We start from the raw sequence: 56,952 nt of genomic DNA, 5'->3' as shown, positions 1-56,952 counted from the left end.
TCGCTCCCGGTCTGGGTTACCAGTGGCACCCGGTGATCCAGCATCGCCTGCAATGAGCCCACATGCGGGCGGTGCCGTCGGTCATCCAGCACAAAGGCCGCAATGATTTCCGGGCGATAGGGGCGGGTAAACATGGCGACGGCGTTGTGCGATGCCAGTCCGTTGTCGGAGGCAGCCAGCAGCACATCCAGCTCGCCCTGGGTGAAATACAGCCAGCGCCGCTTGCGCGGCAAGTCCTGCACCCACGACACCTTGCATCCCGCCGCCCTGGCAATGGCATCCAGCATGTCTATCTCGAAACCCGCCGGCTTGCCGCCAGCGTCCAGATAGGAATACGGCGGCCAGCTCTCGAATGGCACGCGTAGTACCTTGCTGCATGGTGCGCCCAGGCAAACAGCTTGAAGCAGGCAGGTGAGCAGCAAGGCACGCAGCAACATGGTGGCCGGCAATCAGGACGCAATCCTCGTTCATGCTGTATAGCATGCACCCATAGGCCGGGCCGCCGCTCACACCCGCGCCCTGCGGTGCCCCTCAGCCCGCCGCCGCCTCACGCAGGGCATAGCCCATATACGAGACCGACATATCCCGCGTCGCCCCCAGGCGTACGCGCTCGCCCAGGCCGGCAAAACTCAGTCGCCCCAGCTTGTGCAGCAGCAGTCCCCACAAGGGCCGTAAGGGATTGCCTACCGGCGACAGCCCGGCCATCACCACCTGGCCCAAGCCGTGCCTTGCCATCCCCTGCCGCAACTCCTGCGGCCGGATAAACTGGTGCCAGACATGGACATCGGCCGGCATCAGCCTCGTCAGCGCCCAATCCTGCGCCAGCTTGATGGCCAGCAGCTTGCTGCGCAGTGTACGGTTGATGGTGTCAAAGAAGAACACCCCACCCGGCTTGAGCACCCTGGCTATCTCTGCCAGCACGGCATCCACGTCATCCACATGCTCCAGCACATCGCAGCAGCAGACGACATCGAACTGCTGGTCTGCAAACGGCAGTTGCTCGGCACTGCCTTGCTGGTAATCAATACACAAGCCGCTGGCCTCGGCATGGGCCCTAGCGGCCGCCAGGCCAGCCGCCGCACGATCCAGCCCGGTTACCTGGCAGCCCAGCGCGGCAAACCGCTCCGACAGCAGCCCACCGCCACAGCCGACATCCAGCACCTTCAAGCCCGCCGGCTGGCGCTGCAGTACGCCCGTCAAGGCCGCCTCAAAATAGGCAAAGCGGGGAGGATTGATGGCGGTACGCAGCAGTGACATAAAACCATCCTCGTCCCACCAGGTGTGCGCAACCTGATCATAGATGGCGTTGTTGATGACAGGCATGGCAGCTCCTTGGCAACCGCAGGCTAGCACCCGGTTTGGCGGTACCACCCCGATAAATTTATTTAGCTAATTAGTTAAATAACAGCATACAATGCCACCATTCAATCCGCAAGCATCATGCCGGGAGCAGCCCCATGAAAACCGCAGACAACAAGCATCAGGACGCATGGTTGGTGTACGACGGGGAGTGTCCGGTATGCACGGTCTACTGCCGTTATATCCGCATCCGCGAGACCGTCGGCACCTTACATCTAGTCGACGCCCGCCAACCTGGCGAACTGATGGACGAGATCACGGCGGCCGGACTTGATATCGATCAGGGCATGGTGCTCAAGTTCAAGGATGTCGTCTATTACGGCGCCGACGCCATCCATATGCTCACCCTGCTTAGCACGCCTTCCGGCCTGTTCAACCGGCTCAACTACCATGTCTTCAGCCACCGCCTGGGCGCCAGGATCGCCTACCCCCTGGGCAAGGCCTTCCGCAACCTGGTGCTGAAGTTGCTGGGCATACGCTATATCAACAACCTGGCCAGCAAGCACTAATACTGGCCCGATGGGCGGCCACCGCGCACCATCACCAGGAAGCGCCCTACCACGGCGCACGCTGCCACTGCGTCACATAGCAGTCGCCATCCAGACACAGCATGGGGTCGTTGTTCCTGGGATGGTTGCGCTTTTCCAGCGGGTAGGTGGTGCTGCCGCCCTTGTGGGAGTGCGCCGTCAGGCTATTGCCGGTGGCCGTCCAGCGGCCACTGTCGCTGCTGCTTGAGCTGGTACCGCCCCACATGCCACCGCCGTAGGCATCCATGCTGCGCTCGCTGCTATAGCTGTAACTGCCATCGGGCCGTAGCTCAAAGCAGGTCGAGCTTTGTGAGCCGCCACCGCCACTGGCGCTGAAGTTGCGCACCAGGCACCAACTGCCCACCAGCTCCTGCCGCAAGCCACCGGCCTGGGCCTGGGTGGCATTGCCACGTGGCGGCTTCTGCCCCGGCTTGACCCGTATCATGCTCAGCACGCCCGGTATATCCCCACCGGCAATCAGCAGCTGGCCACCCTGCAGCCGGAACTGATACGGCGTCACCTCGCCGTCTTCTTCAATCAGCAGCAGGCCACCCATCACCTGGTAGCGTATGGGCTTGCCATCCAGGCTACCGCCCCCCTTGCCGTTCAGGCTCAGGCTTACCGCCTGTCCCGCCACCTCGCCACCCCAGCTACCGGTCAGCACCTGCTCGGCGCGCAACAACAGGGTGCAACAGGCCAACAACAGGCAGATCAGCAATCGGTGCATGGCAGCCTCCTTGGATGGCAACGCGACGGGAAGGCGTCCTAAAGCGCCCGCCTGCCAGCGAGCAACGCCGCAGCTGGCCAGGATATGCGCTTAGAGCCTGTTCAGAGTCTTTTCGCCGCGTCGTTCGCAACCTTGCCGGATGAAGGGCAAGGCGCAAGCCGCGCAGCGGTACGGGTACCGTCAGCGGCTTGCAACGCCGCCATTCGCCGGCAAGGCCGCGAACCCGAAGGGCTGGCGCGCGGCGAAAAGACTTTGAGCAGGCTCTTAGGACACTCCCTTTAGCTTATGCAAGCCACGGCGCCCCAGGCATTCCGGCGATGGCCGGTCTAAGAGCCCGTTCAGGCCGGCAGCAGCACCTCGGCATCGACCTCGCCCACCACCACCCTGGGTACTGCTGCCAGCAGAGTACGGGTATAGGCATGCTGGGGTGCCGTCAGCAGGCTGGCACTCTCGCCGGTCTCGACGATGCGGCCAGCCTGCATCACCGCAATCCGGTCGGCCAGGTATTCCACCACCCCGATATTGTGGGTAATGAACAGATAGGCGACCCCCAGCTGCTGCTGCAGCTCCTTCAGCAGGTTGAGTATCTGTGCCTGCACCGAGACATCCAGGGCCGAGGTAGGCTCGTCGCAGACGATCAGGCTGGGTTCCACCGCCAGGGCACGGGCGATGGCAATGCGCTGGCGCTGGCCGCCCGAGAACTCATGCGGAAAACGCGTCAGCGCCGACTGCGGCAGGCTGACCTGCTCCAGCAAGGCATCCACGCGGCGGCGGCGCTCGGCCAGGTCCAGCTCGGGCCGCAGCGACTGTATGCCCTCGGCCAGTATCTCGCCCACCCGCATGCGCGGATTGAGCGAGCCGAATGGATCCTGAAAAATGATCTGCATCTGCCGCCGGGCGCGCTTCAGCTCCGCCTTGCCGGCACGCATCAGGTCGATATCGCCCAGCATGGCTTGGCCATCGACCACAGCCGTGCCGCGCAACAGCTGCAGTATGGCCTTGCCCGTGGTGGTCTTGCCCGAACCCGACTCCCCCACCAGCGCCAGGGTCTCTCCCGGCCGCAGCGAGAACGACACCTCGTGTACGGCATCCACATGGCCGCTGACCCGCTGCAGCAAACCCGAGCGTATGGGAAACCGTACCCGCAGGTTTTCTACCGTCAGCAGCGCCTTGTCGCCCAACTGCTTGGCCGCCCGGCCCGCGCCGATATCCCGCAGCGGCGGCAGCACCAGGGGCACGGCCGCTTCGGGCGCATAGGCAAAGCAGCGCACACCATGCCCGCCGCCCATTTCGTACATGGGCGGGATTTCGCCACGGCAGCGGGCCGTGGCCGAATAGCAGCGAGGGGCAAACCGGCAGCCGTCGAACGCCTGATAGAGCGGCGGCACACTGCCAGCAATGGCCTCCAGCAGATGGCCGCGCTTGTCCACATCGGGCAAGGCGCCCAGCAAGCGGGTGGCATAGGGGTGCAGGGGCTTGGAGAAAAACGCCGCCTTGCTGCCCAGCTCCACCAGCTCGCCCGCATACATGATGCCGACGCGATCCGCCACCTGCGAAACCACGCCCAGATCGTGAGTGATCAACAGCATGGCCATGCCACGCTCGCGCTGCAGGTCCAGCAGCAGATCCAGTATCTGCTTCTGCACCGTCACATCCAGCGCCGTGGTCGGTTCGTCGGCAATCAGCAGCGCCGGCTCGGTGGCCAGCGCCATGGCGATCATCACCCGCTGCTTCTGCCCACCCGACAGCTGGAAGGGGTAGCTGTCTATGCGCCTTTCCGGCTCGGCAATGCCTACCCGCTTCAACCAGTCCACCGCCTTGGCCCGGGCCGCAGCCCCCCGCAGCTCGGTATGGGTGGTGATGGCCTCCACCAACTGCCGCCCCACCGACATCACGGCATTGAGGCTGGTAGCCGGTTCCTGAAAGATCATGGCGATGCGGCCACCGCGATACGCCCGCATCTCGCTTTCCGGCAGGTCGGCCAAGCTGGCATCGTCCAGCCGCACATCGCCGGCAGCAATGCAGGCGTTGTCGGGCAGCAGCCGGCTGATGGACAGCGCCGTCACCGACTTGCCCGAGCCCGATTCCCCCACCAGGGCAAAGGTCTCACCCGGCTGGATGGCAAGGCTGACGCCATCGACGGCCACCACGATGCCCTGGCTGGAGTGGATCTCGGTACGAAGTTGATCGAGTTGCAGCATGATGGACGACCTACTTGTGCGTTGCGCGAGGATCGAAGGCATCGCGGATGGCATCGGAGAACAGATTGGCCGACAGCACCAGCGAGAACATGAAGGTGAAGGCCGTTGCCAGCGTCCACCAGATGGTGGGTTCGCGCGACAGCTCCAGCCTTGCGGTATTGATCAAGGTACCGAAGCTCTGCATGGACGGATCCACCCCGATGCCGACATAGGACAGCACCGCCTCGGCCAGCACCAGGCCGGAGAAATTGATCACCATGCTGATCAGGATCAGGTGCATCACATTGGGCAGCAGGTGCACCGACAGTATCCGCCAGGTGCCCACCCCAAACGCCTGCGCCGCCTGGATGTACTCGGCCTCGCGCAGCTTGATCACCTCGCCCCGTATCAAGCGGCACAGCTCGGTCCAGCTGGTCATGCCCAGAATGATGCAGAGAAAGAACAGGCGCGCATCGGTACGCTCGGCCGAGGTCGGGAACAGGTCCGGGTGGTTGTCGATGAACACCATCAGTATCAACACCACGGCCGCGATCAGCAGCACATAGGGGATAGAGTTGATCACCGTGTAGACATACTGGATCGCCTCATCCACCCAGCCCCGCAGATAGCCGGCGCAGATGCCCAGGCCCACGGCAATGGGCATGGTCACCAGGGTGGACATGGTGCCAATGACCAGGGCCGTACGTATGCTCTTGAGCACCACATACAGCAGGTCATTACCCACCCGGTCGGTGCCAAGTACATGGTAGGCCGTCGCCAACATGGTCATGACACCGGCCAGCACGGCCAGCACCGTCAGGGTCAGCAACACCGCACGCAGGGGGAAGCCCACCTGCCCGCGCCGCAAACTACGCCAGGCCATCCCCAGCCCCTGGCGCCGCTTGCGTGCCAGCAGCAGTACGACCAGTGCCGTGGCCGCAGCGGCCAGCAGCAGGCCCAGCCCTACCCCTGCCACGGTGCGCAGCAGCACATCAGCTGCCCATTGCTGCTCGGGCTGGTCCAGATGGGCGCCGCCATGCTGCAGGCGCAGGTAGGCCCGGGTAGCCTGCCCGTCTATCACCGTCGCCTCCTTCTCATAGCCCTGGTAAGCCAGCGGCGCCGAGTAGCTGCGTTCACGTCCCGTTTGCTGCTGATGCAGGATATCGTCCAGCACCGAGCGCGTCTCGGTGGCATAGGCATCGGCCTTGCCCGCTATGGCCGGGCGGTAGTGCAGCGAGTCGAGCAGGCCTATCACCAGAAAGACCGCCAGCACCGTGGCCGCCGAGGTGCCGGTGGCGGTATTGAATGCCTTGCGCCAGGTCACCGCCAGGTGTGGCTGGCGCATGACCTTCCAGCCGTAGGTCAGGGTACCCAGCAATACCAGCAGCACCACCCAGTCCGTCCATAGAACAACTATCTTCATCGCGGCATGCTCACTTCAGGCGCACCCGCGGATCAGACCAGGCATAGGCAAAGTCGGTCAGCAGGTAGGTAATGACATAAAGGAATGAACCGAAGAACACCATGGCCCGGACGATGGAAAAATCCTGGCTGGTGATCCCGTCCACCGCAAAAGTGCCCAGGCCCGGTATGCCGAAGAAGGTCTCCAGCAGGATGGAACCGGCCAGCAGCGCCGGCAGTAACAGGCCTATCGAGGTAATAATGGGTATCAGGGAATTGCGCAGCACATGGCGCCCCAGCACAGCCCATTCCGACACCCCCTTGGCGCGGGCGGTGCGTACATAATCCTTGCCCAGTTCCTCCAGGAACAGCGTGCGATACAGACGGGTATCAGGCCCCAGGTGGGCAATCACCGATACCAGCACAGGCAGCAGCAGGAACTTGAACATGCCCGGTGGCGGGCTGAAGCCCGATACCGGCGTAATGACCATAAGCTTGGCGAACAGGTACTGGCCCATGATGATGAAGAACAGCGACGAGGTGGACATCAGCCCCACCAGCACCACCACCCCCCAGGTATCCAGCACCGTATGGCGGTAGAACACCAGTCCCAGCCCCAGGATGATGGACAGCGTTACCGAGATCAGCAGTATCGGTATCGCCAGCGCCAGAGTGGGGCCGATACGGTTGCCCAGCTCCCAGCCTATATTGCGGTTCTCATTGGTCTTGCCAAAGTCCAGCCGCAACAGCTTGGCCGAGCTCTCGAAAAACACCGTCTGGGTCAGCTTGCCCACCCCAGCCGCCTGCGCATTGAAGTACAGCGGCTGGTCATAGCCGCGCTCGGCCTTCCAGCGCTCCACCGCCTCCTGCGCCACCCGCTTGCCGCCCAGCTGCAGGCGGGCCATGTCGTCCGGGGTATTCACCGAAAAGAACAGAAAGAAGGTCACCAGGTTGATACCGGCCAGCACCAGGATGGAGTACAGGGTGCGGCGCACCAGATAGGTCATCATGCTTGCGCTCCCTTGCTGGCACGGCGGCCGCTGTTGATACGCAGGGTACGCGCGGTGGCGCGCTCACGCCGGCGGTAGATGCGCCAGGCCGGCCACAGCAGCAGGCCCAGGGCCAGCACACCCACGCCCAGCGGCCACACCCGTGGCTGGTTCCATTGCGCGACCTTGCTGGCCCGCAACGCCCCATCCACCCGCATGTATTTGACCTTGTCGTTGGCAATCGAAGTGGGCTTGGCGTTGTGCACCCACTGCTGGTACACCCCCAACGAGCCAGGAAACAGCCCCCAGCTCCATGGTGCATCCCGCTGCACCATGGCCACCATCTGGTCTATCACCTGCTGCCGCTCGGCGTTGTCCGGCAGGTCGCGCATGCGGGTATAGAGCTTGTCGTATTCCGGGTTGGCATAGTTGGAGGCATTTTCACCCTCAAACTTCACCTTGGACTGTGTGCTGTTCAGCAGGAACAAATAATTCTCCGGGTCCGGGTAGTCCGAGAACCAGCCCCAGAAATACAGCTGGGCATTGCCCTTGCGCATGCGGTCCTGGAAGCGGTTGTAGTCCGATGCCCGTATCTCCAGCTGTATGCCCAGTTTCTGCATTTGCTTGACCTGCCAGTCCAACCTGGCCTGATAAGCCGGCCCCACGCCGTTGGAGTCATAGAACAGCAGCAGCGGCTTGCCGCTCTTGGCGTCGCGCCCATCGGGATAGCCCGCCTCGGCCAGCAAGCGCTTGGCGTCAGCCAGTGGGCGCCGCACAGCCTGGCCATCACGCCAGACATGGGTCACCGGGTTGATACCCGCCTCGCCGGTACGGTAGCCGAACAAACCTGGTGGAATCGGCCCCATGGCCGGCACCGACGGCCCATAGGTATCAAAGAAAATGGCGTTGTGCTCTTCCCAATCGGTGGCGATGGCAATGGCCTGACGCAACTTACGGTGCCGCTCGGCCTCCTCCGGGTTCTTGCCGCCGCCCACCACCGGGTCCAGCCAATTGAAGCCCATATACCAGCTGGTCGGTTCTATGGTCGGCTCCAGTTTCACCCCATGCTCACGCAGCACCTGCCAGCGGCCGGTCTGGTCCATGGCTTCCTTGAGAAAAACAAAACCCACATCGATGCGGCTGAGATCGGGCACATCGTAGTAGCCCTGCATGAACTTGGCCTGCTCAGGCTCAGACTCCTTCTCCTGCAGGAACACCAGCTTGTCCAGGAAGGGCAGCCGCTTGCCGGCATCGGCCAGCAATCCCTGCGCCTTGTCCTCCGCCGAGCCCTCGCTGGGGTAGCGCATATCGCGGTAGTTCGGGTTGCGCACCATCACGTAGCGGCTGGCGCTCTGCTCGGTCAGCATAAAGGGCCCCGTCCCCACCGGCCAGGTATTCAGCGACAGCGAATGCTCCGCCATGCCACGCTGGGCATAGAAGCGGTCGGCCTCCCAGGGGATGGGGACAAAGAAGGTCATGGCCATCCAGTACTTGAACTGCGGGTACTTGCCGGCGATGCGTATCTCCAGCGTGCGCGCATCCAGCGCGCGGGCACCTTCCAGCTTCACCTCGCGCAGATCGCGCCAGGGCAGGTAACGGTCACGCGGGTCCCGTTGCTGCAATTGCGCATTGCGCTCGGCCTTGAGCTGCTCGCCCAGATCCTGCAGGCCGACTATGTACTGGTTGAGCAGGTTGTAGATGGGCGACGGCGTAGGCACATAGGGGCTGGCCAGGCGCTTGATCTGGTAGACGTAATCTTCTGCCGTCACTTCGCGGCTGCTGCTGGCGGCCTGCGCCAGCGGAAAATCCCAGATGCTGTATTTGCCAGCCAGCTGGGCCGGCTTGAGGTCGTGATACAGCAACTGCCCAGCGGCATCACGGGCCAGCGCCGGATGGGGCTGGTAGCGTATGCCGGGCTGCAGTTTGATGGTGTAGATGCTGGTAGCGATCTGCTCGCTGGGCGCATCGTCAGGCAGGGAATTGCCGGCCTTGTCGTAATAGCGCGGTACCGGCACCTCGGTGGCGGTCAGCCCCTCCAGCGTATAGGGCCGCTTGAGGTAGTGGTAATGCAGCAGTGGCTCGTAGGTCTGGTAGGTCCAGGGGGTTTCGTTCAGGTTATAGGAGCTGACCGGGTCCAGAAACTTGGGCCGCTCCTGGAACGAACTGAACATCACATCGCCGGTCAGGTCGGCCTGACTATGCGGCTGGTTGGCCACTTCGCAGCCCCCCAACAGCAGCAGCGCGGGTGTCACCGCCAGCAGCAGCGAGCGCCGCAGCGCGCGTAGCGACAAGGAATAAGGCTGGAGTACAAGCATGGCACGACCCGCAGACAAAGGCACCCCCAAGGGAGCGAAGGCCGCGATCATGCCATGCCGTTTGGCCTGACTGCCAAGCGCAGTCCGGCCACTGTGGCCTTTTCGCCAGTGCAAGAAAGGCGGCCCTGGCACGACAGTGCCGGGGCCGCCTCAGTCGGCGATCAGGCCAGTACCAGCACCGCGTCGGCCTCGACCTGACCACCTTTGGGCAGTGCCGCGGCCTGTATGGCGGCGCGGGCAGGGTAAGGGGCATCAAAATACTGGCCCATGATCTCGTTGAGCTTGCCGAAGTTGGCCAGGTCAGTCACGAACACGCCCAGCTTGACGATATCCTTGAGGTCGCCACCAGCCGCCTGTGCCACCGCGCGCAGGTTCTTGAACATCAGGTGGGCCTGGGCCTCAAAGCCCTCGGCCAGCTCGCCGGTCACCGGGTCCAGGCCCAGTTGGCCCGACAGGTAAACCGTGTTGCCCACCTTCACGGCCTGCGAATAAGTGCCGACAGCCTTGGGTGCGTGGTCGCTATGGACGATTTCTTTGCTCATGGTGTATTCCTTGGGTAAACGACGCGACGGATAGCCGGAAGGCAGCATGAACAACGCGGCCTCGTGCGACATAGTTGAATGTATTGGGGGGAAGCTGGAAGCCCTGCACACACCCTCCTTCCAGTACGCGCCGGAACGAGGGCGGAACGAGCCCACCATGCCTGATAGAGGCCAGTTGCCGCTCAACGCCTGCTTAGACCAGGCAGCCCAGCGCCGCCACCAAGGGTGCCATCTTGCCTTGCTATGGCAGACTTTCCAAGCCATACCGCTTGCGCAGCGCCCTATCCTCAGCACTACCACGAAAAGCCTTGAAGGCCGCATCAAAGCGGGCCACCCATTCGGGGGCGACAGTCTTGCGCGAGAACATCACATAAAAGCGGATGGGCTGGTTCATCACATCGGCGGTGACCAATTGCTCACCCCAACCCTGCTTGGCGGCCAGGTGCAGCCCCACCTGCCGCTCCTCGATCACATAGTCCACCTGGCCGGCCAGCAGCCGACGGAAATTGCTGAACTGATCGTAGGACACCACCGACTTGCCCTGGCTACCCAGAAATGCCTCGATCTCCGGCGAATAGCTCCAACCATGCACCAAGCCGGCCCGTAAACCCTTGAAATCCTCTTTCTTCTGCAGCCGCAAGCCATCGCTGCGGCGGCTGAAGGCCGTCCAGCGGGTTTCGGTAAAAGGCTCGGCCGAAAAATGCACATAGGCCTCCCGGTTGTCCACCTTGCCGCCATTGACCGCCACATCGGCCTCCCCCGCCTCCAGCATGGCCAGCAGGCGCTTCCAGGGCACGGCCCGGTCGGGGTGCACCAGCTCCACCTCCATCTGCCGCAGCACGGCCTCCAACCTGGCCACGCTGTAACCATCGGCCTTGCCCTTGGCCGCGTACTCATACGGCGGCCAGTCATCCGTCACCAGCCGCAGTTTCAGCGGCTCGGCCGCCAGTGGCAGGCAAGCAAGCAGGATCAGCAAGGCACGCAGCAGCACGGCAGGCTCCTGTCTCCCGGCTCAACGGTCGGGCAAAAAGGCTTCCATCAATCGATTCAGGTGGCGCCGACCCAGCTCGCTGGGCGCAAGCCGGGTGGGGTCGGCATCCAGCAAGCCCTGTTCATGCACCCGCGCCAGGGTGCGCGCAATACCTGCCAGCGGCAGGCCGGTACGTTCACTATAGAGGGTAGCCGCCACGCCTTCGCTCAAACGCAGCGCATTGAGCATGAATTCAAACGGCAGGTCCCGGTGGTCCACCAGTTCTTCGGTCTGTACCGCATTGCCCGCCGCCACCGCCTTCAGGTACGCGGCCGGCTGCTTGTAGCGCGCCTGGCGCAGGATGCGGTCATGGAAACTGAGCTTGCCATGGGCACCCGCCCCTATGCCCAGGTAATCGCCAAATTGCCAGTAATTGACGTTATGCCGTGCCCGGTGGCCGGGTAGCGCATAGGCACTGGTTTCGTAGTGATCAAACCCCGCGGTCGCCAACCGCGCGGCGATCACATCGTGCATCTCGGCAGCCGTATCGTCATCAGGCAGGCTGGGCGGATAGCGGTAGAAATAGGTATTGGGCTCCAGCGTCAGGTGGTAGCAGCTCAGATGAGTGGGCGAGAACGACAACGCCGTTTCCACATCCGCCAGCGCCTGCGCCACCGTCTGGCCCGGCAGGGCAAACATCAGGTCCAGATTGAAGGTGTCAAAGGTCTCGCGCGCCAGCGCCGCTGCCCGCCGCGCCTCATCGCCATCGTGTATGCGGCCTATGGCAGCCAGATGGGCCGGATCAAAACTCTGTATGCCGATGGAGAGACGATTGATCCCTGCCGCCCGGTAGCCCTTGAACTTGTCCGCCTCCACTGTACCTGGGTTGGCCTCCAGCGTGATCTCGGCATCAGGCAGCAGCTTGGTGCGCGCCCGAATGCCGGCCAGCAGGCTGTCCATGGCTTCGGCCGAAAACAGGCTGGGTGTGCCCCCGCCCATGAAGATGGTGTGTATGGGCCGGCCCCAGATCAGCGGCAGGCTGTGCTCCAGGTCGGTCAGCAAGGCCGCCACATAGCCCGCCTCGTCTATGCCCCCCTTGGCTTCATGCGAATTGAAGTCGCAATACGGGCACTTGCGCACACACCAGGGAAAATGGATATACAGCGATAGCGGCGGCAGTGCCTGCAAGGCCCAGCCCGCAGCCGGCGCCGCCACAACAGCCGCCGGGCCAGGATGGGGGTGGATGGGGATGATCATGGCTTGCGGTAGGGGTTAACCAGCGCATCCACCATGCGGTGCAGGGCCTCGCGCATCTGCGCCTCCGAGACCTCCATCAACAGGCCATCCTCGAATGCGTCCTGGGTCATCTGCTGTATCTCGCCCAGGTTTTCTTCCATCACCTTGACCTTCTCGAAGCAGCTCACCACCGCCCCGTCGTCCTTCAGCCATTTCGGCCATGGGCTCGTCATAGTGCATCCTTTGCCAGCTTGTCCAACAGGGCAGCCAGGGCCTGGCCGCGATGGCTGATGGGGTTCTTCTCTTCCGGCGTCAGCTCGGCCACGGTCTTGCCCAGTGCCGGCACCCAGAAATGCGGATCGTAACCAAAGCCCCCCTCGCCGCGCGGTTCAGCCAGCAGCTCGCCATCAAACCGGCCTTCGGCAATCAGGGGCCGGGGGTCATCCGCAGTGCGTACCAGCACCAGCACCGCATAGTAGAAAGCCCGGCGGTCGGCCTGGCCGGCCATATCCGCCACCAGCTTCTGGTTGTTGCGCGCATCCGATTTCGGCTCACCGCCATAGCGGGCCGAATACACCCCAGGCGCACCGCCCAGGGCCGGCACGCAGATGCCGGAATCATCGGCCAGCGCCGGCAAACCAGTGGCCGCCGCCGCATGGCGAGCCTTGGCCAGGGCATTCTCGACGAAGGTGGCGTGCGGCTCTTCGGCTTCGCCCACCCCCAGTTGCCCCTGCGGTATCACCTCGATGGCTAGAGCCCCCAGCAAACGCTGGAACTCCTTCAGTTTTCCGGCATTGTTGCTGGCGAGTACGAGCTTCTTCATGCGCAACCTGCTTGCAGTACGGTGAAAGAGGGATTCAAGGGGCAGTCGCCAGCAAGGCACGCAAGGCCTTGGCGAACTGCGCCGGCTGCGGCAGGCACAGCCAGATGGTGCGGCCATCACGGGTCTGCAGCTTCACGCCCTGATTCAGGTCGGGCGTGAAATTGCCGCCATGGCGCTCCTCCACGCCTTCCCTGCGCACCGGCCGGGTCGGCTTGTCCGGCAGGGCAGCCACCTCCACCGCCGCAATATCGGCCAGCGCCAGACGTTGCACCGCCCCGTGGTTCAACTGCCCCCAACGCCAGCAGAGCGCCTCGCCCTCACACCAGGTCTTGTAGGCCAGGTAGGGCAGCAACAGCCAGGTCAGCACCAGCGCCAGCAGCACATACCCCAGTTGCACCGCGCTGGCCACGCCCATGCTGCGCAGCACCCACAGTCCCAGGGTCAGCAGCACCAGGGCCAGCAAGGCCGGCGGCCAGATCGACCATTGCTGCAAGGCCTTGTCCTGTTTCTTCGTCTTGTCCATGTAACCGTCTTCTCAGTATTTCTTTTTCAATGTCATGCGCTGGCCATCGTTCTGCATATGGAACTGGCCCAGCACACTCATACCTATCAGCGCGACTTCCGGGTAGGCACCATCGGTCACCACGGCATCCACATTGTAGAGCTGCACCCCTTCGATGCGCAGGCTGGGCACCTTGGTACGCCAGCCATTCTGCACACCCTGGGCCGTGCGCAGCATGATGGGCTGGTTACGCTCGAAGCGCAGCCCCATGGCCTTGGCCTGGTTGCCCGATAGCGACAACAAGGACGCCCCGGTATCGATCAGCCCCCTGACGCCGCCACCACCCAGGCTGATCTGGGCCATGAAGTGACCACCGCCGACATCGAACACGGTAAAGCTGTTGGTCTGGGCCTGCTCCGCCTGGCTGCCGCCGGCATAGAACTCCTGGCCCAGCCGCACACTCTGGCGCTTGCCCTCCACTTCCAGCACCGCACTGTCCTCGCCCACCGATATCAGCTTGATACCGTCGCGCTGCTGCCCCACGCTCAGAGTCAAGGGCTTGCCGCCCAAAGACAGCGACACCTTGTTGCCCATGGTAGCCAGCAGCACCGGCGAAGCCGCCCAGCTGGTGCCCACCAGGCCCAACGCCAGCACCAGCGGTAACAAGGTCTTACTTAACATGCACTGCTCCATCGCTAAGCCACCACCGGTTCCACTTCCGCCAGGGCCGCCTCGATCAACTCCGGCCCTGCCCCATTCAATACCTTGCTGTCACTGAGCATGCGCCGCCAGTTGCGCGCCCCGGGTCGCCCCTGGAACAAGCCCAGCACATGCCGGACAATATGCTTGGGCTGGCTGCGCCCAGCCGCCATGCGCTCGGCAATATAGGGCATCAGGGCTCGGGCTACCTCGGCCCGGCTCGCCACAGCCTGCTCATCACCGTAATAGCGGGCATCCACCTCGGCAAACTGGTAAGGGTCGTGGTAGGCCATGCGGCCTATCATCACCCCGTCCACATGCTGCAGCTGCTCATCCACCGCCTGCCAATTGTCCAGGCCACCGTTGATGATGATCTCCAACTGCGGAAAATCTCGTTTAAGCCTGTGCACATAGTGATACTTCAGGGGTGGCACCTCGCGGTTCTCCTTGGGGCTCAGACCCTTCAGTATGGCGTTGCGGGCGTGGGCGATGAACACCTCGCAGCCGGCATCCGCCACCGTCCCGACAAAGTCGCGCAGATACTCGTAGTGCTCCACCTCGTTGATGCCGATACGGTGCTTGACCGTCACCGGAATGCTCACCGCATCCCGCATGGCCTTGACGCAATCGGCCACCAGCTGCGGCTCCTCCATCAGACAGGCGCCAAACGCCCCCGACTGCACCCGCTCGCTGGGGCAGCCCACATTGATATTGACCTCGTCATAGCCCCACTGCTGTGCCAACCGGGCACACGCCGCCAGATCAGCCGGCTCCGAGCCCCCCAGTTGCAGCGCCACCGGGTGCTCCGCCTCGCTGAAATCCAGAAACCGCGCCTTGTCGCCATGCAGGATGGCGCCCGTGGTCACCATCTCGGTATAGAGAAAGGTGTGGCGGGTGATCTGGCGCAAGAAAAATCGGTAGTGCCGGTCCGTCCAGTCCAACATTGGCGCAAGGCAGATGCGCCTGGCAGGGGGAGAAGCCGCGACAGCGGGGGATATTACGTTAAGCACGAATTTCAACCATCTGATTTATATGAAAATTCCACCCCGTAGCCGTGAGCGCAAGCCGGCAAAAGTGCTGCCAGGCTTGCTACCCACGGAGGACTTGGCGGCCGCCCGCCAGACTCAACCAGCCAAAGCAGCTTTCTGGGCATCAATCAGCTGCGCAATGCCCGCATCCGCCAGATTCACCAGCGCGTTCATTTCCTCGCGGCTGAAGGGCGCACCCTCGGCCGTGCCCTGCAGTTCGACAAAACCGCCGGCCGCCGTCATCACCACATTCATGTCGGTATCGCAGTCGCTGTCTTCCAGGTAATCCAGATCCAGCACCGGCACACCCTGGTAGATACCCACCGAAACAGCTGCCACATGCTGGCGGATAGGATTGCTGCTCAGCTTGCCTGCCGCCATCAGGCTGGCAATGGCATCCTGCAGGGCCACGAAGGCGCCGGTAATGCTGGCGCAGCGGGTGCCGCCGTCGGCCTGTATCACGTCGCAGTCTATGCTGATCTGGCGCTCGCCCAGGGCCTTCATGTCCACCACGGCACGCAGGCTGCGGCCTATCAGGCGCTGTATTTCCTGGGTGCGGCCGCTCTGCTTGCCGCTGGCCGCCTCGCGCTTCATGCGGCTATGGGTGGAACGGGGCAACATGCCGTACTCGGCGGTCACCCAGCCTTCGCCCTTACCTTTCAGAAAAGGTGGCACGCTTTCTTCTACCGACGCCGTGCAAATAACCTTGGTGCCCCCCATCTCGATCAACACCGAACCTTCGGCATGGCGGGTGTAGTGACGGGTGATGCGGACATCGCGAAGCTGGTTGGGTTGGCGGCCAGAGGGGCGCATGTCATACCTCATTGAATATCAAGGCAGAAATTATACCCCAAGCGTCAAGCCCATACGGTGGCAGGGCAGCGCCCTGGCGCCAGTGCAAGGCGAACGGTATTGCCAGCGACGCCTAATCAGCGCGGTGTATGGGCAGCAATACCACCCGGATGCCGGCCAGCCTGTCATGCAGGCATTGCTGCTCGCGATCTATCAGCGCCCACAGCCAGGGCAGCGCCATCCAGACCAGGCCCAGCCATAGCAGCCATTTCATGTCCGGCACATGCTTGGTATAGGCCCACAGCGGTATCAGCGGTGCGTAGACCAGCAGGCACAGGGCAAACCGCAGACTGACCTGCCACATACTGGGCAGCTGGTTGGCGCGGTTGCGCAACTGCAGCCGCCAGGTCTTCATGGCCAGTGTCTGGCCCGAGCGGCGCCAGCACCAGGCAAAGTAGCCGTACAGCACCAGAATCAGAAACGCGAACTGGGCCGGGGTACCCGCCAACCGGCTGAACAACAACTGGAACAGCATGCCGGCGACCAGAATCACGGCCAGCAGCAGCAGGCTCTCATAGCAAAGGGAGACAAGACGCCGCCACCGGGGGGCAAGAGGGTGTTCTACCGACATGGTGCAACCTGCATGCAAGACAAGCCCGCCAAGATACGGCGCAAGCCCGGATAAGACAAGCCGCAACCAGGATCAGTTGGCCGCCTGCACCTGCTTGAGCTTTTCCTTGACCTGCTCGCGCTGGGGCGAGGGCAGGCGCTGCACCTTCTTGTAGTTGTCACGCGCCCGGTTGCGTTCGGCTGGGCTCAAGCTGGCCCAATGGCGTATGCGGGCGTCGATGCGGCTGCGCTCGGCCGCGCTATGGTGGGGATATTGCTCGGCCAAGGCCAACAGATGCTGCCGCTGGCCGGCGCTATAGCTGGCCCACTCCGCTGCCAGCGGCGCCAGCACCGCCTGCTGGGCCGGCGCCAGGGCCACCCAATCCGCCGGAGGCGCTGCCGCCACGGCCGTGGCGGCGCAGAATAGCAGCAACGACAATCCCAGGCGCCTCACGAGGCCTCCCTGGCCAGGTGCTCCACCGAATCGGACAGCCACACTTCCATGGGCACCTCGTCGGCCAGCAGCTGCGCATCGATATCGTCGTCTATCGAACCGGCATTGCCTTGCTGCCACCAAAACAAGCCGACGCCCAGGCACAGCGCCAGCCAGGCCGCCTGACCCGCACGCCGGCTAGCCACCGGGTGCAACCCCAGCCAGCGCACCAAGCCCAAGCGCCAGCCCCGTGAGCCGGCCTGCTGTAGTGCCAGCGCTACCTGCCGCGCCTGGGCCAGCCTTTGCTGCTGCCGCAGCGACAGCGGCTGCGCAGCCAGTTGGCTGGCAGCGGCTTTGCCAAAGGTGTCTTCCTCCCACTGCGACTTGCTCATGGCTCCACCCCTCTCTCTCGCAGCCAGTCTGCCAGGCTGTGGCATGCCCGCGAGCAATGCGTCTTGACGCTGCCTTCCGAGCAGCCCATGGCCACCGCCGTGTCGGCCACGTCCATCTCCTCCAGATAACGCAGCAGGAAGGCCTGCCGTTGACGCAAGGGCAAATGTGCCAGGCCGTCCTCCAGCAAGGCCAGCATCTGGCGTCGCCCCCATTGCACATCGGGCTGCTGTAAGGCCTCGCAGCCAGGCTCCACCGCCAGCGTGTCCAGCGGGTCCGGCTCGCTATCTTCGTCTTCGCCCTGGCGTAGGTGCAGCGCAGACAGCAGGCCCACCCACAGATTGCGCACCTTGCTACGACGATAATAGTCCCGTATTGCGTTCTGCAATATCCGTTGAAACAGCAAGGGCCATTCTTCGGCCGGCTGGCCGGCATAGCGCTCCACCAGCTTGAGCATGGCATCCTGCACCAGATCCAATGCCGCATCCTCGTTCTGCACGGCAAACATGGCTTGCCGGAAGGCCCGGTGTTCGGCTGCAGCAAGGAAATCGGCAAGGGAGGACGGAGTGGGCACAGCGCAGGGCAGACAAGAGACGGGGGCGCGATGATAGCAGTGACGTGCGCGGAAGTCGTTTTGCAAACAGCGGTTTAGCATCGCCCATGTTGCATTGCGGCACTTGACCTGCCCCGGTCAGGTCGGCTATGGTCACACCCATCCTCTCCGCCACGGACGGTGCCGCTTGCAACTCGCTTGCCGGCACCACATCGGCAGCAAGTCTCGATGGTCACCCGCCAGCCACAAGCCAGCGCGAGGTGACAACCCGGTTGGTTCTGGTGCGTAGCTATTACGTGCCCGTGATATACAAAAGCTTTATCGGCTTTTCTGCTGCATTGGTTGCAGATCTTGGTTGTCGTTGCAAGTTGGCTTGAGTCGGCAGATGCCGATTCGCAGTCGCCCCGGTAACGGTGCGTTGGTCTGGCGTCTTTTCCAAGGCGTCGGGTGCGCGTACCCACCTGCACAGCAGTGCGGGCCAGTCTCCGGGTAGGGCTGTCTGTCACACGTCGCCTCGGTCTGTTTTAGTGTCCCCTTTACCAAGGAAGACATCATGGAAATATCCGGTGCGGAAATCGTCATCCGTTGTTTGCAGGAAGAAGGCGTTGAATTCGTCTTCGGCTACCCGGGTGGCGCTGTCCTCGAAATCTACGACGCAATCTTCAAGCAAGACAAATTCAAGCACGTGCTGGTGCGCCACGAACAAGGTGCCGTGCACGCCGCTGATGGCTACTCACGCTCCTCGCACAAGGTCGGGGTAGCGCTGGTCACCTCCGGCCCTGGTGCCACCAATGCCATTACCGGCATTGCCACCGCCTACCTCGATTCCATCCCCATGGTGGTGATCTCGGGCCAGGTGCCCACGCCCGCCATTGGTCTCGACGCCTTCCAGGAAGTCGACATGGTCGGCATCACCCGGCCCTGCGTAAAGCACAACATCCTGGTCAAGGATGTACGCGACATCGCCAGCGCCATGAAGAAGGCTTTCCATATCGCCACCACCGGCCGCCCCGGCCCTGTCGTGGTTGATATCCCCAAGGACATCACACTGGCCCGTGCGGAGTTCCACTACCCGCAATCGGTCAGCCTGCGGTCCTACAACCCGCCAGCCAAGGGTCACCCCGGCCAGATCAAGAAGGCCGTCAATCTCCTGAGCGACGCCAAGCGGCCACTGATCTATATCGGCGGCGGTGCCGTGCTGTCCAATGCCTCCAACCAGGTTACCGAACTGGTCAAGATGCTGGGCGTGCCCGCCACCAACACCTTGATGGCCCTGGGCGCTTTCTCCGGCTCCGATCCGCAAAACCTGGGCATGTTGGGCATGCACGGCCTGTACGAAGCCAATATGGCCATGCAGCACTGCGACGTGCTGATCGCCATCGGCGCCCGCTTTGACGATCGCGTCATCTCGGTGCCCTCGCACTTCCTCAGCTCGCCCAAGAAGATCGTCCATATCGACATCGACCCTTCCTCCATCGCCAAGCGCGTAAAGGTGGACATCCCCATTGTCGGCAATGTGCGCGATGTGCTGGACGAGATGCTGGCGCTGCTGCGGCAGACCGGCGCCCGCCCCAATGCCGAGCACCTAGCCAACTGGTGGAAGCAGCTGGAAGAATGGCGCAGCCACAACTGCCTCAAGTTCGACGCAAACAGCGACATCATCAAGCCGCAGTTCGTGGTGCAGACCCTGTACGAGATCACCGGCGGCGATGCCTTCGTCACCTCCGATGTGGGCCAGCACCAGATGTGGGCGGCGCAGTACTACAAGTTCAACAAGCCACGCCGCTGGATCAACTCCGGCGGCCTGGGCACCATGGGCTTTGGCCTGCCTGCCGCCATGGGCGTGCAGCTGGCCAACCCCGATGCCACCGTGGCCTGCATTACCGGTGAAGCCTCCATCCAGATGAACATTCAGGAGCTCTCCACCTGCAAGCAGTACCACACCCCGGTGAAGGTGATTAACCTGAACAACCGCTATCTGGGCATGGTGCGGCAGTGGCAGGAGTTCTTCTACGGCAACCGCTATTCCGAATCCTATATGGATGCGCTGCCCGATTTCGTGAAACTGGCCGAAGCCTATGGCCACGTCGGCATGAAGATCGAGCGTCCAGCCGATGTGGAACCCGCCCTGCGCGAGGCCATGAAGCTGAAAGAGCGGCTGGTGTTCATGGACTTCATCACCGACCAGACCGAGAACGTCTTCCCCATGGTGCAGAACAACCGCGGCCTGAGCCAGATGGATCTGCCACCGCATATGCGCCACCTGCAACAAGGCACCGTCGCAAAAGAGCGCGACTACGGCAACCTGAGCTAAGGAGGAGAGACCCATGCGACATATTCTTTCCATCCTGCTGGAAAACGAAGCCGGTGCCCTGAGCCGGGTAGTGGGCCTGTTCTCGGCACGTGGCTACAACATCGATTCGCTCACGGTATCCACCACCGAAGACGCCACCCTGTCGCGGATGACCATCGTCACCAGCGGCTCCGATGACGTCATCGAGCAGATCACCAAGCAGCTCAACAAGCTGATCGAGGTGGTCAAGGTCATCGACCTGAACGAGTCGGACCATGTCGAACGCGAGCTGATGCTGATCAAGGTCCGCTCCACCGGCAAGGACCGCGAAGAGATGAAACGGATGGCCGACATCTTCCGTGGCCGCATCCTCGACGTCACCGAAAAGACCTACACCATCGAGCTGACCGGTGAGAGTTCCAAGCTGGACGCCTTTATCGAGGCAGTGGACCGCACCCTCATCCTCGAAACCGTACGGACCGGTGCCTCCGGCATAGGCCGTGGCGAACGCATACTGAAAATTTGATCGTGCGGGGTACCACGCGCGGGCAGACACCCGCCGCCCCGACACCACTCACACCCAACAAGGAGTTACCCCAATGAAGGTTTTCTACGACAAAGACGCCGACCTCTCCCTGATCAAGGGCAAGCAAGTCACCATCGTGGGCTACGGCTCGCAAGGCCACGCCCATGCGCTGAACCTGAAGGACAGCGGCGTGAACGTGACCATCGGCCTGCGCAAGGGCGGTGCATCGTGGAGCAAGGCCGAGAATGCCGGCCTGTCGGTCAAGGAAGTTGCCGAGGCAGTGAAGGGCGCCGACGTGGTCATGATACTGCTGCCGGACGAGAGCCAGCCTGAAGTCTACAAGCGCGATATCGAACCCAATATCAAGCAAGGCGCCTCGCTGGCCTTCGCCCATGGCTTCAATATCCACTACAACCAGATCGTGCCGCGCGCCGACCTGGACGTCATCATGGTCGCCCCCAAGGGCCCAGGCCACACCGTGCGCTCCGAATACAAGCGCGGCGGCGGCGTGCCCTCGCTGATCGCCGTGTACCAGGACACCAGCGGCCGCGCCCGTGATGTGGCCCTGTCCTACGCCGCAGCCAATGGCGGCACCAAGGGCGGCGTGATCGAGACCAACTTCCGCGAAGAAACCGAGACCGACCTGTTCGGCGAGCAGGCCGTACTCTGCGGTGGCGCGGTCGAGTTGGTGAAGATGGGTTTCGAAACCCTCACCGAAGCCGGCTACGCCCCGGAAATGGCCTACTTCGAGTGCCTGCACGAACTCAAGCTCATCGTCGACCTGATGTACGAAGGCGGCATCGCCAACATGAACTACTCGATCTCCAACAATGCCGAATACGGTGAGTACGTCACCGGCACCGAGGTAATCAACGAGCAGTCGCGCGCCGCCATGCGCAACGCCCTCAAGCGCATCCAGACCGGCGAATACGCCAAGCGCTTCATCCTCGAAGGCAAGACCAACTACCCCGAGATGACTGCCCGCCGCCGCCTCAACGCCGCCCACCCCATCGAAGTCGTGGGTGAGCAACTGCGCGACATGATGCCGTGGATCAAGGCCAACAAGCTGGTCGACCAGAGCAAGAACTAAGCACCACCATGGGGCGCAGCATTCGCCCCATGCGCCACACCCAAGGCCGGCTTTGCCGGCCTTTTGCATGGCCAATGCCCCCGTGCCCAAGCCATGCAACCCGGCACTTAGCGCTGCTAACAAAACCCAGCGCAGCGGTTCTGGCTAGGCGTGCAAACGCTGGCGCGCGCAGCTGACAGTACGTAGGTACGGCAAGTTTGCACAACAACGCCAGAAGGGTTTTGTTAGCGGCTCTTATTGCGCTTACGTCTGTGGTGGCGATCTATATCCTCTCGCCACGCCCACACCACACCAACCGCGCCATGAGCACACAGCACACCATCGAATACAGCGGCTCCCTGCTCTTCCGCGAGCTGCCAACCATCCGCTATCCCGAACTGGCCTCCGCCTGGGCGCAAGAAGGCTATGGCTGCGAACCCATGGATACACCAGAGATGCTGCTGGCCGCCTTCCGTGGCGAGAACGCCATCCTGCTGGAATCCGTCGTCGCGTTAGACGTCCGCAACCGTCGTACCCGACTCCGCTTGGCGAAGTGCAAATGCGATCTGCTCTTCCGTGAATTTCGACTTCTTCATGACAAATCTCCTGCCTCGCAAGGCGCTAAATTTGCCAGAAATCTCCACTTCTCAGCGCTACGATTTTGCGGGGGGAGGTCCCCCCCGGTAATAGCAAGCCTCTCCACCTGAGCAGGCTTCACGCCCTACCAGATCGATACCTGTCGCCCATACTCAGCACAAGAAAAAGGGGCACCCTTAGGTGCCCCTGCTTTCTTGCGAACCTATACCGTGGATTAATCCGGTATCAGTTCACGCCAGCTGGTCTTGCTCTGCAGAGTTACATCTGCATTCTCCAGACCCACATTGGTCAGCTCACCCTTCACATCCGCGCTCTGCAGCACGATCTTGCCACCCTTGAGCTGTATCAGTCGCGGACTGGCAGCCGCACCGGTAGTCAACTCCTTATAGGCAACATTGCCCGTACCTATCTTCAGGAAGGAACGCCCTTCCTTGCCTGCCAGATAGGAGCGTGCGTACACACGTGCCACGTTACCCGGAGAGCAGAGGTCCTTGGTCGGAATAGTGGAGGCGAAAATCACCTGGCCCAGCGCAGCAGAGGGCTGTAGCACCACCCGTTCGGCCAAACGGTCTATACCAAGCACCTGTTCGGAGGGCGCCAGATCCATATACCAGCCACGCTTGTGCGACTCCATGTTCACCTCATCGACTGTGGCACGGTTCACCGGCACCATCACATCGCGCTTCACCGGCAGATCACTGCCCGTCAATGGCGCCAATGCCTTACCGTCACGGATGGCGTACATGGTCTGCACTTGGTTAGCCTGTGCAAAGGTGCCATCACGGTCAGCCTTGCTCTGGTCCAAACCTGTACCAACAAAGATCCAGCGTGCGTCTGCAGCAGAATCCCAGGCGATTGCCGGATTCACCGTCACCGGTTGACGGGTATTGTCATAAACCCCCTTGGGTGCAGCGCCACCGTCCAGCTCTGCCAGCTTCACAATCTTCCAGTTATTCATATTGGCGTCAGAGACATCCATGCGCCAGACATTGCCCTGCATATCCGCAGCATAAATGGACCACAAGCGTTCCTCATCACGACTGGTGACAAAAGTCGCCAGGCTACCCAAGTTCAACGGGTTGGAGGCGCTGAGGCCAGGCAACTGGAAACAGCTGTTGGTACCGCAGCCGGCCGAGGATATGGTGAATTTCTTTACTACCGCACCTGTCTTGGCATTCAGTATCCAGATCGCGCCATTACCGGTGCTGTTGTTGTAACCGGATGGCACAATCACCACCCAGCCATGATCCTTGATCCAAGATACGGTAACTGAGCCGAAGCTATAGCCCATATCCGCATCACCCTTGAACTCCCACAGCAGCTTGTTAGCGACATCGACTTCGGTAGCAGCAGCACCGTTGGTCACATCAAGGGCAAAGTACCCCTTGCCACCCTTGTTCAGGCCGCTGATAAGCAGACTGCGCCAATTCACCGCCCCCTTGGTGCCACCGGTATGGCCCAGATCGGCGTCGAATATTGTCGGCGTTGCGTCACTCAGGAAATGCTTGCGGAACGGCGGGTTGGCAGCCTCCGAATAGGCATAGCTCTGCAGGCCATTCTTGCGGCCATCCTCATCCAGCGCATCGGCACCGGTGCGCAGCAGCATGCTGGGAATATAGGCCCACAGCTCCTTGCCCGAAGTCGCCGTGGCTACCTTCGCACCACCAATACCGGCCGAGGTGGCGTCAAATGCATGCAGCATGCCATCGTTGCTGTTGACATACACAACTGGCGGGCGATTCTTGACCGAAGTAACAAAGGCATCGTAGCCCTCGTGGTAATCCTGGCTGTAGCGCGAAGTCGCCTTGCTCAACACCACGGGGCGCGAGTTGATGATGTCCCCCAGAATACCAATGGTGGTGTCACCGACCGTATCGTCGCCACGGGCGCGGAACAACTTGCTACCCGACTCGCCTTCATTGCTCTTGTCACCGCGCAGATAGTTCAGCAGGCTTTCGCCATACGCCGCCGTCTTACCGTCCTCAAGTACGGTCCGATGCGCTGCCGGCAGGCTAGCCCAACGGAATGGCACGGCTGTGCCGCTGCCGGTACCCACGGCAATACGCCGCTGTGTATCCCAACCAGTGCCACCACCAGAGAGTACCGCGGCATCCAGCTTCTGATGTGCACGCCAGATCGGAGGTCCGGGCAGGTACTCGCCTGTCTCAGGATTGATCAGCTTGGCCTCAAGCCGGCCGGACCAGCTACCATTGCGGTAGGACGCCACATAGGCCACGTTGTCATCATCCGACAGCACCGGGCTGGCGGTACTCGGTGCCACCGCCTTGAACACATCAGCCTTGATATCGGTCAGCGCCTTGATCAAGCCGCGCGCCAGCGAACCAGGGTCCTTGGCTGAGAAGAAAGTGCCACGTCCGTTGACCGCCGCATGCCACAGGTCATCGACCCGTTCCGGGTAGGTGCCATTCGGGTTGCCGGTGTTGGCATCGGGCCAGTCACATACCGAGGCGCCCGTGCCCCCCCCCGCCGCGCTACACGTTGCGACACCGGTTTTGATACGGTTGAAGTCTGAAGCTGGATCCACCGAGGTTTTATAGTCCTCAATGAACTTCAGCCTGCCGGACAAACCCAAGCCTATGGTATGAGACACCATGTTCTGGAAGTTGGCGGGGTTGGCCGTTCCGTAATTATTGGGCAGATCGGGGCGGATATCCTGGCCATAGTAATGCAATGCTACGTCAGCCAAGGTGCCGGAAGAGTTCTTTCCATCGAATGCACCGTCGCTGCGCAAGCGGAAGGGAGCAAAGGTTGCCGGCCCTGTGGCACTGTCGGCATCCAGCACCGTATTGGAATCATTACTTGGCGTTGCCGTTAACCCCACCGCGCAGTTCGAACAATTCAGCGGGTTGGGGGTGTTAGAGTTCCACATACCATCAGTGGAAAGGATGGTGTAGTTACGTTGGCATGCCCCGCCATTGAGGTTGCTGTACATGGGGTCTGCGACAGTAGCGCTATATTTGTTGCCGTAATAGCGCCCCACGCCGGCCAAAGCCTCACGCAATGGTGTACTGCCACTTTCGGGTGCCGCAAACAACGTGGAATACCAATTCCCGCGCACCGTACCTGTTGTGGTACCAACAAACTTGCCCACAGGGCGGAAAGTGGAACCACCAGCGGTCGTGATATGGCTCGGCTGGGCGTGAATAGTCATGAAGCCGACCCGATAATCGCCATCGATCGAACCAAATGCCGTACTGACAGCCGACTTCATGGTCATGCTGCGGCGGCGATAATAAGTAAACCAGTTGGCAAACCGCCGATTGAGCTCCGCCTTGGTCATCGTGATAGGCGCACCGCCATCGGTCTTGTACAAGGTGTCTATCGTGTCTACAGTCGGTAGCGGTATCAACACCTTTGTAAAATTGGTGGAGTTACCCAATACTTTCTTACCATCCACTATCGAAACAGTTGGTGCTTCCTTGCACTTTACATCCGTATGATCTTTCGGCGCAGGATCCGTACCCGTATAAGCATAGTAATGTGCAGCAGAGGGTAATTCTGTTGCCTGATAGAAACGACCTATATCGTCACCCTGCGTGCCCGCAGTACCAGGCAAGTAGTTGGTAGTGACCTGAAACTTAGCAAAACCGTTGTTGCCATCAACGGAATTTACATCCAGCAGATTGTAGGTCCCATTGTAGTTGGCATATCCGCCCTGTGTGTCGATATCTATTACGCGGTAGCCATCCAACATACGCGCCTGTATACCATTGGTTACCAAATAGGCAGTGTAGGGGCTGCCCGTACCAAATACATACAGCTGGCTATCCCCAAGATTATTCCCATTGGTCTCAGGCTCCCGAAAATGCCAGTTGGTGCCGGAAGCAACCGTAGGGAGGGCAGCTGTAGTTTGCAGACTGAACTCAAAGTAGCTGGTAGCAGCTGCCAGATTGACGACATTTGTTACCCGATATATGCCTGCTATCGAAGCAGGTTGCAATAGCGCAACCAAATCATTGAGTTGATAATTATGCGTCGCCGAAACACTACCGGGATAGACCCTTACGACATAATTCGGGCCAGCACCAGAAACCACGACCTTAGGGCTGAGATCCCCAGCAGCAGCCTTCCTGACCACATTTAGTGAAGCACCGTTTCCCACAGAGTTAATAGCAGATCCCGCGTTATTATTCCCTCGACGGAAGGGCGTTAAACTAAGCGCAGCCTCTTCCAAGTCCCAGGCAAAATATTCGCTTGAAAGATCAATCGTAGCGCCATAACCGCTAAAGGGCATGGAGGGCGTATTAGTGGCGCTAGCCTTGCTGGTACGTAATCCATCGTAATAAGCACTTGTCCAAGTACTATTCGGGAACAACGTGCCATCCGCCCTGGTTGGTGGGTCGTAGGTCAGTGCGGGATTAAACGCCAGCGAGTTGCACAGTGCGTTCTTGTAGCCCACCGTAGCCGGAACAACATTGGCGCTCGCCAAGCTATCGCCGTTCAAGCTAGAGCCATGATCTGGCACATGGCTCCAAGCCATACTGCCCGATGTATCGTAAACAAACATCAAATTGGGTTCGACCAGACTGGTCTGGTTGAGCGGGGTATTCCCCAGCGGCGGCACCACTGCCTCTACGCTGACAACCTGGCACAGGGCCAACATGGCCACTAGGGTCTTGGTGGCAAATGACTTGGAGTCTGACATGACTAGTTTCCTCTCACTATCACGTGGAGATGTAATTACTGGATCCGGCGGCAACTTACCGAGCAGGGATCAGGTATCTGGCAAGGGGTAGATCAGTATGGTCTGCAGATAAGAGGTAGTACCGCGCGGACCGTCCACTCGGACACTCAGACGCATGCCCACACCGTTCTGCGGCGGGACTATGTCGGAACTGTTGGTACCGTCACCAGTCTGCCCTTGGGTCCACTTACCGGCAACCTGTGCCTGATTGAACAACACGCAATGGTTGGCTGTAGCCTGCCCGGTATTCCGGCACATGCGCTCCAATACCATCACCGCACAATTGCCGGTGTGCTCATCCCATACTGCACGTACCGAGGATGCACTGGCATCACTGCTGCTACGGCATTTACCGGCCGAACGCAACACATTGGGTATGCCAGAGGTCTTGATGCAATTCACATCCGTCAAGGCACAAGGCGAGACGGGGTTCTCCTCGGTGAACATCGTTGCGCGATACCAATCGTCGTAATTATTGTGGTAACGCGTCTTGTTGACATTGAGGATGCTGAAGCCGCCATCTCCTTCCTTGTCCAGCATATATTCAACAGCCAGGTCAGCCGTATTAACGCTGGACTGCCGAAATGTCACATTGCCTGTCACCAGGGTGGCCGTATCGACCTGCCGCACGATAGCCAAGCCTGCCAAGGTTAGCGCCACCAGGGCAATCAGCGAAATCAGCAGGACAACACCACGCTGTCTGCGCGCGCCTGTCATTGGCCGGAAATATTGAGGCAAACGGGTAGTGATCATGGCTCGAGGACTCGCGTGTTCCAAATCATGTTGCGCAGGGGTACGACGCCGGTAAAGACCTGGTAACGGTAACACCGCCATTCGTTCGGGCCATCCGACGCCCCGCTACCTCTTGCCATATTGACTACGATGGGCGGGCCGGAGGGGAAAGTGATATTGCGTGCGGACGTAGCCTGCACCGCACTCGATGTGGCATCGCAGTTTGTCCCGTCAGTAGGACGTTCCCTCAAGCTATTGCGAGAAACCACGGCAAAACGTATTGCTCGTATAGTCCTTGCTACTGGCGGTGTTAGCGCAGCAGCAGCATAAACGCCAGTCGGCTCTACCCAGTTGTTGACATTGGTCACCACATCGGCCGGCACCGTGTCGATACCATATTGGGCCTGCAGGTCCACAATCTCATCCGCCAGTTGCATGGTTTCTGCCCTACCCGCCAGAGTCGCGATGGCTGGCGGTGTTGTCCGCAAAGTTCCGGTGGCATCGTAGGTGGCCCCCAGAATGCCCATGGTGGAGGTCAGGGCATTATTGGCTACCGTGTAGCTCTGCATGGTCAGGCTGCCCAGGTGAGCCAGCTCAGTGCTGCCAACCAAGGAAACCAGCTGATTGAAACTACTATTAAGGCAAGTAGTTCGCGAACAGGTGGCCGGTCCGGGCGCGAAGGCAATCTGCGCCAAATTGTCGAGATCAGGCTCATTGGTTACTTGGCCCAACTGGCAGGTGCCCGCAATGGTATTGATTTGCAAGGCCATATCGCTCCGATGCACCAGAAATGCCACATTGGAACGGGTCAGGGTGACATTGAAATTCGTCGGCATCAGCGGCGGTACTGCACCGTTGAACGGTATGGCATTACCGCCATTGGCACGCATGATGCGTATGCCATCGGCAGCAGCGCCGCCATCCACGATCAGCGCAGGAAAGATGATGGGCGTATTGAAGCCCGCAGGCGCTGCGGGAAAAACATTGGTCGGCGCAAGCGAAGCGGCAAAGGCCGCACCAAAGTTACAGCCGACCGCAGCGCGCACATTGGTCAGCCCATAGCCTGCCATGCGCAAATCCCTATCCAACTGGTAGTGTGCGAACTGGCCGCTTGTTTGCGATTCGCTGCTGGCGCTGGTAGTCCGGCGCTGGCCTTCATAGCCACGGTAGGTTTCCATGATGGCGATCGTGGTGATCAGCGCCACCACCATGCCGACCATCAGCTCCACCAGGCTCATGCCTGACTGTGCGCTTGGGCGATAAAAAACGGGCTGGGTAATCACGGCATCCTGCCTATGTTAATCATGGTTTTATTGCACCACTTCGGCAGTGGTGGTGTAGGTCCGCACATCCGATGACGGTAGTTTCCAACTGACCGTCACCGTTACCCGGTTCTCACGCTCACCTACGGCAGGTGCCCAGGTAATGGTGGGGGGATAGTTGGCGGCACCGGGCAGCGCAGCTACAACCTGGGCCTTCCAGGCATTGAAGGCGGTCGTCCCCGTCGCGTAGTCGTCTTTCACCGTCGCGCTATTGGTTAGCCACATATTGCCCACCAACTGATTGGCTAAAGTCGCAGCCTCACCCCGATAACGAGAGTCCTGGTCCAGCGAGATGGCACGTGCCTGCAAGGCCACCAGTCCCAACAATCCCAGCGAGAAAATCACCAAAGCAACCAGTGCCTCAAGCAGCATCACGCCTGACTGCTCACGCAGTGTGCGCCGTGTAGTGCATATGGAGCGGATCGAAGATTTCACGTTCAGCACCTGCGCGGATCGTTGGTGGGAAGGACATTCTCTACATCGGGGTCACACATGCGTATCTGACCAGCCTGGCTCACTGTTATGCGCAAATTGCGCGACTTGTTGGCAGGCAGTACAGAAGTCGGCACATCGACATCCACCCACCACCCCCCCTGGATATTGTCGAGAACACGACCCAATGAAGAGAACTGTATGGTGTTACGCGTGTCGGCAGTCGGTACATTAAGGGTATCGACTATCACAGACTTGACTATCGCGTTGGCACCGACCGAATCCCCACCGGAGCTAGCCAGTATGCGGGCGTCGTTACACCCGGCAAGCGCCGTCGGTACCACCGCAGGGTCTTGCCAGACCACCCAGTGATGACCACCATTGGTGGGTACGCAGGTAGTTCCGTTCGCCAAAGAAAAGCGCACTGACGCGTTGTTCTTGATGGCCTCGGTACGCGCCTGACGCAAACCTTCCATCAAAAAATCAGTACGCGATCTGATGGCACTGTTCTCTATCCATGTGCGGTAGCTGGGCACGCCTACGGCCATCAGTACGCCGACGATAGCGACTACGACCATCATCTCGATGAGCGTCATCCCATGGGAATATTGCAGGCTAGGCAAGCGTAAGCGGTACATGGCGAGGCCTTAGCAAGTCGACGTCTTGGTGGCGATCCAGCAATTGCGTGGCAATCCGGTCGCACCGGGGAAAGCCAGCGTCCTGCGCACGTTCCGTTCATCCACGGTGTAAACAAGCGCACCCGCAGCACCCAGCGCCGACGCTCCCTTCGATGTTAGCGTCAGCAAGTAGCTCTGGCCGCCATTCGAGGTGGTGCAGGTAAAGGTAAAGGTCTTATCCACCGGCATGGTAGGAGTGCAGGCAGCTGGGCCGTAGGTGCGCAGGTCCTGATAGGACTGCTCCAGCCGAACACGGGTGTCCGCGATGAGACTTTGCCCCGCAGTGGCATTTGAGCGGATCACATGCTCACGATAGAGCGGGATGGAGATGGCAGCCAGTATGCCCATGATCGCAACCACGATCATGATCTCGATGAGGGTAAATCCACGTTGCGTCTTGTTCACGATTACTTCCCCTGTTCAGCTTGGTTTGAATTATCTGTTCGGCGCGAGGACGATGTCATCTCGGCACGATCAGCGTGATCTTAGGACGGACCAATGGCACTTCCAGCATGCCGACATCAAGCAAAGACGCTATTCTCAGGGGGCTTACGGCCGGGGGTCAATGTCATTATCATGTCAGCCGACAGCCCCTCATGCCGCGTGATCGCCGCCAGAGTTGCTTCATCAGTTGTCGCTTAAGTAGCCCGCGCTGTTGCCGCAGGATATTTACGCTTTAATATGCCAAGATTGATTTTGCAATTAACTTGGCGTTAAATGCCATATGAATGCGGATGGCCCAAGTTAAAATTGCCTTATCTCTGAACAACTTCCGCGCTCAAGCTCAGAAAAGGAATTAATATTTATGCGCAAATTCAGTATATGGCACGAACTGTGGCGCTTCGCCCTGGTTCTGGTGGCCATTGCCCTCGCCTCCTGTGGCGGCCCTGGCGGTAGCGACAGCGAGGCCTCCAAGCAGGAATCCCTCATACTGACCATGAGCAGTAGCTCACTGGCAGCAGGCCAGCCTGCTACGGTTACCGCGGTACTCAAGGATGGTGCAGGCGTGGCCAAGGTAGGCCAGACCATCACTTTCACCACCGACCCCCTGTTCGGCATCATGACCCCTGCATCAGGTGTCTGGATCACGGACTCCACCGGTACCGCCACCATTACATTGTCCTCGGGCCCGAACATCGGCTCGGCCAGCATCACGGCCACGTCGGCCAGCGGCACCAAGTCCAGCCTGAGCTACAACAACACCTCAGTTGGCGTTTCGGTCGCCTCGCTGCAACTGCTGGTCAGTAGCGGCAACCTGCTGGCAGATGGCGCCTCCACGGTCGATGTCACCGCCTTGGTCAAGGACGCCAACAACAACACCGTCAGCGGCCAGACTGTTGTATTCTCTGCCAGTTCCGGCGCCCTGACCGTGACCAACAATGGCATCTCTGATGCCGCTGGTCGGGCCAGCGCAGTGCTCAGCAGTGGTGACGACAAGACCTCCCGCGATATCACCATTACCGCCAAGGTCGGTTCGCTGACTGCCACTGGCTCCGTACGGCTGGCAGGCACCAAGATCACCATCGCCGGCGTCAACTCCCTGGTGGTGGGCAACAACACCCAGCTGACCATACGCCTGCAGGATGGCGCTGGCCGTGCGATTGCTGGTCAATCGTTGACTTTGGGCTCCATCATAGGCAACACCTTCAGCGTCAACGGCAGCAACGCCACCTCGGTCATCACGGACTCGTCCGGTCAAGCCACCGTGCGCTACAACGCGACCAATCCCGGTACTGATAACATCACGGCCTCTGCACTGAACGAACGCGGTGCTCTCGCCATGACCGTTAGCAACCAGAGCTTCACGGTTGCTGCTGCACCGGGGCAGCCAGGCACCAGCTTCCCAGCGGGCTCCTCGCCTGAGTTCAATCTGGACACCCCTGTCGTCATCACCGCCCGCTATCTGGTCGCTGGTGTGCCTCAGGTTGGCAAGACCGTCTCCTTTACCTCGACCCGCGGCACCGTTTCACCCTCGTCGGCGGTAACAGATGCGTCCGGCTCTGCTTATGTAGTGGCCCAGGCAGATACAGCAGGCGCTGCCGTGATCACCGCCGAAAGTGGCGCGGTGTCGTCACAGTATCCCGTTGAATTTGTCTCGATTGCACCCAACAAGCTGAATCTCCAGGTTGAATCTCCGACCGTTGCACCGCGCGGAAAGACGGCAATTACCGCCACAGTTCGCGATTCCAAGAACAACTTGGTCAAGAACAAGACGGTATCGTTTACTCTGAGCGACACCACCGGTGGCACACTCAGCGTTGCCAAGGGCATAACCGACAGCGCCGGTCAAACCAGCACTACCTACACAGCAGGCAATTCGACCAGCTCCAAGGACAGCGTAGTGATAACTGCCACCGTCCAGGATACGGCCGTCACCTCGACAGCACGCCTGACGGTAGCAGGTCAGGCCTTGTTTGTTCGCCTGGGCACCGGCAACACTATCGACGTGGTCAGCGCAACTGAGTATGGCAAGCCCTATACCGCCATAGTCACCGACGCAGCCGGTAATCCTGTTGCCAACGCAGAAGTCACCTTCTCCGTCGTCCCAGAAATGTACTTCAAGGGACACCACTACTGGACAGGTACGTTCTGGGTTCCTACAGGTGGCTTGCAGCAATTCACCACCACCGATCCAGCCTGCCCGGTGGGTAGCTATCAAGTTGGCAACAACGGCCAAACTCCGCCTACGCTTAGCTGTGTCCGCACGCTTGCACGTACCCAGTGCGATAATGAGGACACCTTTATCGATCCTCTGAACGGTGTTGGCGCCAACAACGGTATCCTGGAACCCGGTGAGGACTTCAACGGTAACCGCGAACTGGATCCTGGCTTTACCGCTGCAGCCACACCAGCCAAAGTGCTTACCAACTCCGCAGGTAGCGCCACGATTCGCGTCGGCTACACCAAGGACAAAGCCAACTGGGTGAAGGTCGCCTTGACGGCGCGTGCAACGGTACAAGGTAGCGAAGCAGCCTCTACGGTCTACTTCGACCTGACTGGCCTTGCCGCGGACTACGATGACGTAGCCGTCTCGCCTCCCGGTGCAACCAGCCCCTTCGGTGCGGCACAGGATTGCAGCAACCCCAACTAAAGACTGCCCTCACTCCCGCCAGCCCCCAAGGCTGGCGGGTTGCAGCAAGCAGTAGCAAACAAAAAGCCCGCACTTCGTGCGGGCTTTTTGTTTTGTGGCCTGGCGTACCGTACCCGTCAGGCATCAAGCCTGTGGATGCGCCCGCCCGGCCTCGGTCGTTAGTCGGTTCAGGGCCGAGATATAGGCCTCAGTCGAGGCCACCAGCACATCAATGTCAGCCCCCTGGCCATTCACCACCATATCATCCAGCGACAGGCGCACCGTCACCTCGGCCTGCGAATCCGTCCCCGCCGTCACCGCATTGACAGAGTACAGCAGCAGGTCGGCGCCGCTCTGCGCGACACTCTCTATGGCCTTGAACACCGCATCGACCGGGCCGGCACCGTGCGCCACCACCCTGTGCTCCTCGCCTTGCGCACCCATCACCAGGTTGGCCGTGGGCTGCTCGCCGGTTTCCGACACCACTTTGAGCGAGATCAGCCGGTAACGCTCGGTCGCATCCGGGCCACTATCGCCCAGCAAGGCGCGCAGGTCCTCGTCAAAAATCTCGCGCTTCTTGTCGGCCAGCTCCTTGAAGCGGGCAAAGGCAGCATTCAGGGCCTCCTCGCCTTCGGGCAGTATGCCCAGCTCCTGCAAGCGGGTACGGAAGGCGTTGCGGCCAGAGAGCTTGCCCAAGGTCAGCTTGTTCTGGCTCCAGCCCACCGATTCGGCCGACATGATTTCATAGGTCTCGCGGTGCTTGAGCACGCCGTCCTGGTGTATGCCGGACTCATGCGCAAAGGCGTTGGCACCGACCACCGCCTTGTTCGGCTGCACTGGGTAGCCGGTAATCGAGGAAATCAGCTTGGAGGCCGGCACGATCTGTGTGGTATCGATGCGGGTCTCCAGGTCAAACACGTCGCAGCGGGTGCGTACCGCCATGACGATCTCTTCCAGCGCAGCATTGCCGGCACGCTCACCCAGGCCATTGATGGTGCACTCCACCTGGCGGGCGCCGCCCATCACGGCAGCCAGGGAGTTGGCCACCGCCATGCCGAGGTCGTTATGGCAGTGCGCCGACCAGATCACCTGGTCCGAATTGGGCGTACCCTCAATCAGCTTGCGGAAGAACTCGGTGGTCAGGTGCGGCACGGCATAGCCCACGGTATCAGGCACATTGATGGTGCGGGCCCCGGCTTTTATCACGGCATCAAAGATACGGCAGAGGAAATCCGGCTCGGAGCGCAAGGCATCCTCGGCAGAGAACTCCACATCGTCGGTGTATTGACGCGCCAGCTTGACGGCCGCCACGGCGGCCTCCACCACCTGGTCTGGCTGCATGCGCAGCTTTTTTTCCATATGGATGGGGCTGGTGGCAATAAAGGTGTGGATACGGCCACGAGCAGCCGGCTTGATGGCCTCGCCCGCCGCACGGATATCGCGCTCATTGGCCCGCGCCAGCGAACAGATGGTGGACTCCTTGATGGCCTCGGCGATGGCGTTGATGGATTCGGCGTCACCTGGGCTGGCAGCAGCAAAACCGGCTTCGATGATGTCCACTCCCAGCTTCTCCAGCTGGCGGGCGATGCGTATCTTCTCGTCACGGGTCATGGAAGCGCCCGGACTCTGCTCGCCGTCGCGCAAGGTGGTATCGAATATGTAGAGCCGTTCGCTCATGATGCTGTCTCCAGTGACGATGTAATAACAAAAAAGCCGCCGGGCCTAAGGGCCGGGCGGCTGAGATTGATGTTGTTCTGGTCTGGCTAAGCGCGTTTATCGCGCAAGACGTAACAGCGGCCCGGAGAGGTCGTTCTCGGCTAGTAGTAGCAGAAACGGGCGGCTGTTGGTCGAAGTCATGCTTGGAGAGTAAAAGCCTGCGGCGTCAACGTCAAGCCTTGTTCGCAGGCTTGAGCCGGTTCCACAACGCCAGCACATAGCCGGACAGCGCGTAGACCACGAACAAGGCAAACAAGGCGATAGGCGGGTTGGCTGCAATGGCCACCAGCACGAACAATATCGGCAGCAGCACAAAGAAAGGCACGGTCTTGCGGACGTTGATCTCCTTGAAGCTGTAATAGCGCACATTGCTGACCATGGTCAGCCCGGCAAAGGCGGTCACGGCCAGCGCCCCCCAGCGTATGGCCTCACCAGTCCAGCCGGCCTCCAGCGATATCCAGACAAAACCGGCCACCAGGGCCGCAGCCGTGGGCGAAGGCATGCCCTGAAAGAAGCGTTTATCGGCCACTTCCAGCTGGGTATTGAAGCGCGCCAAGCGCAGGGCGGCCGCCGCACAATAGATGAAAGCGACTATCCACCCCAGCTTGCCAAAGCCGCGCAGCATCCACTCATACGCCACCAGCGCTGGCGCCACGCCAAACGACACCATGTCCGACAGCGAATCGAACTCCGCCCCGAAGGCACTCTGGGTATTGGTCATGCGCGCCACCCGGCCATCCATGCCATCCAGCACCATGGCAACAAAGATGGCCACTGCAGCAGGCTCGAAGCGGTGGTTCATGGCCTGCACGATGGCATAGAAACCAGCGAACAGGGCCGCCAGGGTAAAGCTGTTGGGCAGCAGGTAGATGCTTTGGCGGCGCAGGTTCAAGGGGCGCTTGTCGCTCGGTTGCATAGTGTGGTTTCTCGTTCGACTGCCTGCACTGGGGCCATCGGCCCTGTCGCAGATTCGGGACACGATTCTAGCTGAGCCGCCAGCCCCTGTCTTTGCGGCCTATCGACCAAGCTGGGCGGTAGCCCGGACATCATCGCTTCACGTCTGTCATCCAACCTGGGTAAACCCGGTATTCTGCCGCCGGGCGAAGCAAGCATGCGTTAGAATCTCCCGCTTTCCCCTAACCCGGAATCGATTGTGTCTGATCGGCTGTTTGTTCTAATGCAGTATCTCATGCCCAAACTGGCCATGACCCGCTTGGCCGGCCACCTGGCCAGCCGTCCAGCCGGCCGCTGGATGCGCTGGGAGATGCGCCGTTTTGTGGCGCGCTACAAGGTCAATATGGCCGAAGCCGCCAACCCCGATCTCGACAGCTACAACAGCTTCAACGATTTCTTTACCCGCGCCCTCAAGGAGGGCGCCAGGCCGCTGGCCCAGGCCGACTTGGTCTGCCCGGTGGATGGCGCCATCAGCCAGTTTGGCCGCATCGAGCGCGACCAGATATTCCAGGCCAAAGGCCACCAGTATTCCACCACGGCCCTGGTGGGCGGCGATGCCGCGCTGGCAGCACAGTTCGAGAACGGCAGCTTTGCCACCATCTACCTCAGCCCACGCGACTACCACCGCATCCACATGCCTTGCGACGGGCGTTTGCTGCGCATGATCTACGTGCCGGGCGAGCTGTTTTCGGTCAACCCGGCCACTGCACGTGGCGTACCCGGCCTGTTCGCCCGTAACGAACGGGTGGTCTGCCTTTTTGAATCCGCCAAGGGCCCCTTCGTGCTGACCCTGGTGGGCGCCACCATCGTCGGCAGCATGGCCACCGTCTGGCACGGTGTGGTCAATCCGCCCCGTCGTCCTGCCATCGAGGAATGGGACTACCGCGACCAGCAGATCGTGCTCAAGCAAGGCGAAGAGATGGGCCGCTTCCTGCTGGGCTCCACCGTGGTCATGCTGTTCCCCGGCCCCGCCCTGCCCTTCGCGCCAGACTGGGCGCCTGCCAAGGGCGTACAGCTGGGCGAAAAGATGGCCGACTGGCCGCAATAAACGCACAGCCATACCCGGCACCTAGCGTACTTCCCAGGTGCCAAGCAATAAAAAACCCCTGGGCAGATACCCAGGGGTTTTGCTTTGGCGGCCTTGCCAGCAAGGCCTGCCGCTGCGGGATTACATGTCCATACCGCCCATACCACCCATGCCGCCCATGCCACCACCCATCGGGGCATCTTCCTTCGGCAGCTCAGCCACCATGCAATCGGTGGTCAGCATCAGCGAGGCCACGGAAGCCGCGTGTTGCAGGGCCGAACGGGTCACCTTGGTGGGATCCAGCACGCCCATTTCAACCATGTCGCCGTACTCGCTGGTACCGGCGTTGTAACCGAAGTTACCCTTGCCTTCCAGCACCTTGGCAACCACCACGCTGGGCTCGTCGCCGGCGTTGGCAACGATCTGGCGCAGCGGGGCTTCGATGGCGCGCAGCACGATCTTGATACCGGCATCCTGATCGGCATTGATGCCGCGCAGTTCGGTGATGGCCGAACGGGCACGCAGCAGGGCTACGCCGCCGCCAGGAACAATGCCTTCTTCAACGGCAGCGCGGGTAGCGTGCAGCGCGTCTTCGACACGAGCCTTCTTTTCCTTCATTTCGACTTCGGTCGCAGCACCGACCTTGATCACAGCCACGCCACCGGCCAGCTTGGCCTTGCGCTCTTGCAGCTTCTCGCGGTCGTAGTCGCTGGTGGCTTCTTCGATCTGCTTGTTGATCTGGCCCACGCGAGCCTGGATCAGTTCAGCCTTGCCCACGCCGTCGATGATGGTGGTGTTTTCCTTGCCGATCTCGACGCGCTTGGCTTGGCCCAGGTCGGCCAGCGAGGCCTTCTCCAGGGTCAGGCCCACTTCTTCAGCGATCACGGTGCCGCCGGTCAGGATGGCGATATCTTCCAGCATGGCCTTGCGACGATCGCCAAAGCCAGGAGCCTTCACGGCAACGGTCTTCAGGATGCCACGGATGTTGTTGACCACCAGGGTAGCCAGGGCTTCGCCTTCGACATCTTCGGCAATGATCAGCAGCGGACGGCCGGCCTTGGCCACTTGCTCCAGCACCGGCAGCAGGTCGCGGATGTTGCTGATCTTCTTGTCGAACAGCAGCACAAAGGGGTTGTCCAGCGAAGCGATCTGCTTCTCGGGATTGTTGATGAAGTAAGGGCTCAGGTAGCCGCGGTCGAACTGCATGCCTTCCACGGTGTCCAGCGAGTTTTCCAGGCTAGAGCCGTCTTCAACGGTGATCACGCCTTCCTTGCCGACCTTGTCCATGGCGTTGGCGATGATGTCACCAATGCTGGAATCGGAGTTGGCCGAAATCGAACCGACCTGAGCGATTTCCTTGGAGGTGGTGCAAGGCTTGGAAATGTTCTTCAGCTCGCCGACCAGGGCCGTCACGGCCTTGTCGATACCGCGCTTCAGATCCATCGGGTTCATGCCAGCGGCCACATACTTCATGCCTTCCAGCACGATAGCCTGGGCCAGCACGGTAGCAGTGGTAGTGCCGTCGCCAGCGATGTCGGAGGTCTTGGAAGCCACTTCCTTGACCATCTGCGCGCCCATGTTCTCGAACTTGTCCTTCAGTTCGATCTCCTTGGCCACCGACACACCGTCCTTGGTGATGGTGGGGGCGCCGAACGAGCGCTCCAGCACCACGTTACGGCCCTTGGGGCCCAGGGTCACCTTGACAGCGTCAGCCAGGATGTTGACGCCAACCACCATTTTTGCACGGGCGCTATCGCCGAACTTCACTTCTTTTGCAGCCATTATCTTGCTCTCCGAATTCGTTGAGGGGACTAGCGGTGTGGGGCGATCAAGCCTCGACAACACCCATGATGTCTTCTTCACGCATTACCAGCAGTTCGCTGCCATCGACCTTGACGGTCTGGCCGCTGTACTTGCCGAAGATCACCTTGTCGCCAGCCTTGACTTGCAGGGCACGGACCGAGCCGTTTTCCAGGATCTTGCCGGTACCAACCGACACCACTTCGCCCATATCAGGCTTTTCGGCCGCATTGCCTGGCAGAACGATGCCCGAGGCGGTTTTTTCTTCGGCTTCGACGCGCTTGATCACAACGCGATCGTGCAGGGGACGAATCTTCATGGTTTTCTCCTGTAGGAATACGATTTGCTGAATGCCGTGACAGGCAAAAATCAACAGTTTGATGTTCGCTGCTAGCACTCTAGGCTAACGAGTGCTAATGATATGGGCAGTGTTATCCCATTTCAAGGGCGAGGCTTGCAGATAATTGGTCCGGTACCGCAGATAAGACCGCGCTAATGACGAACGACAGTGCCAGGATGTGAAACTGCGCCCAGCACGACATTAGATGGAAAGCGCTTTACAGGCGCATGACGGCCACCTACCAGAATGCCTCGCCATCGTTGCAGTGCATGGTCCTATGCCGATAAGCTGCGCACGCCGCGCGTGGCCCGAGCCAGAAGCCCGGCCCACCGAGCAGCCACAAACGGGCAGGTGCGCCAACAGCGCACAGGACAGGAGACAAGCAGCATGACCACCCCCAATCAAGACTGGCTGGCCCGTAGCCGCCAGGCCGTATGGCATCCGTGCACCCAGATGAAACGCCACGAAGCCTTGCCCATCGTGCCCGTGGCCAGTGGCGACGGTGCCTGGCTGGTGGATTTCGAAGGACATCGCTTCCTCGATGGCGTCAGCAGTTGGTGGGTCAACCTGTTCGGCCACGCCAACCCCCGCATGAGTGCCGCCATCCTGGACCAGATGAACACGCTGGAACACGTGATACTGGCCGGCTTCACCCAGAAGCCGGTGGTGGAACTGTCCGAGCAGCTGGGCCAGCTGACAGGCCTGGGCCATGCCTTCTATGGCTCTGATGGCGCCAGCGCCACCGAAATCGCGCTGAAGATGAGCTATCACTACTGGCGTAACCTGGGCCAGGAGCGCAAGACCGGCTTTGTCAGCCTGCGCAACAGCTACCACGGCGAGACCCTGGGCGCGCTCAGCGTGACCGATGTCCCGCTGTTCAGCGCCACCTACGCGCCCCTGCTGCGCCAGACCCACCGGGTCATGTCGCCCGACTGGCGCCTGGCCGAGGCCGGTGAAACCGCCGAAGCCTACGCCCTGCGGGCAGCGGCAGACCTGGAGCAATTGTTCCGGCAGCAAGCGGGCGAACTGGCGGCCTTTATTGTCGAGCCCCTATGCCAGGGTGCCGCCGGCATGGCCATGTACCACCCGGCCTATCTGCAGCGTGCACGCGCGCTATGCGACCAGTATGGCGTGCACCTGATCGCCGATGAGATCGCCATGGGCTTTGGCCGCACCGGCACCTTGTTTGCCTGCGAGCAGGCTGGCATACGGCCCGATTTCATCTGCCTGTCCAAAGGCATTACCGGCGGCTACCTGCCGCTGTCGGCGGTACTGACGACCGACGCCATCTATGCCGCCTTCTATCACGACGATGTCAGCCGGGGTTTCCTGCACAGCCACAGCTATACCGGCAATGCCCTGGCCTGCCGCGCCGCGCTGGAGGTGCTAGCCATTTTCCGGGACGACGCCGTACTGGACAGCAACCGCGCCAAAGCCGCCGCTGTTGCAGCCGATTTCGCCCGCCTGGTCAGCCACCCGCGGGTAAGCCATGGCCGCCATCTGGGCATGATCTGGGCCTTTGAAGTCAACGATGCCCGCCCCGGCTTTGCCAGCCGCTTCTTCGAGGCCGCCCTGGCGAGGGGGCTGCTGGTCAGGCCAGTGAATAATTCCGTCTACCTGATGCCGCCCTACGTAGTTACTATCATGGAACTACAGGCCGCGTTTGCGACACTGCAGGCCTTGCTGGACGAGGGCCTGGACTGAACAGGCTGACGTGGCGAAATATCAGGTCGGGGAGCGGCGAGTTCGCATGCTAAGCGAATATCGCCTATATAAAACAACAGCAACTGTTCGTGGAAACACATGTCGCTCGCTCTCAATGTACCGGAACCGATTACCGGTTACTCCATCAGCGTCGAGACCAATCCCAAGGCCGTCAAAGCCTGGCTGGTCTCGCTGCCGCCCGCCAACCTGATGGAGACCACCCGGGCCATCTTTGATGCCTTGACCACGCTCAACCGCATCAAGCTGGACGACGACACCCGACTCAAGCTGATGGAGCACTACCAGCTGGCGTCTGACTTGCTGGATGCGCCGCTGGAAGACGCCTATACCTCGGCCACCGTGCCCGCCAAGGAAAAATTCAAGCAAACCGCCGCGCTGGCGCGCAACCTGCAGCTGGAGCTGGCCAATGGCTACAAGATCATCCTGCTGGGCCGACTTGGCGCCCGCTTCAGCCTGGGCCAAAAACACATCCCCGATGTAATACGCAAGCTGCTGATCACCTACTACAAGCTGATGTGGGTCTGCTGCAAGAGCTATAGCCCCATTCCTACTGGCGTCTGGCAGGAAGTGCACAGCCTGTTCCGCTACGCCATACAGCACAAGCTGATAGACCAGCCAGAAGGTGCCGAGCACCCGACCAAGACCATAGGCGGATATTACAAGCAGATCCTGCTGCTAGCCTTGTCCGACCCCTACCGTTACCACCCGGTGGAGCACGACAAGATACAAGAGCTGATCAAGAGCTACGGCGCAGCCGCCCAGTTCCAGCCACTGGGCAACACCCCCAATCCTGCCGGGTTCTTCCTGGTACGCATGGATGTAGACCAGCCCCCGGCTTTCCTCGGGCAGCGCCCAATGGATGTGGAGGCCAGTAATGCCATCCTGCTCGACACCATGGAGATGGCCAAGCTGCTGCACAAGGCCCTGCATGCGGTGGAGCAGAAACTGCCCGGCGCTAGCGACCGGCCCAAGGCCCAGGCCTGGATAGACCTGCTGCGGCGCGTCACCCGGCAGTGGAGCATCGCCCCAAAGCGGGTGTTCCAGCGCATACGCGCCAACAGTCGCGTCAATATGGTGGGCGGCCTGCGCATGACGGCCTTCTACCTCAATGGCGCCCAGCCGCTGCTACAGCCTGTGGTGCTGGATGACAGCGTAGTGGACGAGCAGGGACCGGTCAGTGTCTCCGGCGCCAACTATGGCCCGGCCGACAGCTGGCTGGTCATCAACGAAAGCCCCGGCGGCTATGCCCTCAAGCTGCAGCCTGCCCCGCAGAACTGCACCTACCGGGTGGGCGATATCGTCGGTCTGCGTGGCGCCCCCGGCGATGACTGGATGCTAGGTTGCGTGCGCTGGTTGCAGACAGTGGAGGAAGGCGAATCGCTGGAGGTCGGCATACAGGTGCTGGCCCCCAAGGGCGAGCCGGCCATGCAGCGCCCCAGCATCACCCATGCCGGCGCCACCTTTCAGCCCTGCGTCCTGCTGCCCGAAGTGCCCGCACTCAAACAGCCGCCGCTGGTCATCGCCCCGCGTGGCACCTTCTCGCCCATGCGCGAGCTGGTGATCTACACCGATGAAGGCGAGCAACTGATACGCGCCGTACGGCTCAACGAGCAGGCGGTAGGCTACGAGTTGTTTGAATATGCCCCCAGTCCAGGGGCAGCGCACTAGTCCGAATCCGTTATAGATTGCCTGAGAGGCTACCGGAAGTGGCCAGACGCTAGTCTTCCGGCGCGGCCTCCCGCCGCAGTTGCCGCGCCATCTCGGCCAGCGAGATATCCAGCGAGTCATCGACCTGGCCAAATCGCTCAGCCAGCATGTCATGCAGGCCATCCACCGCGCGGGGCGGCGCCACCGGCCGGGTTACCAGCAGGTGATAGAGCGCCTGCAGATTGATACGCTCCAACGCCACCGCCAGCAGCCAGCCGCCACTGCGGGTGGCCTGAGTCCAGCCTTTTTCGGCCAGCCTTTCCAGCAATTCATGCAGCTCATCCTGGCCAAGCGAGAGCGAGCGGCGCAGTTGGCCCAGCTGCAGGGTCACGCCGTCGCGACGGGCATCGTCAAGCTTCAACAGCAGGCGCACCGCGTCATAGAGGCGCTGGCCCGGATGCGCCCGTCGACGCCAGGCTTCGCCATGCCAGTAAGACAGACAGGCGCTCAATACGGCACCGGCCAGCACAATGACCCAGATCAAATACAGCCACAGCAGGAAGATAGGCAGGCTGGCAAAGGCGCCGTACACCAGCTTGTAGGAGGCGAAATTGCGCACATACAGCCCGAACAGCCCCTTCATCAGCCCCAGCGCCACCGTGGTGAACAGGGCGGCTATCCAGGCGTGGCTGGGTGGCACCGGGCAATTGGGCACCACCCGGTAGAGCAAGCCAAAGCCGGCCAGCGCCATCAGAAAACCGCTGCCGTTCAGTATGGCGGTCAGCGCACCGCTGCCAGCCTTGTCCGCCACCCAGTCGGTCATGGTCAGGCCTATGCCCAGCAGCAGGGGCCCCAGCGTCAGCACTCCCCAATAGGTCAGGGTCTTGACCATCCAGGGGCGCGAGCGCCGTATCCGCCAGATACGGTTGAAGGTGCGGTCCATGGTGGCCATCATGGCCAATGCTGTCAGCGCCAGGGTGGCCATACCCACCAAGGTGAGCTTGCCGGTGTTTTCGGTGAACTGCCGCATGTAGACCGAGATCACCTTGCCGGCCGAATCCGGTACCAGGTTCTTGATCAGGAACAGCTTGACCTCCTGAGTCAGGCTGTCTGCCATAGGAAAGGCCGACACCACCATCAGGGCGATGGTCAGGAAGGGCACCAAGGCCAGCATGGTGGTAAAGGTAAGGCTACCGGCCGCCTCCAGGCAGCGGTCATCACGCAGGCGGCGGAATACGAACAGCGCAAAATCCAGCGGCGCAGGCAGCTTGCTGATGACATTACGGCGATAGTCGGACAGTCTCAACATCGGTCAGTGAGGCTTTACGGGGAATGCCGCGACTATCCACGAAATACGCGGCGCGGCAAAGGCCTATAATCCCGCTTTTGCTGACTCCACCCTTGCGTACATGGCCGACATCCTGGTTCTCTATTACTCGCGCCACGGCGCCACCCGGCAACTGGCGCAACTAATCGCCCGCGGCATCGAATCGGTACCAGGTTGCCATGCCAGACTGCGTACCGTGCCCGCCGTCTCCAGCGTGGCCGAGGCCACCGCCCCCGCCATTCCCGACAGCGGCGCACCCTATGTGGAGCTGAGCGACCTGCAGGAATGCCAGGGCTTGGCGCTGGGCAGCCCTACCCGTTTTGGCAATATGGCTGCGCCGCTCAAGTATTTTCTCGATGGCACCAGTGCCGACTGGCTGGCGGGTACGCTGGCCGGCAAACCTGCCTGTGTATTCACCTCCACCAGCAGCCCCCACGGTGGCAATGAGGCCACCCTGCTGACCATGATGCTGCCCTTGCTGCACCATGGCATGACGGTGCTGGGCCTGCCCTACAGCGAACCCGGCCTGACCCTGACTCAGGGCGGCGGCACCCCCTACGGCGCCAGCCATGTGGCCGGCCACGACGGCCGCCGCGCGGTGGATGAACACGAGAAGGCCTTGGCCATGGCACTGGGCAAACGCTTGGCCGAGGCCAGCCTCAAACTGGCGAGACCGCTATGAATCCCTGGATACGCCTGAGCCGTAATGGCACCCTGGCCGGCATGCTGGCCCTGTTCATCCTGTGCATCGTGTGGGAGGCCTGGCTGGCGCCGCTACGCCCAGGCTCGCTGCTGTGGATCAAGGCCCTGCCCCTGCTGCTCCCCCTGCCGGGCGTGCTGCGGGGCAAGCGCTACACCTACCAGTGGCTGAGCATGTATGTCCTGGCCTGGTTTATCGAAGGGGTAATGCGCAGTTGGGGTGACCGCGGCACCATGCAATACCTGGCCCTGGTTGAGACCTTCCTCAGTGTCTGGGTATTCTGTTGTACCGTGGTATATGCCCGATTGACCCGCCCCGCACCGCAATGAACCCCTACCCGCTGCTACGCCTGTTGTCCGCCGATCAGTTCCGCCCCGGCCCCGAGTTGGCCGAAGCATTGGGCGTCTCGCGCGCCAGCATTTCACTGGCGCTGAAATCGGTGGCCGACTTAGGTGTCACCGTGCATACGGCCAAAAGCCGTGGCTACCGGCTGGACAAGCCCATAGACTGGCTGGATGAGCGCAAGGTGGCGGAGCATCTGGGCACCCAGGCGCGCTATTTCGATCTGCGATTGTTCGATGAGATCGACTCCACTAACACCGCCCTGATGCAGCAAGCCGGCCAAGGTGCGCCGGCCGGTCTGGTATTTGCCGCCGAGCACCAGACAGCCGGGCGCGGGCGGCGTGGTCGACGCTGGCAGGGCGAGCTAGGTGACGCCCTGATGTTCTCGCTGCTATGGCGCTTCAACCTGGGCGTGGCCGACCTGTCCGGCCTTAGCCTGGCCGTGGGCCTGGCCGTTGCCCGTGCACTGGAAGGGCTGGGCCTCAGCGCCGCACGGCTCAAGTGGCCCAACGATATCGTGACCGAGCAAGGCGCCAAACTGGGTGGCATCTTGATCGAACTGGCCGGGGAGGCACACGGCCCATCCACGGTAGTGATAGGCATAGGGCTCAACCTGCGGCTGTCCGATACGGTAAGGGGCAGTGTCGAACAGGCCGCCGAATCGCTGGCCATGCTGGGCTATGGCGGCGACCGCAACCGCCTGCTGGCAGCCCTGCTAGCCGAACTGGCTGTACTGCTGCCCCAGTTCGAACAGGGTGGTTTTCTGCCCTTGCTGCCGCAATGGGAGGCCCGCCACGCCATGCAGGGGGCACCGGCCCGCCTGCTGCTGCCCAATGGCGACAGCGTCGCTGGCACGGCGCTGGGCGTAGCCCCCGATGGCGCCCTGCGCTTTGCCACCGCCGAGGGCGAGCGCCGCGTCCATGCCGGCGAAATTAGCCTGCGGGGGGCGGCATGAGCGGCCCGGTGCTGTTGCTTGATGCCGGCAACAGCCGGCTGAAATGGGCGCTGCTGGCGCCCCACGCCCCCTTGAACTACCTGGTTGAGGGCAGCCTGGCATACGATCAGCTGGCGCAACTGCCATTGGCCTTGGCCTATCACCCTGCGGTCAGCCACATACTGGGCTGCAATGTGGCCGGGCCGGCCATCGCCGAGCAACTGGCCGCCTGCCTTGCGTCGCCCATCAACTGGCTGAAACCCACCGCAAGTCGGGCCGGCCTCAGCAATCGCTACCGCGAACCAGCCCAGCTGGGGGCGGACCGCTGGGCGGCCATGCTGGGCGCCCGTAGCCTGGGCGCCAGCGATGCCATCGTGGTCATGGCAGGCACCGCCATGACGGTGGACGCCCTGACGGCGGAAGGGGTATTCCTGGGCGGACTGATCGTGCCCGGCTACCGGCTGATGCGCCAGTCCCTGGCACAAGGCACAGCCGACCTGGGCCTGCCCGATGGCAGTACGGTGGATTTTCCCCAAGCCACCGGCGAAGCCATCGTCAATGGCGCGCTGCTGGCCCTGACTGGCGCCATCATGCAGATGCACGGCCGGCTGGAACAGCACACCGGCCATGGCGCCCAGGTGTGGCTTTCGGGGGGCGATGCCAGCCTGTTGGCGCCCTTGTTGACGCCAATGCTGGCAACACGCCTGTCTGCCGTTGATAATCTGGTCCTGCGCGGCCTGGCCAAGTTGGCCAGCGATGCCTCGCCCAACTGGAATCCTGTCCCATGAAATGGCTGTTCTTCCTGTTACTGCTCGCCAATCTGCTGTTCTTCGGCTATACCCGGCTGGCAGAGCCGCAGCCGCCGCTCGACTGGCGTAACCGCGAAGTCAATGCCGCCAAGTTGCGCATCGCCGAAGTCCTGCCCGCCAGCCCCAGCGCAACCCCACCGGTAGACGCCGCGGCCGGGCCAGCAGCCGACAGTCCGGTGGCGGGCTCCGATACCCTCGAGGCGCAGGCGCCCGTGGCCGCCGAAGTCGCTGCTGGAGGCAAGGCCTGCTTTGCCTGGCGAGGCATACTCACCGAAGACCTGCCCAATGTCAGAAAGAGCGTGGCCGCCCTCAAGCTGGGAGGCGAGACCAAGCTGGAAAGCAGTGGCGGCGAAGGTCCTGTGCGTTACTGGGTACTGATACCGCCACGCGGCACCACTGCCGACGCGCAAAAGAAAGCCGACGAACTGAAGACGCTGGGCGTGACCGATTTCTTCATCATCAACGACGACAAGCGCTACCTGAACGCCGTATCGCTGGGCCTGTTCTCGACCAAGGAAGCCGCTGAACGCCGGCTGGACAGCCTGCGCCAGCAGGGGGTGCGTACCGCAATGCTGCGCGAACGCCGCGAAGGCGCACCTGTCAGCAACACCCTGCTGCTCAAGCAGGTCCCCAGCTCGGCCAAGACCCAGTTGAATCAGGCAGCGAAGGGCTTCCGCGGCAGCACCATCACCAGCATAGGCTGCTGATCCCCCAGAGGCCGGCGCCATCGGCACCGGCCTGTATCACTGCAGCTCCAGCCGCAGCACCTCGCCATCGGCGGCATCGGTCAGCAGATAGACCCAACCGTCGGGCCCCTGCCTTACGTCCCGCACCCGCCGCCCCAGATCCATCAGCAGCTTCTCCTCGGCCACCACCCGCTCGCCGTCCAGGCTGAGCCGTGCCACATGCTGGCCGCGCAAGGCGCCCACCAGCAAGCTGCCGCGCCAGCCTGGATAGCGGTTGCCGGTATAGAAGGCCATGCCGGAAGGCGCAATGGACGGATCCCAGTAATACTGCGGCTGCTCCATGCCTTCCTTGGCCATCCCCTCGCCTATCTTGCCGCCGCCATAGTTGCGGCCATAGGTGATGACGGGCCAACCGTAGTTGCGCCCCGCCTTGGGGGTATTGATCTCATCGCCCCCCTGGGCACCGTGCTCGGCCGTCCATAACTGGCCGGTTTGCGGGTGGATGGCCGCCCCCTGCACATTGCGGTGGCCCAGCGACCATAACTCAGGCTGATAGCCCGGCCGGCCGACAAAGGGATTATCCGCCGGCACGCGGCCGTCGTCATGCAACCGTACCACCTTGCCCAGATGCTCCATGGGGTTCTGGGCGCGATCACGTTGAAAGCGCTCGCCCATGGCCAGGAAGAAACGCCCGTCGTGTGCAAAGGCCAGGCGTGCGCCAAAATGATTGCCGCCAGCCACCTTGGGCTGCTGGCGGAACAGTACCTGCACACCCAGCAGTTGCTCCCCCACCAGCTTGCCGCGCGCCACGGCGGTGCCGGCCAGATTGGCCTGCTGGGGGTCGGGCTCGGCGTAGACAAGGTAAACCCATTGATTGGTGGCAAAGGCCGGATGCAGCACCACATCAAGCAGACCGCCCTGGCCGCTGGCAAACACGGCTGGCACGCCTTTCAGCGGTGCCGATACGGCGCCATCCCTGGCCACCAGGCGCAGCCTGCCTGGCCGCTCGCTCACCAGCATGCGGCCATCGGGCAAGAAGGCCAGGCCCCATGGATGCTCCAGCCCACGCGCCACCGTCACCGCCTGTAGTTTTGGGGCGACCTGCATAGGTGCCGCCTGCATAGGGGCGACCGGCATAGGGGTGGCTTGTATAGGAGCCACCGGCACAGGCACGGCCGCCGTGGGTGCCTCCGCACCTTGGCAGGCCACCAGGGACAGCAGGCTGGTGATGATCAAGGCATTTCTGGCAGACAAGGTTGCGTGCTCCGTCAATAAGGCGCCATGCATAGCGCCACACCCCACGCCATCCTCACCCGCCAGGGGGAGCTAGCGCTTCACGAACATCAGATCCCACACCCCATGACCCAGGTTCAGGCCACGCTGCTCGAACTTGGTCAGCGGACGCCATTCCGGCCTTGGCGCATAGCCTTCTGCCGTATTGCGCAAGGCCGGATGAGCGCTCAGCACGTCCAGCATCTGTACGGCGTAGTCCTCCCAGTCCGTCGCCATATGCACATAGGCGCCCGGCTTGAGCCGGCTGACTATGCGATCCAGGAACTCGGGCTGCACCAGCCGGCGCTTCTGCTGCCGCTTCTTGGGCCATGGGTCGGGGAAATACAGATGGAAGCCATCCAGGCTCTCCAGAGGCAGCATGTGCTCCACTACCTCGACAGCGTCATGCCGTACCACGCGAATATTGCTCAGCTGCTTTTCGCTGATCAGCTTGAGCATATTGCCCACCCCAGGGCCATGCACCTCGATGCCCAGGAAATCGGTATCGGGCCGCGTCTGGGCGATTTCCGCCGTTGCACCGCCCATGCCAAAACCGATTTCCAGCACCTTGGGCGCCTCCCTGCCAAAGGTCTGGGTCAGATCCAGCAGTTCATGCCGGTACTCCACCCCCCATTGCGGCATGCCCTCTTCCATGGCGCGTGTCTGCGCCTCGGAGAAATGCCCCTGGCGCAGTACGAAACTGCGGATATGGCGATGATGCGGATTGTCCAAGATGGGGCCTTTCTACTGCGAAATCAGGTTGGAACGAGTGTTCTGGGGCTGGCCGCTTGTTAAAGCAGCTAGCAAAACCCAGCGTAGCGTTTCTGGCTAGGCGCGCGCAGCTGACAGTAAGTGGGTACGGCAAGTTCGCACAACAACGCCAGAAGGGTTTTGTTAGCCGCTCTTTGCGCGCCTGGCCTTCAAGTGTTTGAGGTCGGCAATGACAATAAAGCTCAGTATCACCAGCAGCCCCCAAGAACTGATTTTACCCCAGTGCACCAGCGTCCAGCCGGCGGCTTGCTCTGGGTACTGCCAGGCCCGAAAAAACGTGGCGATGTTCTCGGCCAGCCAGACGAAGAAACCGATCAGCACAAAGGCAATCGGCATGGGCATCCAGCGCGGTGTTGCCAGCGGATGGAAGTACACCCGGGTGCGCGCAAAGACCAGCACGGTGGCGCCAATCAGGAGCCAGCGCAGATCGGGCAGGAAGTGATGGGTAAAAAAGTTCAGATAGATGGCGCCACATAGGGGCAGGCTAAGCCAGTAGCTGGGGTAACCCGTCAGCCGCAAGTCCATGATGCGCCAGGCCTGCGCCATATAGCTGGCCACAGCGGCGTACATGAAGCCACTATAGAGCGGCACACCCAGCACCTTGCTGTAGGCGAACTCCGGGTAATGCCACGAGCCTATGGCCGGATGCGTCTTGAACACCTCCAGTGCAAAGCCCAGCAGATGGAACAGGCTGATGGTCTTGACCTCATCCCAGCTCTCCAGCCGGGTAGCGATCAGCAAGCCCTGAATCAGCAACGCCGCCAGCAAGATGAAGTCGTAACGCGGCAATGGCCCCAGCGGCAGCTTGGTGGACAGGGCCAGCACCACAAAGAACGAGCCGGCAAATATGCAGGCCCGCGCCTCTTTCAGGCCAAACCACCAGAACTCGCGGCAAAACCGGGCGAAACCGCCCGGTGCAGGTAGTGCAGCAACCTGACTCAAGCTCGCCTCAGCCTATCATGCCGGTGGTGGGCGAGCTGGGGCTGGCCGAGTACAGCTTGCGCGGCATGCGCCCCGCCAGGAAGGCCTCGCGGCCGGCTTCCACGCCCTTGCGCATGGCGCTGGCCATCAGTACCGGTTGCTGTGCCGCCGCAATGGCGGTGTTCATCAGCACGCCGTCGCAACCCAGTTCCATGGCGATGGCGGCATCCGATGCCGTGCCCACGCCGGCATCGACGATCACCGGCACACGCGCCTGCTCGATGATCAGCTTGAGGTTCCAGGGGTTCAGTATGCCCATGCCCGAGCCTATCAGGCTGGCCAGCGGCATGATGGCGCAACAGCCTATCTCCTCCAGCTGCTTGGCGATGATGGGATCGTCCGAGGTGTAGACCATCACATCAAAGCCATCCTTCACCAGGGTTTCGGCCGCACGCAAGGTCTCCACCACATTGGGGTAGAGGCTGTGGGCGTCGCCCAGCACTTCCAGCTTCACCAGCTTATGTCCATCCAGCAGCTCGCGGGCCAGCCGCAGGGTACGTACTGCATCGTCGGCGCTGTAGCAGCCGGCCGTATTGGGCAGGTAGGTGAACTGGCTGGGTGGCAGGTAATCGAGCAGGCTGGGCGCCTGGGCATCCTGGCCGATATTGACCCGACGGATGGCGACGGTCACGATCTCCGCGCCCGAGGCATCAATGGCCGCGCGGGTCTCGGTGAAGTCCTTGTACTTGCCGGTACCCACCAGCAGGCGGGAGCCATAGACGCGGTCGGCAATCTGGAATGGAGCATCTTGCATGGGCTTGGTTATCCGTACGTATAGGGCAGCCGGGAGCAGGCACTCCATCAGGCGCACCCTGGGGTCTTTGCCAGACTGGGCGCAGAGGGCCCAGCCATGCTTCTGATAAAGGTATCGCGCCGGGCTGCCAGGCAGTCGGCCAGGTGGTGTTCCAGGTCTATGGTGGCAAACCGCAGCGGCCGATGCACTCAGCCGCCCCCTACTGCCACCACGATCTCCAGCCTGTCGCCGGCCAGCAGCAGCGTCTCACCATGCAGGCGCTTGGGCACGATTTCGCCGTTGCGCTCAATGGCAATACGGTGCCCCGTATGGCCCAGCCTGTCCACCAACTGGGCCAGATTGAGATCAGGATCGAACTGGCGGGTTTCGCCGTTGAGGGTGATGGTAATCACGGTAAGGGGTGCGCAGAGCCGGTCAAGGCCTTGATTCTAGCATTGCCCGGCCCATCGTCAGGATGGCTAAGCACCTGTTCGATATCTTTTCGCCAGCGTGCCGGCGCGAGGCGAAAAGACCTTGAACAGGCGCTAAGACTTCAGCCTGTGTATCCGCACCACGCTCTCCAACTGGCGCAGGGTCTGCATCACTCTGGCCAGGTGCTGGCGGTTTTCCACCTGTACGGTAAAGCTGATCTCGGTGTAACGATCGCCCTCGTGATCACTGTCCATGCGCACATTCTCGATATTGGCCGCCGCCTCCGAGATGGCGGCGGCAATCTGCGCCAGCACCCCACGCTCGTGCATGGCCAGTATCTTGATCTGCACATCAAACAGCTTGCCGGCGGGAACATCCCACTCCACCTCCAGCATCTTCTCCGGGTCCACCTTGCCATGCCTGCCCACGACCTGTGGGCAGTCATGGGTATGAATGACCAGCCCCTGCCCCTGCTTGATCAAGCCGATGATAGGGTCGCCCGGTATGGGATTGCAGCAGCGGGAGAACTGCACTGCCACCCCCTCGGTACCGCGTATCAGGATAGGCCCACTCTTGGCCTCGCCTTCGGTCAGCAAGCCAGCCAGCGTCAAGAGTCGCTGCGCCACCACCACGCCAATACGCTTGCCCAGGCCGATGTCGGACAGTATCTCGTCACGCCGTGACGGAGCGTTTTCCTTGAGGTAGCGCTCCCAGGACTCAGGTGGCAACTCCACGCTCTGGTTCATCAAGGCCCGGGCGGCCTGGCTCAGCATGCGCTCACCCAGCTGCACCGATTCCTCATAACGCATGGTCTTGAGGAAATGCCGGATATGCGAGCGCGCCTTGCCCGTCACCACAAAGTTGAGCCAGTTGGGATTGGGCCGGGCCGTGGTGGCCGTAATGATCTCTACCTGGTCGCCGGTCTTGATGGCGGTGCGCAGGGGCATCAGGTCGTAGTTGATGCGGGCGGCAATGCAGCGATTGCCAATGTCGGAGTGCACCGCATAGGCAAAATCCACCGCCGTGGACCCTTGCGGCAGGGTCAGTATCTTGCCCTTGGGGGTAAAGACATACACCTCGCCAGGGAACAGATCGACCTTGATATGCTCGAGGAATTCAACCGAATCCCCCGACATGGATTGGATCTCCAGCAGGCTTTGCAGCCACTGGTGGGTTTTCTGCTGCACATCGCTAACGCCGTCGTCGCCGGATTTGTACATCCAGTGCGACGCCACGCCGGCCTGCGCCACCTTGTGCATGTCGTGGGTGCGTATCTGCACCTCGATGGGCGTGCCATAGGGGCCGGACAGCGCCGTATGCAGGCTCTGGTAGCCATTGGGCTTGGGGATGGCGATATAGTCCTTGAACGTACCAGGGCGGGGCTTGTAGAGGCCGTGCAGGGCCCCCAGCACCAGGTAGCAGGTCGAAACATCGCGGACAATGACACGGAAGCCGTAGATATCCAGCACCTCGGAGAAGCTCAGGTGCTTCTCCTGCATCTTGCGATAGATGCTGGCCAGGTGCTTTTCGCGGCCATACACGGTGGCCTCTATCCTGGCGTCTTCCAATTTTTGCTTGATGGCGTCCTGTATCTTGTTCACCACCTCGCGCCGATTGCCCCGCGCCGCCTTCAATGCCTTGCCCAGCACCTCGTAGCGCATGGGGTGCAGGTAGCGGAAACTCCAGTCCTCCAGCTCCTGATAGATGGCATGCAGGCCGATGCGGTTGGCGATGGGGGCGTAGATTTCCAGCGTCTCGGCGGCAATCCGCTTTTGCTTGTCCTCGCGCATGGCATCCAGCGTGCGCATATTGTGCAAGCGGTCAGCCAGCTTCACCAGAATGACCCGTACATCGCGGGCCATGGCCATCAGCATCTTGCGGAAGTTCTCCGCCTGCGCCTCTTCCTTGCTCTGGAACTCCAGCTTTTCCAGCTTGGACAAGCCATCCACCAGCTCGGCGATAGGCTTGCCGAAGCGATCGGTCAGCTCCAGCTTGGTAACCCCGGTATCCTCCATGGTGTCATGCAGGAAGGCGGCCATCAGCGCCTGCGCATCCAGGTGATGATCGGCCAGGATATCGGCCACCGCCAACGGGTGGGTGATATAGGGCTCGCCGCTCTTGCGGAACTGGGTCTTGTGGCACTCGGCGCTGAACAGGAAAGCCGTGCGCAGCAACGGCAGATCCTCGGGCTTCAGATAGCCCGATACCTTGGCGAACAGAACGTTCGCATCCCTCGCCACCAGTGCGGCGTACTCCTCGGGGACAGGGATGTCTTCGGCTATCAGCATGATGTAGGGTAGCTAGAGGGACAAAAAGCGGGCATAGCCCGCTTTTGTCCTGCCCTGCAGCGCTTAGCTACGCGCCCGGTGCAGTATCTCGATACCGATCTTGCCCGCAGCCAGCTCACGCAGGGCCAGCACGGTGGGTTTGTCGCGACCCACCTGATCGACCAGCGGCGTGGAGCCATTGGCCAACTGGCGAGCGCGGTAGGCGGCCGTCAGGGTCAGGTCGAAACGGTTGGGGATACGGTCGAGGCAGTCTTCTACGGTAATACGGGCCATGGTCATTTACTCCGGTAAAACGGCCGGCATGGCGGCCGGCACGGGTTCTGTGATGCTCAGCCCTGCAGGCTGGCAATAAGGGACTGGTGCCGTTCGCTCTGGGCTGCCACCTTGCAGCGCTCAGCGCGGACGATACCGATGATGTCACGCACGGCCTGATCGATATGCTCGTTGACGATCACATAATCAAACTCGGCCAGGCGGGCGATCTCTTCGCGGGCGTTGGCCAGGCGGCGAACAATGGCGTCTTCGCTATCGGTGCCCCGATTGCGCAAGCGCTGCTCCAGCACCTCGGCGCTGGGCGGCAGAATAAAGATGCCTATCTCGTCGCCAAAAATCTTGCGCACCTGCTGGGCGCCCTGCACGTCTATCTCCAGCAGAATGTCCTGGCCCGCCGCCATCGCGTCGGTAATCCACTTCTGCGATGTGCCATAGAGATTGCCATGGACCTCGGCATGCTCCAGAAACTCGCCACGGCTTACCATGGCGAGAAACTCCTCGCGGCTGACGAAATGGTAGTCGCGACCATCCTGCTCACCATCGCGCGGCGCGCGGCTGGTAAAGGAAACAGACAGTTGCACCCTGGCATCTGCGGCCAACAGCCCCCGCACCAAGGTGGCCTTGCCGGCACCCGAAGGCCCAGCCACGACGAAAAGCTTGCCTTTGCTCATAGCACTATCTCATTGATTCAAACGGCCTCGCGCCAGCGTAACACAAACCACCCCTCGCCCGCATGCACAGTGGGCAGTATAGCCCCCAACCGCCTCGCGTCACGCGCAGGTTCCACCCAGGCAAAATGCCAGGTTCAAGCCTCTCCCCTGCGGCAGCAGGGGGCGGGGGGATGGGCTAAATCAGGGGAATAGTGATGATGGCCCAGCCGCTGCCACTTTCGATCCAAGCCTGGGCTCTGCCCAGGCCTGCCACGATCGCCATCACCCACCCCATTCAACCCAGATGACGCCCACGAGCGCCAGCGAGGCTCCCCCTGCGGCGGCAGGGGGCGGGGGGGGAATGGGCTAGATCAGGGGAATAGTGATGATGGCCCAGCCGCTGCCACTTTCAATCCAAGCCTGGGCTCCGCCCGGGCCTGCCGCGATCGCCATCACCCAAACCGCCTGGCCATCATTCAATATTCTGCACCTGCTCCCGCATCTGCTCGATCAGCACCTTCAACTCCAGCGAGGCCTGCGAGGTCTCTACCGCCACCGACTTGGAGCCCAGGGTATTGGCCTCGCGATGCAGTTCCTGCATCAGGAAGTCCAGGCGCTTGCCGACCGCCCCACCGGTCTTGAGGATGCGGCGCAGCTCAACGATATGGGTACTGAGGCGGGTCAGCTCTTCCGCCACGTCAATCTTCTGGGCGAACAAGGCCACTTCCTGGCGCACCCGGTCATCGTCGGCACTACCCAGTGCCTCGACCAGCCGCAGCTTCAACTTCTCATCATAGGCGGCCACGATGGTAGGCAGGCGTGGCTGCACCTCGGTGACGATGGCCTCGATCTTGGCAATGCGCTCCAGCATGGAATCCGCCAGCTTGGCGCCTTCGCGGCCACGGGTGGCGGCGAAATCGGCCAGCGCGATATCCAGCAGCTCCAGCGCGGTCTGCTGCATGGCCTCCGGCGTCACCGAATCGGTTGCCAGCACACCAGGCCAACGCAGCAGCTCACCCATCTTCAGGTCACCTGCCTGGGGGGCGATATCACGTGCCTGTTGCGATAGCGCCACCAATTGCGCCAGCAGCCCGGTATTCAGTTGCAGCCGCGGCTGGGTCTCGGCGCGGGCCGAGAAACCGACGCGGCAATCCAGCTTGCCACGCGACACCTTGCCGGCCAGCTTCTCCCGCAACTGGTTCTCGATCAGCCGCAGCTCTTCAGGCAGGCGCAGGTTGAGGTCGAGAAAACGGTGGTTCACCGCCCGCAATTCCACGCTCAACAGGCCACCGGCCAACTCTCGGGTAGCGACGGCGTAGCCAGTCATGCTCAGTATCATGGGGTCTCCGGAATGCTATGGATAAGACGGTTTGATGCAGGACAAAGCAGGCTAAGCTGCAATGCGCTTTGACATTGTGACGGCCCAAAACCACAATTGACACAACAACTCACATGTCATTTCATTGCCGTACTGGCAATATGGCGGGCACCGGCCCAAAAAACAGGCCGCCAATCTTACCACACGCGCCAAGACGCCTATCGATGCCACCACCCAGTAACTTCCCGCTAGCGCGCGGCTACCAGCTGCTCAATTACACCATCGTCAAGCAATTGTCGGCTGGCGGGTTCTCTATCGTCTATCTCGCGCACGACGATACCGACCAGCCGGTGGCCATCAAGGAATACCTGCCCAACGCGCTCGCCCTGCGCAGCGAGGGGGAGCGGGTGATGGCCACCTCGGCCGACAACCTGGCGCTGTTCCGGCACGGCATGAAGTGCTTTTTCGAGGAAGGCAAGACCCTGGCGCAGATACGCCACCCCAATATCGTCAAGGTGGTGAATTTCTTCCGCGCCAACGAGACCGTGTACATGGTCATGGAATACGAGCGGGGCAGGACGCTGCAGAAGGAAATCCAGCTGACCGAAGGCGGCGTGAAGGAAAACATGATCCTCTACGTCTTCGCCCACCTGCTCAACGGCTTGCGCGAGGTGCACCTGCACAAGATGCTGCACCTCGATATCAAGCCGGCGAACATCTACATACGGC

54 protein-coding genes and 1 pseudogene (2 of these 55 cut by a window edge) are annotated in these 56,952 nt (G+C 61.6%); 14 read left to right on the top strand and 41 right to left on the bottom strand.

Annotated features, from left to right (window positions below; all coding sequences use genetic code 11):
* On the bottom strand, positions 1-437 hold the 5' portion of the coding sequence (locus QQK16_RS13620; protein WP_284197029.1) for a substrate-binding periplasmic protein. It extends 325 nt beyond the left edge of the window; 437 of the gene's 762 nt are visible here — the first part of the coding sequence; the start codon lies at positions 435-437; its stop codon lies beyond the left edge, outside the window.
* A 94-nt stretch (positions 438-531) separates the two neighbouring features.
* Positions 532-1,323 (bottom strand): bifunctional 2-polyprenyl-6-hydroxyphenol methylase/3-demethylubiquinol 3-O-methyltransferase UbiG, encoded by a 792-nt coding sequence (ubiG, locus tag QQK16_RS13615; RefSeq protein WP_284197028.1) that lies wholly within the window; start codon positions 1,321-1,323, stop codon positions 532-534.
* 134 nt (positions 1,324-1,457) lie between these two features.
* Here ubiG and QQK16_RS13610 point away from each other — a divergent pair, with 134 nt between their 5' ends.
* Positions 1,458-1,868: a DCC1-like thiol-disulfide oxidoreductase family protein gene (locus tag QQK16_RS13610; RefSeq protein WP_284197027.1), complete on the top strand. Its 411-nt coding sequence runs from the start codon at positions 1,458-1,460 to the stop codon at positions 1,866-1,868.
* A gap of 46 nt (positions 1,869-1,914) precedes the next feature.
* Here QQK16_RS13610 and QQK16_RS13605 read toward each other — a convergent pair whose 3' ends face one another.
* From QQK16_RS13605 to QQK16_RS13520, 18 genes are all read right to left on the bottom strand, one after another.
* Positions 1,915-2,613, bottom strand: coding sequence for a hypothetical protein (locus QQK16_RS13605; RefSeq protein WP_284197026.1), 699 nt, complete (start codon positions 2,611-2,613; stop codon positions 1,915-1,917).
* 338 nt (positions 2,614-2,951) lie between these two features.
* Positions 2,952-4,814, bottom strand: a complete 1,863-nt coding sequence (locus QQK16_RS13600) for an ABC transporter ATP-binding protein (RefSeq protein WP_284197025.1) — start codon at positions 4,812-4,814, stop codon at positions 2,952-2,954.
* A 10-nt stretch (positions 4,815-4,824) separates the two neighbouring features.
* The gene (locus QQK16_RS13595) at positions 4,825-6,216 is read right to left on the bottom strand and encodes an ABC transporter permease (RefSeq protein WP_284197024.1); all 1,392 of its coding nucleotides are present in this window, start codon (positions 6,214-6,216) and stop codon (positions 4,825-4,827) included.
* Positions 6,217-6,226: 10 nt separating this feature from the next.
* Positions 6,227-7,204, bottom strand: coding sequence for an ABC transporter permease (locus tag QQK16_RS13590; RefSeq protein WP_284197023.1), 978 nt, complete (start codon positions 7,202-7,204; stop codon positions 6,227-6,229).
* Positions 7,201-9,498, bottom strand: coding sequence for an ABC transporter substrate-binding protein (locus QQK16_RS13585; protein WP_284197022.1), 2,298 nt, complete (start codon positions 9,496-9,498; stop codon positions 7,201-7,203). The genes QQK16_RS13590 and QQK16_RS13585 overlap by 4 nt, the downstream gene beginning before the upstream one ends.
* Positions 9,499-9,659: 161 nt before the next feature.
* Positions 9,660-10,040, bottom strand: a complete 381-nt coding sequence (locus QQK16_RS13580; RefSeq protein WP_284197021.1) for a Rid family detoxifying hydrolase — start codon at positions 10,038-10,040, stop codon at positions 9,660-9,662.
* Positions 10,041-10,281: 241 nt separating this feature from the next.
* Positions 10,282-11,031, bottom strand: a complete 750-nt coding sequence (locus QQK16_RS13575) for a substrate-binding periplasmic protein (protein WP_284197020.1) — start codon at positions 11,029-11,031, stop codon at positions 10,282-10,284.
* A gap of 21 nt (positions 11,032-11,052) precedes the next feature.
* Complete coding sequence (gene hemW, locus QQK16_RS13570; protein ID WP_284197019.1) at positions 11,053-12,267, bottom strand: radical SAM family heme chaperone HemW; 1,215 nt, start codon at positions 12,265-12,267, stop codon at positions 11,053-11,055.
* Complete coding sequence (locus tag QQK16_RS13565) at positions 12,264-12,479, bottom strand: hypothetical protein (RefSeq protein WP_284197018.1); 216 nt, start codon at positions 12,477-12,479, stop codon at positions 12,264-12,266. The genes hemW and QQK16_RS13565 overlap by 4 nt, the downstream gene beginning before the upstream one ends.
* On the bottom strand, positions 12,476-13,069 hold the full coding sequence (rdgB, locus tag QQK16_RS13560; RefSeq protein ID WP_284197017.1) for an RdgB/HAM1 family non-canonical purine NTP pyrophosphatase: 594 nt from the start codon (positions 13,067-13,069) through the stop codon (positions 12,476-12,478). The genes QQK16_RS13565 and rdgB overlap by 4 nt, the downstream gene beginning before the upstream one ends.
* 34 nt (positions 13,070-13,103) lie before the next feature.
* Positions 13,104-13,592 carry a hypothetical protein gene (locus QQK16_RS13555; RefSeq protein ID WP_284197016.1) on the bottom strand — a complete coding sequence of 163 codons (489 nt, stop codon included), beginning with the start codon at positions 13,590-13,592 and terminating at the stop codon, positions 13,104-13,106.
* A 12-nt stretch (positions 13,593-13,604) separates the two neighbouring features.
* The gene (locus tag QQK16_RS13550; RefSeq protein WP_284197015.1) at positions 13,605-14,252 is read right to left on the bottom strand and encodes a retropepsin-like aspartic protease family protein; all 648 of its coding nucleotides are present in this window, start codon (positions 14,250-14,252) and stop codon (positions 13,605-13,607) included.
* 14 nt (positions 14,253-14,266) lie between these two features.
* Complete coding sequence (gene dusA / locus QQK16_RS13545; RefSeq protein ID WP_284197298.1) at positions 14,267-15,268, bottom strand: tRNA dihydrouridine(20/20a) synthase DusA; 1,002 nt, start codon at positions 15,266-15,268, stop codon at positions 14,267-14,269.
* Positions 15,269-15,394: 126 nt separating this feature from the next.
* Positions 15,395-16,111 carry a ribonuclease PH gene (gene rph, locus QQK16_RS13540; RefSeq protein WP_308447035.1) on the bottom strand — a complete coding sequence of 239 codons (717 nt, stop codon included), beginning with the start codon at positions 16,109-16,111 and terminating at the stop codon, positions 15,395-15,397.
* A 112-nt stretch (positions 16,112-16,223) separates the two neighbouring features.
* Entirely contained in the window at positions 16,224-16,721 is a 498-nt protein-coding gene (locus QQK16_RS13535; protein ID WP_284197013.1) for an RDD family protein, read from the bottom strand.
* 72 nt (positions 16,722-16,793) lie between these two features.
* Positions 16,794-17,138, bottom strand: coding sequence for a DUF3106 domain-containing protein (locus QQK16_RS13530; RefSeq protein WP_284197012.1), 345 nt, complete (start codon positions 17,136-17,138; stop codon positions 16,794-16,796).
* An 11-nt stretch (positions 17,139-17,149) separates the two neighbouring features.
* Positions 17,150-17,524: a DUF3619 family protein gene (locus tag QQK16_RS13525; protein WP_284197011.1), complete on the bottom strand. Its 375-nt coding sequence runs from the start codon at positions 17,522-17,524 to the stop codon at positions 17,150-17,152.
* On the bottom strand, positions 17,521-18,096 hold the full coding sequence (locus tag QQK16_RS13520) for an RNA polymerase sigma factor (protein WP_284197010.1): 576 nt from the start codon (positions 18,094-18,096) through the stop codon (positions 17,521-17,523). Before QQK16_RS13520 ends, QQK16_RS13525 begins: the two co-directional genes overlap by 4 nt.
* 532 nt (positions 18,097-18,628) lie before the next feature.
* Between QQK16_RS13520 and QQK16_RS13515 the strand changes: the two genes are divergently transcribed.
* From QQK16_RS13515 to ilvC, 3 genes are all read left to right on the top strand, one after another.
* Positions 18,629-20,389: an acetolactate synthase 3 catalytic subunit gene (locus QQK16_RS13515; RefSeq protein ID WP_284197009.1), complete on the top strand. Its 1,761-nt coding sequence runs from the start codon at positions 18,629-18,631 to the stop codon at positions 20,387-20,389.
* Positions 20,390-20,402: 13 nt separating this feature from the next.
* Positions 20,403-20,894: an acetolactate synthase small subunit gene (gene ilvN, locus QQK16_RS13510; protein ID WP_284197008.1), complete on the top strand. Its 492-nt coding sequence runs from the start codon at positions 20,403-20,405 to the stop codon at positions 20,892-20,894.
* Positions 20,895-20,967: 73 nt separating this feature from the next.
* Positions 20,968-21,984, top strand: a complete 1,017-nt coding sequence (gene ilvC, locus QQK16_RS13505; protein WP_284197007.1) for a ketol-acid reductoisomerase — start codon at positions 20,968-20,970, stop codon at positions 21,982-21,984.
* 494 nt (positions 21,985-22,478) lie between these two features.
* On the opposite strand, the pseudogene QQK16_RS21330 reads toward ilvC, so the two are convergent.
* The 7 genes and pseudogenes from QQK16_RS21330 to QQK16_RS13470 all read right to left on the bottom strand — a co-directional run.
* A pseudogene (locus QQK16_RS21330) lies at positions 22,479-22,559 on the bottom strand (transposase); the annotation flags it as partial.
* 215 nt (positions 22,560-22,774) lie between these two features.
* On the bottom strand, positions 22,775-27,088 hold the full coding sequence (locus QQK16_RS13495) for a pilus assembly protein (RefSeq protein ID WP_284197006.1): 4,314 nt from the start codon (positions 27,086-27,088) through the stop codon (positions 22,775-22,777).
* 207 nt (positions 27,089-27,295) lie between these two features.
* On the bottom strand, positions 27,296-27,982 hold the full coding sequence (locus tag QQK16_RS13490) for a pilus assembly PilX family protein (RefSeq protein WP_284197005.1): 687 nt from the start codon (positions 27,980-27,982) through the stop codon (positions 27,296-27,298).
* Positions 27,983-28,014: 32 nt separating this feature from the next.
* The gene (locus QQK16_RS13485) at positions 28,015-29,235 is read right to left on the bottom strand and encodes a PilW family protein (RefSeq protein ID WP_284197004.1); all 1,221 of its coding nucleotides are present in this window, start codon (positions 29,233-29,235) and stop codon (positions 28,015-28,017) included.
* A 72-nt stretch (positions 29,236-29,307) separates the two neighbouring features.
* Positions 29,308-29,754, bottom strand: coding sequence for a fimbrial assembly protein (locus QQK16_RS13480; RefSeq protein ID WP_284197003.1), 447 nt, complete (start codon positions 29,752-29,754; stop codon positions 29,308-29,310).
* Positions 29,755-29,756: 2 nt separating this feature from the next.
* Positions 29,757-30,389, bottom strand: coding sequence for a GspH/FimT family pseudopilin (locus QQK16_RS13475; RefSeq protein WP_284197002.1), 633 nt, complete (start codon positions 30,387-30,389; stop codon positions 29,757-29,759).
* Positions 30,390-30,398: 9 nt separating this feature from the next.
* Entirely contained in the window at positions 30,399-30,833 is a 435-nt protein-coding gene (locus QQK16_RS13470; protein ID WP_284197001.1) for a type IV pilin protein, read from the bottom strand.
* A gap of 400 nt (positions 30,834-31,233) precedes the next feature.
* Here QQK16_RS13470 and QQK16_RS13465 point away from each other — a divergent pair, with 400 nt between their 5' ends.
* Entirely contained in the window at positions 31,234-33,519 is a 2,286-nt protein-coding gene (locus QQK16_RS13465; protein ID WP_284197000.1) for a beta strand repeat-containing protein, read from the top strand.
* 123 nt (positions 33,520-33,642) lie between these two features.
* Here QQK16_RS13465 and QQK16_RS13460 read toward each other — a convergent pair whose 3' ends face one another.
* Positions 33,643-35,175 (bottom strand): 2-isopropylmalate synthase, encoded by a 1,533-nt coding sequence (locus tag QQK16_RS13460; protein ID WP_284196999.1) that lies wholly within the window; start codon positions 35,173-35,175, stop codon positions 33,643-33,645.
* Between the two features lie 211 nt (positions 35,176-35,386).
* Positions 35,387-36,130, bottom strand: coding sequence for a CDP-diacylglycerol--serine O-phosphatidyltransferase (pssA, locus tag QQK16_RS13455; RefSeq protein ID WP_284196998.1), 744 nt, complete (start codon positions 36,128-36,130; stop codon positions 35,387-35,389).
* Positions 36,131-36,403: 273 nt separating this feature from the next.
* Between pssA and asd the strand changes: the two genes are divergently transcribed.
* The gene (gene asd / locus QQK16_RS13450; RefSeq protein WP_308447034.1) at positions 36,404-37,216 is read left to right on the top strand and encodes an archaetidylserine decarboxylase; all 813 of its coding nucleotides are present in this window, start codon (positions 36,404-36,406) and stop codon (positions 37,214-37,216) included.
* Positions 37,217-37,336: 120 nt separating this feature from the next.
* Here asd and groL read toward each other — a convergent pair whose 3' ends face one another.
* Both groL and groES read right to left on the bottom strand, forming a co-directional pair.
* Positions 37,337-38,977: a chaperonin GroEL gene (gene groL, locus QQK16_RS13445; RefSeq protein ID WP_284196996.1), complete on the bottom strand. Its 1,641-nt coding sequence runs from the start codon at positions 38,975-38,977 to the stop codon at positions 37,337-37,339.
* 46 nt (positions 38,978-39,023) lie between these two features.
* Positions 39,024-39,314, bottom strand: coding sequence for a co-chaperone GroES (groES, locus tag QQK16_RS13440; RefSeq protein WP_284196995.1), 291 nt, complete (start codon positions 39,312-39,314; stop codon positions 39,024-39,026).
* A 408-nt stretch (positions 39,315-39,722) separates the two neighbouring features.
* On the opposite strand from groES, the gene bioA reads away from it, so the two are divergent.
* Positions 39,723-41,039, top strand: a complete 1,317-nt coding sequence (gene bioA / locus QQK16_RS13435) for an adenosylmethionine--8-amino-7-oxononanoate transaminase (RefSeq protein ID WP_284196994.1) — start codon at positions 39,723-39,725, stop codon at positions 41,037-41,039.
* Positions 41,040-41,138: 99 nt separating this feature from the next.
* Positions 41,139-42,728 (top strand): hypothetical protein, encoded by a 1,590-nt coding sequence (locus QQK16_RS13430; protein ID WP_284196993.1) that lies wholly within the window; start codon positions 41,139-41,141, stop codon positions 42,726-42,728.
* A 49-nt stretch (positions 42,729-42,777) separates the two neighbouring features.
* Here QQK16_RS13430 and QQK16_RS13425 read toward each other — a convergent pair whose 3' ends face one another.
* Complete coding sequence (locus QQK16_RS13425; RefSeq protein WP_284196992.1) at positions 42,778-44,016, bottom strand: YihY family inner membrane protein; 1,239 nt, start codon at positions 44,014-44,016, stop codon at positions 42,778-42,780.
* Between the two features lie 100 nt (positions 44,017-44,116).
* Here QQK16_RS13425 and wrbA point away from each other — a divergent pair, with 100 nt between their 5' ends.
* Genes wrbA through QQK16_RS13400 form a run of 5 tightly spaced genes read left to right on the top strand, consistent with a single transcriptional unit; the run spans position 44,117 to position 47,526 of the window.
* Positions 44,117-44,716 carry an NAD(P)H:quinone oxidoreductase gene (wrbA, locus tag QQK16_RS13420; RefSeq protein WP_284196991.1) on the top strand — a complete coding sequence of 200 codons (600 nt, stop codon included), beginning with the start codon at positions 44,117-44,119 and terminating at the stop codon, positions 44,714-44,716.
* Entirely contained in the window at positions 44,713-45,063 is a 351-nt protein-coding gene (locus QQK16_RS13415; RefSeq protein WP_284196990.1) for a DUF2069 domain-containing protein, read from the top strand. The genes wrbA and QQK16_RS13415 overlap by 4 nt, the downstream gene beginning before the upstream one ends.
* A complete protein-coding gene (locus QQK16_RS13410; RefSeq protein ID WP_284196989.1) occupies positions 45,060-46,031 on the top strand; it encodes a biotin--[acetyl-CoA-carboxylase] ligase in 972 nt (323 codons plus the stop codon). The genes QQK16_RS13415 and QQK16_RS13410 overlap by 4 nt, the downstream gene beginning before the upstream one ends.
* On the top strand, positions 46,028-46,798 hold the full coding sequence (locus tag QQK16_RS13405) for a type III pantothenate kinase (RefSeq protein ID WP_284196988.1): 771 nt from the start codon (positions 46,028-46,030) through the stop codon (positions 46,796-46,798). Before QQK16_RS13410 ends, QQK16_RS13405 begins: the two co-directional genes overlap by 4 nt.
* Positions 46,795-47,526, top strand: a complete 732-nt coding sequence (locus QQK16_RS13400; RefSeq protein WP_284196987.1) for an SPOR domain-containing protein — start codon at positions 46,795-46,797, stop codon at positions 47,524-47,526. Before QQK16_RS13405 ends, QQK16_RS13400 begins: the two co-directional genes overlap by 4 nt.
* 36 nt (positions 47,527-47,562) lie before the next feature.
* On the opposite strand, the gene QQK16_RS13395 is transcribed toward QQK16_RS13400, so the two are convergent.
* From QQK16_RS13395 to QQK16_RS13355, 9 genes are all read right to left on the bottom strand, one after another.
* Positions 47,563-48,759 (bottom strand): PQQ-dependent sugar dehydrogenase, encoded by a 1,197-nt coding sequence (locus tag QQK16_RS13395; RefSeq protein ID WP_308447033.1) that lies wholly within the window; start codon positions 48,757-48,759, stop codon positions 47,563-47,565.
* A gap of 72 nt (positions 48,760-48,831) precedes the next feature.
* A complete protein-coding gene (gene trmB, locus QQK16_RS13390; RefSeq protein WP_284196986.1) occupies positions 48,832-49,509 on the bottom strand; it encodes a tRNA (guanosine(46)-N7)-methyltransferase TrmB in 678 nt (225 codons plus the stop codon).
* Between the two features lie 162 nt (positions 49,510-49,671).
* Positions 49,672-50,490, bottom strand: a complete 819-nt coding sequence (locus tag QQK16_RS13385; protein ID WP_284196985.1) for a DUF817 domain-containing protein — start codon at positions 50,488-50,490, stop codon at positions 49,672-49,674.
* 7 nt (positions 50,491-50,497) lie between these two features.
* Complete coding sequence (locus QQK16_RS13380; protein WP_284196984.1) at positions 50,498-51,283, bottom strand: thiazole synthase; 786 nt, start codon at positions 51,281-51,283, stop codon at positions 50,498-50,500.
* A 188-nt stretch (positions 51,284-51,471) separates the two neighbouring features.
* The gene (thiS, locus tag QQK16_RS13375) at positions 51,472-51,675 is read right to left on the bottom strand and encodes a sulfur carrier protein ThiS (protein ID WP_308447032.1); all 204 of its coding nucleotides are present in this window, start codon (positions 51,673-51,675) and stop codon (positions 51,472-51,474) included.
* 132 nt (positions 51,676-51,807) lie between these two features.
* On the bottom strand, positions 51,808-53,982 hold the full coding sequence (locus QQK16_RS13370; RefSeq protein ID WP_284196983.1) for a RelA/SpoT family protein: 2,175 nt from the start codon (positions 53,980-53,982) through the stop codon (positions 51,808-51,810).
* A 63-nt stretch (positions 53,983-54,045) separates the two neighbouring features.
* Entirely contained in the window at positions 54,046-54,255 is a 210-nt protein-coding gene (gene rpoZ, locus QQK16_RS13365) for a DNA-directed RNA polymerase subunit omega (protein WP_284196982.1), read from the bottom strand.
* A gap of 56 nt (positions 54,256-54,311) precedes the next feature.
* The gene (gene gmk / locus QQK16_RS13360) at positions 54,312-54,926 is read right to left on the bottom strand and encodes a guanylate kinase (RefSeq protein ID WP_284196981.1); all 615 of its coding nucleotides are present in this window, start codon (positions 54,924-54,926) and stop codon (positions 54,312-54,314) included.
* Between the two features lie 451 nt (positions 54,927-55,377).
* The gene (locus tag QQK16_RS13355) at positions 55,378-56,244 is read right to left on the bottom strand and encodes a YicC/YloC family endoribonuclease (protein ID WP_284196980.1); all 867 of its coding nucleotides are present in this window, start codon (positions 56,242-56,244) and stop codon (positions 55,378-55,380) included.
* Between the two features lie 203 nt (positions 56,245-56,447).
* On the opposite strand from QQK16_RS13355, the gene QQK16_RS13350 reads away from it, so the two are divergent.
* Positions 56,448-56,952, top strand: the 5' portion of a protein-coding gene (locus tag QQK16_RS13350) for a serine/threonine protein kinase (protein ID WP_284196979.1). Its footprint extends 473 nt past the window's final position; only the first 505 of its 978 coding nucleotides appear in the window; it begins with the start codon at positions 56,448-56,450; the stop codon falls past the right edge of the window.

The sequence above is a fragment of the Chitinimonas prasina genome (assembly GCF_030160395.1).
GTDB classification, from domain to species: Bacteria; Pseudomonadota; Gammaproteobacteria; order Burkholderiales; family Chitinimonadaceae; genus Chitinimonas; species Chitinimonas prasina.
Note: the sequence above shows the minus strand (reverse complement) of the source record. Positions and strands in the feature narration are given on the sequence as shown.

What these genes read in the sequence shown, in the direction of transcription:
- ubiG (WP_284197028.1), bottom strand. Translation starts at nt 1,323, where the DNA reads ATGCCTGTCATCAACAACGCCATCTATGATCAGGTTGCGCACACCTGG.
- QQK16_RS13610 (WP_284197027.1), top strand. Translation starts at nt 1,458, where the DNA reads ATGAAAACCGCAGACAACAAGCATCAGGACGCATGGTTGGTGTACGAC.
- QQK16_RS13605 (WP_284197026.1), bottom strand. Translation starts at nt 2,613, where the DNA reads ATGCACCGATTGCTGATCTGCCTGTTGTTGGCCTGTTGCACCCTGTTG.
- QQK16_RS13600 (WP_284197025.1), bottom strand. Translation starts at nt 4,814, where the DNA reads ATGCTGCAACTCGATCAACTTCGTACCGAGATCCACTCCAGCCAGGGC.
- QQK16_RS13595 (WP_284197024.1), bottom strand. Translation starts at nt 6,216, where the DNA reads ATGAAGATAGTTGTTCTATGGACGGACTGGGTGGTGCTGCTGGTATTG.
- QQK16_RS13590 (WP_284197023.1), bottom strand. Translation starts at nt 7,204, where the DNA reads ATGATGACCTATCTGGTGCGCCGCACCCTGTACTCCATCCTGGTGCTG.
- QQK16_RS13585 (WP_284197022.1), bottom strand. Translation starts at nt 9,498, where the DNA reads ATGCTTGTACTCCAGCCTTATTCCTTGTCGCTACGCGCGCTGCGGCGC.
- QQK16_RS13580 (WP_284197021.1), bottom strand. Translation starts at nt 10,040, where the DNA reads ATGAGCAAAGAAATCGTCCATAGCGACCACGCACCCAAGGCTGTCGGC.
- hemW (WP_284197019.1), bottom strand. Translation starts at nt 12,267, where the DNA reads ATGATCATCCCCATCCACCCCCATCCTGGCCCGGCGGCTGTTGTGGCG.
- QQK16_RS13565 (WP_284197018.1), bottom strand. Translation starts at nt 12,479, where the DNA reads ATGACGAGCCCATGGCCGAAATGGCTGAAGGACGACGGGGCGGTGGTG.
- rdgB (WP_284197017.1), bottom strand. Translation starts at nt 13,069, where the DNA reads ATGAAGAAGCTCGTACTCGCCAGCAACAATGCCGGAAAACTGAAGGAG.
- QQK16_RS13555 (WP_284197016.1), bottom strand. Translation starts at nt 13,592, where the DNA reads ATGGACAAGACGAAGAAACAGGACAAGGCCTTGCAGCAATGGTCGATC.
- QQK16_RS13550 (WP_284197015.1), bottom strand. Translation starts at nt 14,252, where the DNA reads ATGTTAAGTAAGACCTTGTTACCGCTGGTGCTGGCGTTGGGCCTGGTG.
- rph (WP_308447035.1), bottom strand. Translation starts at nt 16,111, where the DNA reads ATGCGCCCCTCTGGCCGCCAACCCAACCAGCTTCGCGATGTCCGCATC.
- QQK16_RS13535 (WP_284197013.1), bottom strand. Translation starts at nt 16,721, where the DNA reads ATGTCGGTAGAACACCCTCTTGCCCCCCGGTGGCGGCGTCTTGTCTCC.
- QQK16_RS13525 (WP_284197011.1), bottom strand. Translation starts at nt 17,524, where the DNA reads ATGAGCAAGTCGCAGTGGGAGGAAGACACCTTTGGCAAAGCCGCTGCC.
- QQK16_RS13515 (WP_284197009.1), top strand. Translation starts at nt 18,629, where the DNA reads ATGGAAATATCCGGTGCGGAAATCGTCATCCGTTGTTTGCAGGAAGAA.
- ilvN (WP_284197008.1), top strand. Translation starts at nt 20,403, where the DNA reads ATGCGACATATTCTTTCCATCCTGCTGGAAAACGAAGCCGGTGCCCTG.
- ilvC (WP_284197007.1), top strand. Translation starts at nt 20,968, where the DNA reads ATGAAGGTTTTCTACGACAAAGACGCCGACCTCTCCCTGATCAAGGGC.
- QQK16_RS13495 (WP_284197006.1), bottom strand. Translation starts at nt 27,088, where the DNA reads ATGTTTGTTTACGATACATCGGGCAGTATGGCTTGGAGCCATGTGCCA.
- QQK16_RS13490 (WP_284197005.1), bottom strand. Translation starts at nt 27,982, where the DNA reads ATGACAGGCGCGCGCAGACAGCGTGGTGTTGTCCTGCTGATTTCGCTG.
- QQK16_RS13485 (WP_284197004.1), bottom strand. Translation starts at nt 29,235, where the DNA reads ATGAGCCTGGTGGAGCTGATGGTCGGCATGGTGGTGGCGCTGATCACC.
- QQK16_RS13475 (WP_284197002.1), bottom strand. Translation starts at nt 30,389, where the DNA reads ATGTACCGCTTACGCTTGCCTAGCCTGCAATATTCCCATGGGATGACG.
- QQK16_RS13465 (WP_284197000.1), top strand. Translation starts at nt 31,234, where the DNA reads ATGCGCAAATTCAGTATATGGCACGAACTGTGGCGCTTCGCCCTGGTT.
- QQK16_RS13460 (WP_284196999.1), bottom strand. Translation starts at nt 35,175, where the DNA reads ATGAGCGAACGGCTCTACATATTCGATACCACCTTGCGCGACGGCGAG.
- pssA (WP_284196998.1), bottom strand. Translation starts at nt 36,130, where the DNA reads ATGCAACCGAGCGACAAGCGCCCCTTGAACCTGCGCCGCCAAAGCATC.
- asd (WP_308447034.1), top strand. Translation starts at nt 36,404, where the DNA reads ATGCCCAAACTGGCCATGACCCGCTTGGCCGGCCACCTGGCCAGCCGT.
- groL (WP_284196996.1), bottom strand. Translation starts at nt 38,977, where the DNA reads ATGGCTGCAAAAGAAGTGAAGTTCGGCGATAGCGCCCGTGCAAAAATG.
- groES (WP_284196995.1), bottom strand. Translation starts at nt 39,314, where the DNA reads ATGAAGATTCGTCCCCTGCACGATCGCGTTGTGATCAAGCGCGTCGAA.
- bioA (WP_284196994.1), top strand. Translation starts at nt 39,723, where the DNA reads ATGACCACCCCCAATCAAGACTGGCTGGCCCGTAGCCGCCAGGCCGTA.
- QQK16_RS13430 (WP_284196993.1), top strand. Translation starts at nt 41,139, where the DNA reads ATGTCGCTCGCTCTCAATGTACCGGAACCGATTACCGGTTACTCCATC.
- QQK16_RS13425 (WP_284196992.1), bottom strand. Translation starts at nt 44,016, where the DNA reads ATGTTGAGACTGTCCGACTATCGCCGTAATGTCATCAGCAAGCTGCCT.
- wrbA (WP_284196991.1), top strand. Translation starts at nt 44,117, where the DNA reads ATGGCCGACATCCTGGTTCTCTATTACTCGCGCCACGGCGCCACCCGG.
- QQK16_RS13415 (WP_284196990.1), top strand. Translation starts at nt 44,713, where the DNA reads ATGAATCCCTGGATACGCCTGAGCCGTAATGGCACCCTGGCCGGCATG.
- QQK16_RS13410 (WP_284196989.1), top strand. Translation starts at nt 45,060, where the DNA reads ATGAACCCCTACCCGCTGCTACGCCTGTTGTCCGCCGATCAGTTCCGC.
- QQK16_RS13405 (WP_284196988.1), top strand. Translation starts at nt 46,028, where the DNA reads ATGAGCGGCCCGGTGCTGTTGCTTGATGCCGGCAACAGCCGGCTGAAA.
- QQK16_RS13400 (WP_284196987.1), top strand. Translation starts at nt 46,795, where the DNA reads ATGAAATGGCTGTTCTTCCTGTTACTGCTCGCCAATCTGCTGTTCTTC.
- QQK16_RS13380 (WP_284196984.1), bottom strand. Translation starts at nt 51,283, where the DNA reads ATGCAAGATGCTCCATTCCAGATTGCCGACCGCGTCTATGGCTCCCGC.
- QQK16_RS13370 (WP_284196983.1), bottom strand. Translation starts at nt 53,982, where the DNA reads ATGCTGATAGCCGAAGACATCCCTGTCCCCGAGGAGTACGCCGCACTG.
- rpoZ (WP_284196982.1), bottom strand. Translation starts at nt 54,255, where the DNA reads ATGGCCCGTATTACCGTAGAAGACTGCCTCGACCGTATCCCCAACCGT.
- gmk (WP_284196981.1), bottom strand. Translation starts at nt 54,926, where the DNA reads ATGAGCAAAGGCAAGCTTTTCGTCGTGGCTGGGCCTTCGGGTGCCGGC.
- QQK16_RS13355 (WP_284196980.1), bottom strand. Translation starts at nt 56,244, where the DNA reads ATGATACTGAGCATGACTGGCTACGCCGTCGCTACCCGAGAGTTGGCC.